Origin of the sequence: Bacillus sp. JJ1609, assembly GCF_036967045.1 — a bacterium.
In the GTDB taxonomy this organism is placed as follows: Bacteria; Bacillota; Bacilli; order Bacillales; family Cytobacillaceae; genus Mesobacillus.
Genome location: NZ_JBALSS010000006.1, coordinates 264,629 through 322,299 on the forward strand (window position 1 = coordinate 264,629; position 57,671 = coordinate 322,299).

The following is a 57,671-nucleotide window of genomic DNA, read 5'->3' on the forward strand; positions in this document are numbered from 1 at the left end:
TCATAACAACTCGTCGGCTATTTTATCCCTTCGAGCTGTTCTCGGACAGTGAACAACTTCCTCTAATCTGCTCAAAGTCGCATTCAACGACCTTTTGAGTCACCCTATGCTTCACTTTTCTGCCCACAATTTCGTCTGCCTGTATATAAGAAACACAACCACATTGAAAACCGCTGCACTGGCAAAGACGGAGTCTGTACCCCACCAGGTGACCATCCAGCCGGAGAAGAGCATAGCGGCGGGCATTCCGATCCGGAAGAAGGTTCCGGTCAGTCCGGCGATGCGGCCCATCAATTGGACTGGGGTTTGCTCATGCCGGAATGTGTAGGCGCAGACGAGGTACACTGTGACGGCAAATCCATTTAGAAACAGGAACACAGCAAACAGAATTGGCTCGGTCGTGAAACGTAAGCCAAGGTAGGCCATCGCGTTTAGTAAAATGGAAAACCCAAACAGTGGCCCAAGGTTGAATTTTTGCCTTAGTCTGCTAATCAACAGGCTTGCCAGCAGCCCGCCCATCCCTCCAAACGAAAGCATGATGGATAATTTGGAAGTTGGCAGATGTAAATCGGCGGTACCAAAAATGAGGACCGTGTTGCCAACGACAATTCCCGAACAGTTCACCATGATAATAAACAGCGTGATCATCCACAGTGCCCTGTTTCCCCTGAATGCAGTCCAGCCTTCTTTAAAATCGAGCCAGAAGGACTGCCGCTTTTGCTGTTGGACCGGTTCATCAAGAACCAGGTTATGGATCAGCAAGTAGGCTGCCAGATATAGGAAGACGGTAATCAGCAATCCTTCCGTCTTATTCGCGGCCATGAGAACAATCCCCAGGAATACCGGTCCCATGATGCCGACAAAGGTCTCAGCAAATGAGAACTTGGAGTTTGCCGCTGTTAGAAACGTCATCGGTACGCTGGCTTTAACTAGACTTACCTGGACATTGAAAAATCCGTAATTGAGTGTCATCAGGATGAACCCAAGAAAATAAAACAGTACATGCGTCTCAATCTCTGCCCCAAACATGAAGTATAAGACGGTTAAGCCCGCTGCCTGGAGCAGAATCATCGTAAGTGCCCATTTCTTTTTGTCTACCCGATCGACCACGACGCCTACAAAGATGCCGAAAAATAGGTTTGGGAGCAATTCAGCCGTCCGCATCGATGTCATGACGATCGGCGACCCTCCCGATAAATCATACATAATGAGCGGCAGCAGCAGCTCATATATTTTATTGCCGATGCTTAATAGCAGGCTGGCTGACAGCAAGAAGGTAAAATTGCGGTATTTCCAGATACTTGTTTTTGGATGCGCGTATTCCATTGCCATAAAATGAACTCCTTTTTCCTGAAAATTTTTCCTGCGAGTTCATCTTGAATTGAAAAGAACATAGTAAAAATCGTAAAGATCAGAAAAGTTTTTCGGGTTTTAGGTCATCAGAGGCAAAGATAAAAAAGCTGAAATATTTTTTTCATCTTTGCTCTTTTTTGCCACGAATATATTTGAGATGATGGAAAAAACATGAAATGGGAGTTGTTCCATGAATCCATCCCAATATTATAATTTTTTCCTCTTAAGGAAGGCCTTTCATCAATATGGTGAAGGCATTGAAATAAAAGTGATGATGAAGATGCTGGCAGAGCTGTTTTTTTGTACGGAACGGAATGCGAAGCTGATTATTTCCAAGCTCGAGGATTCTGGGCATTTGCATTTCCAGCCGGGCAGGGGGAGAGGGAATTCCTCCGTGCTGGTGTTCAACACATCCCTTGAGAGCTGTTTGCTCAGCCAGGTTCAGTTCTTATTGAACTCGAGTGAAACAGGGAAAGCATTTGAACTTGTAAAAGAGTTTGGGGAAGGGACCTGTGCCGAGGAATATATCCTGAATTGGACATCCGATTATTTTGGTTATAAACAGGCCAAAGAGGAGGGGAAAGAATTAGAAATCCTGCGGTTTCCTATTTATCGGCCGATTACAACTCTTGACCCAGCACAGGTGATTTTCGATCTTGATGCCCATTTGATCCTCCAGATTTATCAGCCGCTCGTTCAATATGATGCTCAAACTGGGACATTCACTGGCTGTCTCGCACGTGCCTGGGAAGCAAATCTGGAAAAAACCGAGTGGACGTTTTTTCTCCATAAAGGAGTCAAATTTCATAATGGGGCAGAACTGACAGCGGAAATCGCCGCAGACTCGGTGTCCCGTCTCTTTGATTCGCCGCACAGGTGGCTGGTTGCAGATCTAGTTGAAACCAAAGTGATTTCCAGATACACGATTCGGTTCAAGCTGAAAAAACCGAACCATCTTTTTCTCCACTTTGTGTCCAGTACACCGATGGTGATTGTCGAACAGGACCATTTTACCGGCACAGGCCCTTTCAAGCTTGAAAAATATCATCAGGACCATTGTCTACTGTCAGCATTCGAAGAGCATTTCCAGCCTCGTCCTTATTTTGACAGAGTGGAAATCATCAGAGTGAGCGAGGAAATAAAGGATTGGCAATTGCAGCAAAAATTGTCCCTTCAGACTGGAGAAACAGATGATGCTGTTGAGAAAAAGTGGGATGCACAGAGCAGCATCTTCTCTGGAACGAACGTCTTAACCGTAAATACGGCAAAAAAAGGGCCGCTGCAAAATCGCAGTTTGCGCAGGTATATTAGCAGCGTGATTGACCGGGATAAGCTAGTCAGGCTGGGCAGTCCGCGGTTAGCGCCTGCTTCAGGTTTTCAGCCAGACGATACGGATCGTTTGGAAATGGATATCCCTGCGCAATCTGATGATATTTTTTTAGATAAAAAACTAACACTTATGACGTATAAAAGACATGCCGACGATGCAAAGCTGCTTCAATCCATGCTGCAGGGACACGGAATTGAGCTGGTAGTAGAGATTGTCGATTGGAATGAAATCCTGAGGGACAGCATGGTTGCCAGAGCGGACCTGCTCCTGTTTGAAGCTACACCAAATGAAGGTGTGATTTCGATTTTCGATTTAATCTTGTTTGAGAAGGGCTTCATTTATCCATGCCTGTCCGCAAGCAGTAAACAAGAGCTGAGCGTCAAGATTGACCGCATCAAGTCCGAGACATCCGAGAAGATCAGGAGAGAACTTTTGAAAGAGTTGGAGATGTATTTGGCATCAGAAGGCTTGATCATTTTTCTCGCGCATAAGATGGTAGAGGCTACCTATGATAAAGAGCTCGAGGGGGTCACGTTCACATCAAAAATGTGGGTTGATTTTAAAAATCTCTGGTATAAGAGAATCGAACAGTAATAGATCAGGAGGAATGCAAGGTGGCGCAGCAGTTGGATATCCAAACGTTGATTTGGCTATTTCCGATCGTGTTTATTTTTCATGACTTTGAAGAAATTATAATGCTGGAAAGATGGGTTGCTAAAAATTCAAGCACCGTATCAAAGGTATTGCCGGCAAGAATGGCGGAAAGAGTATTGAAACAATTTTCATTGACGACTGCCCAAATGTCTGTAGCCGTATTGATCGTTTTTCTATTCGTCAGCAGTTCGACTTTCATGGCAAGCCAGTATCTGAAAGGTGGGCCAGCCGCTAGCATTCAATTCTTCACAGTTTTGATTCTAGTTTTCTTCATTCATGTTTTTACCCATATTGGCCAATCGATTCTATTCCGGTCCATTACACCAGGGGTCATTACATCCGTTTTACTCGTACTGCCATACAGTTTCGTCATGTTGAACACTTTATTAGAAAGAGAGATCATTAACTGGGATATCATCCTCACCTGTTTGCCTTATGTCTTATTGGCCATCCCTGTTGTAGTAATGGCACATTCGATTGGAAAAAGAGTGACGTGAACACGGGGACGGTTCTCATGTTTATGAACATGAGAACCGTCCCCGTGTTCCACTTTGTAATTTTTTCATAAAAGAATCTTTAAGAGTTTTTGGGAAGAAGGCACTGTTTATTGGTATGGCTTCTATCTAAAAAATAGGTTTGCAATATGATTATAGTAAATTGTCCTGTTAAAAATTCACTAGAGAGCGATGAGGCTCTCTTTTTTCATTTACATATATTTACACGGGCTTAAAACAGGAATTTTATAATCTAGTTGTTTGATAAATTCTTTCGAAGAGGGGAAGGTTTTACGATGACTGAGAGACCGTTTGATGAATTGATCAGCAGCTGGAGTGAGGAAAGTTTGAAAAAGAATCTTGATCGCCGCAGCTTTTTGCAGGGAGCTGGCAAGATTGCAGGGCTCTCTCTCGGATTTGCGATCGCTCAATCGCTGGCGGGAGGATTCGAAGTGAATGCTGCGCCTATGTTCAGCGACTACCCATTTAAGCTTGGTGTGGCTTCGGGTGATCCTTTGCACGATGGTGTCGTCCTTTGGACAAGACTGGCTCCGGATCCGCTTAACGGAGGGGGAATGCCTCAGCATACTGTACCAGTGAAATGGGAAATTGCAGCCGATGAAAACTTCCGCCGAATCATCAAGCGCGGGACTGAACTCGCAGCACCAGGATTGGCGCATTCTGTCCACGTTGAAGTAACCGGTCTGCAGCCGAATACGGTTTATTTTTACCGTTTTAAAAGCGGGGATGAATTCAGCCCGACTGGTAAAACCAAAACGCTTCCAGCACCTGGAGCCAATGTTGCAGGAATGACCTTTGCTTTTGCCTCATGCCAGCAGTATGAACACGGCTACTATACTGCCTATCAGCATTTGGCGAAGGAAAACCTTGATCTCGTCTTCCACCTTGGGGACTACATTTACGAATATGGTCCAAATGAATACATATCACCAACGGGAAATGTGCGGGCGCATAGCAGCTCGGAAATTATCACTCTTGAAGATTATCGCAATCGGTACGGACAATATCATTCTGATGAGCATTTAAAAGCGGCTCATGCTGCTTTTCCATGGGTAGTGACATGGGATGATCATGAAGTCGAAAACAATTATGCTAATGTTATCCCGGAAAAAGGACAGTCCGTTGAAGAATTTATCAAGCGCCGGGCAGCTGCCTATCAAGCCTATTATGAACATATGCCGCTGCGCATTTCCTCCATGCCGCATGGGGATGGAATGAAGATTTACAGAGATTTTTCCTATGGGAACCTCGCTGATTTTTATGTATTGGACACTCGCCAGTACAGGGATGACCAGGCCAATGGCGATGGATCAAAGCCTCATTCAGAGGAATCAATGGATCCGAATCGAACTGCACTAGGGGATGAACAGGAAAAATGGCTTCTGAATAAGCTCGGCAAATCGAAATCCCAATGGAATGTACTGGCACAGCAGATTTTCTTTGCGCAGCGCAAATTTGGAACAAGCACAGCGCCTAAATACAGCATGGATGCCTGGGATGGCTATCCGGCGGCCCGCGAACGGATTATTGATTTTGCAGCGAGCCGCAGCATCAACAATCTTGTCGTTCTGACGGGGGATGTGCATGCGAGCTGGGCGTCGAACCTGATGGAGGATTTCAATGACCTGAATTCGAGAATCCTGGGTGCGGAATTTGTTGGCACCTCAATCACATCTGGAGGCGATGGTTCTGATATTCGTGCTGATACGGCAGCTACGCTGGAACGAAATCCGAATATCAAGTTTTTTAACAACTACCGAGGCTATGTGCGCTGCCACGTGACTCCTGATAAGTGGCAGGCGGATTATCGCGTGATTCCATTTGTAACAGCTCCCGGTGCGGATATTTCAACAAGAGCGTCGTTCGTCCTGGAAAAAGATGAGCAGGGAATTAAGGAAGTTTCATCGACCATCATACCAAATGGTGTTCAGCTTTCGAGTGAAACTGAGGAAGACCGACATAAGGCACACGGACAAGCACACCAAAAGCAGCTCGAAAAAAAGAAGCAAAAGGTCACTAACTAATTCATTTAGGTGATGAAAAGGAGGTTTACATTATGCTTCAAAACATTGGAATCCCCGGGTTAATCCTTGTATTGGTGATTGCACTGATCATTTTTGGTCCATCAAAGCTTCCTGAAATCGGGCGGGCTTTCGGATCCACAATCAAAGAGTTTAAAAAATCGACTAGGGAACTTGTAGAGGAAGCGGAAGCAGAAATAGACAGCAAAAAGGATAAAGCGATTTAGATAAATTCTGAGGATGCAAGCCGTCATCTGCTTGCATCTTCTTTTTAAAGGAGAGGTTTGAATGAAAAGTCCAAATATGGACCTTGTCGGCCATCTATCCGAGCTGCGGACGAGGCTGATTATCATCATGATTACTTTTATGCTCCTATTTATCCTATCTTTTATTTACGTGGAAGATATTTATGCCTGGCTGGTCAGGGACCTTCCAGTAAAGCTGGCGATACTGGGGCCAAGTGATATCTTATGGGTCTATTTTATGCTGGCGGGAGTGATTGCTGTAGCAGGGGTCATTCCCATCGCGGCCCATCAAATCTGGTGCTTTGTAAAACCGGCCTTAAAAGCGGATGAACGCAAAGTGACACTTGCCTATATTCCGGCATTATTTGTCTTGTTTATCCTTGGACTTTCGTTTGGCTATTTTGTCATTTTCCCGATTGTATTCAAGTTTTTGCTGACCTTATCAGAAGATATGATGATGACCTTTTTCACGACTGAGAAGTATTTCAGTTTTCTTTTACATATGACCATGCCTTTTGGATTCCTGTTCGAACTCCCTGTCGTCATCATGTTCCTCACAAGTCTTGGAGTGTTGAACCCATATCGATTGCAGCGAATCAGGAAATACGCTTACTTTATCTTGGTCGTTACAGCCGTACTGATCACGCCGCCGGATTTTCTCTCCGACATCCTGGTCATCCTACCGCTTTTGCTTTTATATGAGATTAGTGTGCTTCTTTCTAGGACTGTTTACCGAAAAAAATTAAGAATCAGCCAGACTGCGGAAAAAACGTGAACACGGGGACGGTTCTCATGTTTCATGAACATGAGAACCGTCCCCATGTTTCTTTTTTATGAGCCAGGCTCAGTTTGCGGACTAACTGAATACAATTATAGATAACAGCATTTTTACAGAGAGGGGTGATGACATCATGTTTTCTGTTACGGGAATGCAGGGTTTTGAATTGTTTTCTGCGGGTCATTTGATTACGTTAGGTCTTTTCTTTGCGGTCTGTCTAGGATTGGTGCTTTTTAGAAAAAGGCTTAAGCCTCATCAGAAGGTGTTGAAGTGGACGATTTTTTGGACTTTGCCTGCATGTGAGGTCTCGGCGCATTTATGGCTCATTCTGACGGGCCAATGGGAAGTCGGTGATCTTCCTTTGCACATGTGTTCGATGAGTTCCTTCTTAGCGATGTACTTATTCTTAAAGAAGAATGTGAAAGCGTTTTATGTACTGTATTTTATTGGCACTTTGCCAGCGATTCTGGCAATGGTTACGCCAGAAATGACCTACGTGTTTCCTCATTTCCACTTTATCGAATACTTCCTTCACCATTCAGCCATTCCAATTGCCGCCTTGTATTTTATCCTTTTTGAAGGATATCGCGTTCCTCGCAAAGCCATCCTATTCTCTTATCTCGTCGTCAATATCATAGCCGTTCCTATTTTCATCCTGAATATCCTGCTCGATACGAATTTCTTCTATTTAGCGAGTCCAACAGAATCAAAGACGATTCTGAGCTTTTTTGGCAGTGGGATTATGTATTACATCAACCTGGAAATCGCCGCGCTGTTTGTATTCTGCATTACTTATGTGCCGATGTGGCAGCTGTTGAAAAGGGAGCATAAGAAGCTATTATTGAATTCATATGAGCAGAAAAATTTTTAAATCAGAAGAACCTGATCCTAAGCTGGGTCAGGTTCTTTTGGCATGGCGTTAACATTTGACGAGACTCCAAATGCACAAAATGGTACATAATGTATTAAAATCAAAGGAACAAAATGAGTGATGGAGGTAAGTGCAGAAATGGAGAAAACAATTGGTTTTGTTGGTCTTGGCAATATGGGGGCACCTATGGTCATGAGCCTGTTGAAGGCGGGGTATCATGTGATGGTGTATAATCGTACTCCGGAAAAAGCGGAGGATGTTATCGCTGCCGGGGCGGAGCGGGTTGAGCATCTGGCCGATGTGGCCGTTCCTGGCGGCATTGTTATTACGATGGTGTCTAACGATCAAGCGTTGGAAGAGGTGACAATGGGTGATGATGGTTTCGGGCACAAGCTTGGTGAGGGAGGTCTCCATTTATCAATGAGTACAGTTTCTCCGGAGACTTCACGCAAGCTTGCTGAATTTCATAATAAGCAAAAAAGCCATTATGTAGCATCTCCTGTTTTTGGCCGCCCGGATGCAGCCGCGGCACAGAAATTATTTATCTTATCATCCGGCCCGAGTGAGGCAAAAGAAAGGGTAAAGCCGGTTCAGGAGACTATGGGCCAGAGGGTGTTTGATCTTGGTGAGGAGCCAGGAAATGCGAATGTGATTAAGCTTGGCGGCAACTTCATGATTATGGCGGCCATGGAAGCGATGGCTGAATCGTTTAATCTGGCAGAGAAGAATGGAATCGACCGGCAAGTGGCGGCAGAGGTGTATGCGTCGACATTATTTAATTGCACAGTCTACAATGGATACGGTTCAATGATCGCCAACCGGAAATTTGAACCCGCAGGCTTTCAGCTGGAGCTTGGCTTGAAGGATTGCAATTTGGTGCTCGAGGAAGCCAACGCCAAACAGGCACCCATGCCATTTGCCAGCCTCTTGCACGATTCCTTGCTCGCATCAGTAGCTAAAGGAAGAGGAAAGCAAGATTGGTCAGCACTTACCAGAATAGCATCCGAGAACGCTGGATTGGAGTAACATGGGGGAGTAACATGGGGACGGTTCTCGTGTTCCTATTTTTACATTTTTTAGAACATAGGGACGGTTCTCATGTTCCTATTTTAAAATTCTTCCATTTTAGGTTAAGATGACAGGGTCCACCTCACTGGTTGTGAGGTGGATTTTCTGTATCAAGCTGCATATTGACTGATCCTCTTTTTCAAATCCTCGAATTTTAAAAGGTATAAGTAGATTTCTTTGGCAAAAACTCCGTCATCTCCTTCGGAAACATAGTAATCCCAATATTCTTCAAAAACTTCATCAATCGTTTCCAGCATTTCCGCCTTTTTTAGCACAAGTTTTGCGCTGATATAGGGGGCCAAATCCGATTCCCAGTGTTCCAGCCAGTCCAAGTAATTGCTGCGCATTAATTCATAGTCATCAATAAATGGGTGCGAAAAATCATCGGGTGGCTGATCAGTATTTTCGATGAATTCGCCATAGCAGTCGTCGTTACAAAAATAGTCTCCCCGCTGGTTCACCCGATAATGATCTTTAACCTCAGAGTTGCAGAATTTACAGTGCATCTTTCAATCCCCTTTCAGAATAACTGGTGTCATTACTCCTCTATACATAGGGTTGTTGAATTCTGTTACGGGTTAAGCTTGTAACGAGTTTTAAAAAGGGTATTAACCAGCCTTAGTGCAGACTTTACTGCACCAAATCCTCAGAAAATCCCATTTCAAAAAGCTCTGCAAAATATAGCTCATGGAACTTCTTGTTGAGGATCCCGGTGTAGTAAGCAAATGGATTTTTAACTGTAACCTTGGATTTTAGCTTGCGGACGAGCTGCTTAAAGGAATTCAGGGATACAGTGAGCAATCTGTCTTTATCGTTCTCCCAGTTGTTGCGATAGGCGGAAATCATGCTCATTCTCCAAAACTCTTCGATTGTTTTAGCTTTTGGGAAGAAATACTTTGCTAATTCCACAAATGGTGCTGGAACTCGATCGCTTACAAACAAATGGTCTTCAGCAACTTCATGCATGTCAGCAGTCTGGTTTGATTTTACCGAATCTTTAACTGGTTCATTTTCCGCAAGCGTTGTTTCACGTTTATTATTCTTTTTAATGTTAGTTTTAGAAGGAATGATAGTTTTATTATGGTGGCTCAATTTTTCCTCGGTTAGTAGTTCATTCGTAGGAAAGCGGTTGAATACATAAAGATTGCTGGATTGCGAGCCGTTCTTACGCTCGGTTTCATAGACTGTGAAAATACCAATTTTGCTTGCTTTGATGATCATTCTTTTAAAAGTAGAACGGGAGATCATCCCCATTTCTCCATATTCCTCGTAAATCGCCTTCAGCACGGTTCCGATTTTTGCATTGGCTACACCAGGAACCTTAGCTGCAAAACGAGCAAGCCTCTTCAGTCCAATTAACTCGCCTTTTGTGAAGTACTGTTTTTTATCCGCCATCCACATTTCAAAATGGTTATTGAAATCTCCAAGTGACTGGAACTGTGTATACTCTTCAAAACTCTCAATATTAGCTGATTTTATTTGCATGTAAATGCACCACCCTTTCACCTTCTATATACAAGCGGGTGGTTCAAACGGACATGGTGGGTGGGGGAGGGTTGTGACAGATTTGTGAAGTTTTATTGGACAGGAATTGTTGTGTTATTTAACTTAAGCAAACTGCCCCGTTCGGATTATATAACTACCAGAGATGAAAATGTCTTTATCAATATAACCTCTCCAATGGGTAAATGAGTCAGCTGCTGGATAAATCTCAAAACCTCTAACAGTATGTGTAAATACAGTATCCAAGAAGTGTAAAATTATGGTAGATTAAGAGTATCAATTATAAAGGAGAATGTGCATGAGCGTAATCATCACTATAATTGGACTCCTCCTTCTTGCGCTGTTGGTCTTCATCCTTAACAAAAAAAGAGAGGTGGATGAAGAGGGTTTGCCCCTTAAACTGGTCGGATACTATACTCTTGGACTTTTTAATCTCACTCTCAACGGGATCGTGATTCCATTGGGTTTTATTATTTCCCTTTTCATGAAGCCAGCTACAAACAGGGAAGTAAAAAGAATAGCTGCTGTAACAGGACTTATCGTTATGCTTATAGTCCAATTTATTAATTAAACAAAACGCGGGGACGGTTCCTTTTTAATCAAACGTTTGATTAAAAAAGCCATTTCTCTTTTATCAGAGAAATGGCTGTATTTTTGGCTATGCTTTTTCCTGCATTCTGGCGGGCAGGTTCTGAATGGATTGGACGACTGTATCGAGCTTGGCTTCGATTCGATGAAGCAGATACAGGGTCACGACAATCGGGAATCCTACATCGCTGATGAATGGAATCAGCTGTTCCATTTGCGTTTCCTCCTTTTGGGTTTATTTTACGAAAAAAGCCGGTCCCTGAAAGAAGACCGGCTGTCGTTCATTACACAAGTTCGTATTCTGCTACGTTCCGTTCGATGACGCGGGCACTGCCAACGGCAACTAGGGTTCCGTTTGGAGTCTGGAATGCATTGGAAGCGATGATTTGCTCCATTGCAAGCTTGACTGCTGCTGGATCAATCGGCTCCTTCGGGTTATCAACCGTCAGCTTCGTGTTTTTACCAAGGTCCGTGACGAACTGCAATTCTAGTGTTTTAGCCATGTTTTTTCACCTCCTATTCTAGTATTTAGTCGTAGATTTAGATGATTTCGAAGCTGTCGTTACGCTCAACTGAGTTAAGCAAGTTCGCGCTAAGTCCACCTAGCGCCTTTGCAGCCTGGTCCACCTGGTCTGCAGTAGCTTCCTTTCTCACATTGGAGTAAGTCTTGCCTTTGTAGATCGGTTCGCCCTTCTCATTCATTCCAGTTTCGAATGAAAGCCTGATTGATGAATCCTTCAACATTGCTAATGCCATCTTGTCTCACCTCCTTTCACCTTCTATATACAAAGTTAGAGGGGAAAAGGACAGGGTAGTTTGAGAAAAACATGGGGACGGTTCTCGCGTTCCAAAGTGGAACATGAGAACCGTCCCCATGTTCCAGGCATAAGGTAGTGAAAAAGAGGGTGTAGGTCTATGGCATGTACACTGCCTGTGGGCATTCATACGCTTCGAATCGGGAATGGCCCTGAGCGGGAGGTTTGTTATCCGCATGTTTACCAGGTGCCGAATCGCCAATTTGAGCGGTTTATGAATCGAAGCATTGTGAAGGAAACGCAGAATTTGATTAATACGCAAGCGGGGGATTCTCCATCGACGGTTGAGTGGATGAACGGTTTCTATGAAATTAAAAACAACCAGCGCGAGGTGCTGAGCCTGTCGCTGGCGAATAGCACGTATCATTATCATGCTGCCCATCCGATGACGTACATTAAGTCGCTGACGTTTGATTTAAAGGATGGGAAAAAGTGCAGCCTGAAGGACTTTTTCAAACCGGGAAGCGACTATATCGGCCGAATTTCTGAGCAGATAAAAGTTCAAATCAAAGAGCGCGATATCTTCCTGATCAGTGATTTTACAGCGATTAAGCCAGACCAGGATTTCTATGTCGCCGACAAATCACTCATCATCTATTTCCAGCTCTATGACATCACCCCTTACGCATTCGGATTCCCAATGTTCCCAATCTCCGTATATGCACTTCAGGACATAATCATAGAAGACGGCCCCCTCGGAAGGATGGCCATCAATAATTAAAAACACGGGGACGGTTCTCGTGTTCCAAAGTTGAACATGAGAACCGTCCCCATGTTCAACCTCTATAATTGGATGGTTAATTTTCAGATGCAGTGGATGGTCTGTGTTTCTGATATAATCGTTATAATGATAAAAAAATATGTTTTTTTGCAAGAGGTGCATTATGAAGCTGGGGATCTTTTTAGTTATTCTTATTGTCGTGGCCTCCTTTATTTTTACTTTGTTGTTAGCAGGTAAGGGTGATGATGGGTATAGAAGTGCGACTGTGAAAAACACGACTAATCTTTCTGTTATTTATATTGTTGTGATTGTATTATCTTTTATTGCTGTCGGCGTTTACATTAAATGGTTTGCTTAGGTTAAAATAACAAATACCTACCGTCAATTTGGCGATAGGTTATTTTTTTACAGACATGGAGTCTTCATAGTTTATAAAGATTGACTTTGAGTATCAATTTTTAAAGGGGATCATCATGGATTGGAAACCGAATCGAGAAGCTAAAAAGGCCGTATATAAGCAGCTTGCTGAGTATATTGAAAATGGGATATCAGACGGAACGTTTCCGCTTGATAAACCTTTACCATCTGAAAGGAAATTGGCTAACGAACTTGGTTTAAATAGAAGTACTGTGGTTGCTGCATATGATGAGCTTGAATCAAATGGATTAATTGAAAGGAAAAGAGGAAGTGGAACATTAATAAGCAAGGACATATGGGGAATAACCAAGAGAAGAGTTCCCAGTTGGAATCGTTATATTGAAGCGGGCTCCTTCCTGCCTAATTTGCCAGTCACCCAAAGGATACGAAAGGAAACGGAGGACCATCAACTCATAAACCTGGCTAGCGGGGAATTGTCTGAGGATTTATTTCCTTTGAAGTCCTTTAGTCAAATAACATCTACGAGGACATTCATTGGAAGCCTGGGCTATGATCATCCTCAGGGAAATCAAATTTTAAGAACAACGATTGCTGATCATGTACAAAGGTATAGGGGTATCACAACAGAGCCTTCCTCTATTCTGATTACCTCTGGTGCCCAGCAAGCACTTCATTTGGTGGTTCAATGTCTTTTAAAACCGGGGGATGCCATTGCTTTAGAAGAACCTTCCTATCATTACGGGCTGCCGGTCTTTCAATCAGCTGGTTTAAGACCTTTTTTCCTGCCTGTCGACAAGGACGGGATGAACCCGGACGATTTATTCGCTTTGCACAAAAAGCATCGCATTCGGATGATTTTTCTAAACCCTGCTTACCAAAATCCCACTGGAGCATTTCTTGATAGGAACCGTCGTAAAAAAATACTGGAACTATCGTCTGAGCATGGTATACCCATTGTGGAAGACGATCCCTATAGTCTAACCTCCTTTACGGGGGAAGACGCTTCTCCTTTAAAGTCGATGGATGTGGATGGAAACATCCTCTATATAAGCTCTCTGTCTAAAATCGTAGCATCAGGATTACGGATTGGCTGGATTATCGGGCCAAAGCCGGTCATAGAAAGGTTAGCAGATGCCAAGCAGCAAGTTGATTTCGGACATGCTAGCTTTACGCAATGGATTGCAAATGATTTTTTGGACTCGGTTTATTTCGAGGACCATCTAAACAAATTGATTAAGGAGCTAAAATTGAGAAGAGACCAGATTGTTGCCAGCCTCAGTTCAACATTGAAAGACCAGGTGGAGTTTGACGTTCCACATGGCGGAATCCATCTATGGTGTAAGCTGAAGAAGGATTTTAACGAATCGCAATTGCTGGAAGAATCCATTAAAAGAGGCGTTATTTATGCACCAGGCTCAACATTGGGTTCTAAAAAAGGGTTCGTACGATTTACTTTTGCCCGGGAAAATGTGAAAAATATAGATGAAGGAATCAAGAGATTTTCAGAAGCATTTTTCTCTCTGGAATGAAGGAAGCATGGGGACGTATCTTATGCTTCCATTTTTTATTGATGCTTCACCGGACCCTATAATACTATGAGGCTGAGCCTCACTGTAAAAAAGCAAAGGGTACGTCCCAGTGCTCCACTCAAGCAAAATAATGAAATCTTTGTGAACAAGAACAATGGATGACTAAAATAATATATGATTGGATGGTTGATATTTCGTCCAAATAGATTATAATTTCAAAAGTAAATAATATAGACTCAAAACCTAACGGAGATGATGAAAATGACCTGGGCTGTTATACTTCCGATAATTCTCTTCAGTCTTTTTAAAATAGCAATTACTTCTCTTCCCACCGGGGCAATCGAATGGATTTTCAGTAAATTTGGAGTGCATTCAAAGCTAAATGAAGAGGATGTTACCGTAACCATCAATGGAATCACAGTGGAAGGTGAAGACAAAGCCGAAATAATAAAAGCTTTTAACGATGCTACGTTTTTAGAAAAGCAATATATTTGGCCAGGAACTGAGCAATCATATTTAAACCCGGAGGACAGCGGAACACCGTTAATCATTCATACTAAAAGAGGGAAAATGGATGTGAAGATCCTCTTGTTCAGATATCCTGATCACGTGGATGTCGTAAAACAATACAAGAAAAAAGTAGTGGCTTACAGCCTGCTTGCAAACGATCTGCAAAAACAATCTATTTCGGCAGCGCTATAAGTTTTAGCAAGGCGGTAGCTCAAAACTTAAACTGTAAAATTGACTTAAAAACAAACCGACCGTTTCCTTTTGGAGTACCCTCAAAGGAAAAAACATATATAAACAACAATAAAGCAGTGCATTTCACATCCGAAAATGCACTGCTTTTTGCATTATTAAGACAGAGTGTATGGTAAAAATAGTAAGTTGTGGTAAAGCGATTTTATGTAAAGGGAGAGGATTTTTATGGACTTATTTTTTATTTTGAATATGTTCAGAAATATAATATCTACATTTTTTCAAGAGGGTATATGGGTTATTGGCTTTTTCTACTTATTACATAAGACATTTGAAAGTGAAAGACTCAAACACTTTTCTAAAATGTGATCATAGTTATTTTGGCGTTGTTATTGCTTCATTCAGTACTAGTCAGTTATTAACTTACAGTGCTTATTACGTGGAATTGAGGTTAGAGCGGAATGGGGTAAGGAACCAAAAGAACCACTTGTTGTACCTAACCAAGTTCACGCAAGGAGTTATCATGATGACCCTAAGGGTGGGAGAAGCTTTATCCATAACTTGCTTCAACTGGCATATTGCGTTGATCCAGGAAGGATTAACGCTTCTTTTTGTTGAACATACTTATGTTACGAGGCTGGTTAGCTGAACAATGAAATACGAGAATTCTAGAATGAATGTTTTCATACTGTCCATTAGATCGGTTTACAACAATTTGTTAGGAGTGACTACGAATGGATAGCGGAAATGAGCAAGCATACCCTAATTGCCCAATTGTTACGAGAACAGTAGAGGTGGGCGGACTAACGAAATGGGAGCTAATCGAGAAATTGGAACAATCCTCTATCTTAATGAATGAGTATGGAGAGAGGCTATTAGCTGATGGGAAATTTACTACTTCTGATACAAAGTACATCCTGCAGACCGTTGAAATAACCGTTGGAGACCTTGGCTTTCCTGATGGAGCTGCTACTCCTCAGATCTATAAAAGAGCGAGCGAACTTGGTTTGGAATTGTGTCCGCTCGAGTTGGGTCCTCACCTAAGACTGGAGTACCTGGATCAGCCTGAAGGTTTTTCAGGGAATCCTTCACAGCGGCAACAAGCTCCATCCGGATCCATCACAATAGCATCGGAGATACTGACTGAAGATGATGATTTTCCGAAAGGCTTTTATCTGAGACGAATTAACGGCGTGTTGTGGCTGCGCGGTTACCTTGCTGATCATCTTCACGTTTGGAATTCTGATGATCATTTTATTTTTTGTCAAAAAAGACCTTGAAGCATAGGGACATATCTAATGCTTCCATTTTTTATATAAGCTTTCAACAGATTCTATAATACTATGGCGCTGAACAGCACTGTAAAAAAGCAAAGGGTACGTCCTGGGTACGTCCCTCTGCTTCAAAAAAATGGCCAGGGGGTAATAATGTGTGAGCTTTCCAATTAAGATTCAATCGATAATTGAAGAATTAGAAATGCAGTTTGATGAGTCTCAAACATTTTTAAATAAGAATACTGGTGAAATTGTATTTGTGAAATTGGAAGACTTAAGAGCTGCTGAAGACGAAGAACCTTTTGATCATTTACCTGATTGGGAACAGGAAGAAAGAAAGATAGCCATTGCCGTTGTTGAAAACTTTGAGGATTATCTGGGGCTTCCTACGAAATATGATGTTAATGAGTATGAAATTATGGAAGATTATTGCCTGTCTGTTAGTGATCAAGTTATCAGAAATAAGTTGTTAGGGGCAATCAAGGGTAAGGGTGCATTCAGAAGATTTAAGGAAAAAATCATAGACTTTGGAATCGAAGAAAATTGGTATTCATTCCGTGATAATCGATTCAAAGAGATTGCGATAAACTGGTGTAAAGACAATAACATTGATTTTATTGAATGATTATGAACAAAAAATTATTATACGGTGATTAATGGTTAATTTAATAATTGCAGCAATGGTTATGCCGACTGCTAAACAGGTAAAGGTTCATTATCCAATAGTTCTAGTTCATTTGTGGTTTTAAAAGGAGAATGTACTTTGATTGAAGTCGGAGCAGTATAAACTGGTTTGATGTGGTTTTTCAACTTTTTAATCTTGGCCTATTATATTAGTAGGGTATTTTATTTTTAAAATTTATAAAATTTGGTATTCATTTTGTAACAAACGATTCAAAGAGATTGCGATAGACTTACCACAATTACATTATAACGAAATAATGCGGTGAATTAATGAAGTAAATAAACAAAAATAAAGGCTGTCGAGAGTTTCTCGACAGCCTTTAATTTTTGTAAATCATCCAAAAACAATACTACTATAGCCTTTAATTATACATAACTTGGGAGATTAAAGTTCGCTGAAGTGGGTATAAGTTGCTAAGTAACTTAGTTGAATTAAGACCAAAACAGAAGATAGGGGAAGCTTATGATCAGGCTTAATAATATTTCAAAAAAATATAATGATGGCTTTCAGGCATTAAAGAATATAAATCTGGAGCTGGAAGCTGGCAAAATTCATGCGATTATTGGGCCCAGCGGCTGCGGGAAGTCAACGACAATGAAATTAATCAATCGTCTGATTACTCCTACAGAGGGAGAAGTAGTCATTAATGACGTGGATGTTACTGCCATTAATCCTGTTCAGCTTCGGAGGAAAATTGGATATGTCATTCAAAATATCGGTTTATTTCCACATATGTCCATTGCCGATAATGTCGCTGTGGTCCCAAGGCTATTGAAATGGGACGAATCAAAAACTCAGGCAAAAGTGGATGAACTGCTGTCCAAGGTCCAACTAGCTCCTGAAACATTCAGAAATCGAAAACCTGGAGAACTTAGCGGAGGGCAGCAGCAACGTGTTGGTGTCATAAGGGCTCTGGCTGCAGAGCCTGAGATCATATTGATGGATGAGCCTTTCAGTGCCCTCGATCCCATCAGCAGAGAGCAACTCCAAAATGAACTCGTTAATATTCAGGAAGAATTAAAGAAGACAATCGTATTTGTTACCCATGATATGGATGAAGCAATTAAGATTGCGGATAATATTGTTCTTATGAAAGACGGGGAAGTTGTTCAGGTAGGGACACCTGATTCTATTTTAAGGCACCCTGCGAATGATTTCGTCAAAGAATTTATTGGGAAGGACCGCTTAAAAGAAGACCGGGAAATCCCTACAGTAAATGAAGTAATGAATGAAAATCCGGCTACGGCATTTCCTGAGCGCGGCCTTGCTGCTGCTCTAAAACTGATGGAACAGCGTAAGGTTGATTCTCTGATCGTAGTCGACCATCAAAGGAGATTATTGGGATATGCTCCCATCTTGAATGTCCTTGGCCAATACCGGGATGAGACAAAAACATTAGGAGATGTGATGCAGCCATTTGGCTATACGGTCCTGCCTGATTCTCCATTTACAGTGGCTCTAGAATATATGAGCAAGCATAATCTTCCGTATGTCCCGGTTGTGAATGAAGACCAGAAATTTATGGGGATTATCACAAGGGGAAGCATGGTCCGCCTGATGGCAGAAGTGTTCCCAGTTGAAGAAATGTTTCCTGTAGAGGAGGAGGTCGTTTGATATGAAAACTCTGCAAGAATATTTTCTTTTTCTTCAGCAGCGATTTCCAGATATTCTGACTCGGGCCGGGGAGCATTTAACAATTGTTGGGCTAGCTGTGGTGTTCGGATGCCTTGTAGCCATAACCCTGGGAATTTGGTTAACAAGGCTTAAGGAAGGGCCGGTTTCATCGTTTGTATTTGGCATCATAAATATTTTTCAAACAATTCCTACAATTGCTTTGCTTGCGATGCTCCTGCCCATATTAGGGGTTGGATTAAAGCCAGCCGTTTTTGCTTTGTTCCTATATTCCCTTTTGCCTCTGCTCCGGAATACGTACTCAGGGATTAAAGAGGTTGACCCCAGTATTATCGAATCTGCACGGGGAGTGGGCTATAGCTCTATGCAGAGATTATGGAAAATTGAAATGCCACTTGCCTTTCCATATATCCTATCCGGCATCCGCCTGACGACTGTATATATTATCAGCTGGACTACGCTTGCTGCCCTGATCGGCGCAGGCGGCCTGGGGGATTTGATTATAGCTGGCATGGCGAATAATGATAATTTCCTTATTTTTACCGGTACTATAACAGCCATTGTATTAGCACTTGCGGTTGATTTCTTATTGGGCATTTTTACAAGAAAAAGAACTGCGTAAAGCTTTAAGGAATATAACAAGAAAAAGTACAGGGAGATCATCATGCGGAAACTTACTGGAATTTTGCTCAGTTTCATGATTGCCTCGCTCTTTGTGTTATCCTCCTGCAGTTCTGGAGAGACGATAAAAATTGGTGCAGCGACGTACACAGAGACGAAAATTATGGCAGCAGTTTATAAAGAACTTATAGAAGATCAAACAGATTTGAAGGTAGATATTATACCGGATTTATTATCAAACTCCATGATTTTAAAAGCGATGGGCCGGGATGATATTGATATGGCCTTGATGTATTCAGGGGTTATTTTTAATAATTTTTTCCCGGTCAAACAAACAACTGACAGGGAAGAAGTTCTAAAGCAGGCTAAAGAGGGTTTTGATAAACACTACGATTTGGCCTGGCTGGATCCACTAGGCTGGGAAAATACGTATGCGATGACAGTCAGGGAAGATGTTGCCCAGGAAAAAGGCCTGGAGAATATATCTGACTTAAAAGCGGATCAAAAGGACATGAACTTTGGGGTTGATTCTTCATGGATGGAGCGAAAGCAAGACGGTTATCCGGCTTTCATTAAACATTATGATTTTGATTTCAAAAAAGCTTATTCCATGGACGTTAATCTCGTCTATGAAGCAGTAGCCAATAAGAGAATGGATGTCGTTCTCGCGTATTCTACGGATCCACGTTTAATTCAATACAAATTAAAAATCTTAAAAGATGATAAACGATTTTTTCCACCTTATGACGCCTCGATGGTTGTAAGGAATGAAATTTTGAAAAAGCATCCCGAATTAAAAGGGATTATGGAAGAGCTGGTCGGGAAAATTGACGAGAAAACAATCACCGAGCTTAATTATCAAGTTGATATTAAAAACCGCAGTGAACGGGATGTAGCAAGGGAATTCTTGAAAGAGAGAGGGCTCCTTAAAAATTGATAGGAGTGTAGAAAATGACATTTTTAAAAGAAGTATTTGAATATATGACAGCTAATATAGATTTGATTCTATTATATTCGGCCCAGCATTTGATAATGGCTATATGTGGTGTAATGGCCGCGTTAATCGTTGGAACATTGCTAGGTGTTGTCTGCTTTCGAAATCCTAAAATAGCGCCGGTAATTCTATCAATCGCTAATATTATCCAAATTATACCTAGCCTTGCACTATTAGCTTTACTAATGCTTTATTTTGGACTTGGTTTCTATACTGTAGTGACTGCGCTATTCTTATATTCACTCCTGCCGATTATTAGAAATACCTATGTTGGGTTAAGCCAGGTAAATCCATCTATTACGGAAGCGGGTCGCGGAATTGGAATGACGTATGGACAGCTATTAACCAAGGTTCAGCTTCCGCTATCCATGCCATTTATTATGGCGGGGTTGCGAATAGCTGCAGTAATCGCAGTTGGTGTTGCAACCCTTGCTCCGCTTGTAGGTGGCGATGGATTGGGACGCGAAATTTTCTCAGGTATCAATTCACGGAATACTATTCGAATATATGTAGGAGCGATTCCTGCCTGTATCTTAGCGGTTTTGGCAGATTCCTTTTTAGGGAAGATGGAAAGGCGATTGAAGTTATAGGTGCACCAGGGTCATGGATGTCAGGATAACGGTAGGGAACCAGGGCTGAGATTGATGATGTCAGTTTTGTTATGAAAATTTTCATAAACCCATAAAAAAGCAGAGCAAATCCATATGCGAATTACTCTGCTTTTTTAGTTGCTCTTTCAATGTGATTTTAAGCTGCAGTTACCTGCAAAGAAAGCGGATTATTTTTTGGAAAAGGTCGGCTTTACGTTAAATAAAAGGTGCAGACAGGTTCAACTAGTAATTGAACGTTTTCTTATCATTTCGTCTAGAGTAAAAAAGATGACCGAACAAATAACCGCAGGAATAGTGAACTCTGGGACAATAAGGTATGTAACCAGCCCAAATCCAATATGAATGCCAGCTGATAACCAGAAGCGTATATTGGAAAACTTCATTGAGATGAACTCTGCTATTAGCGAGACAGGTAAGCCATAAACGAAATTTCCAATTAAACTGTAAATTAGCACAATGATCATAGAGGGAATGAATTCACCAATAAAATGAAATGATTTTTCATTAAAAACAGCGGTTAGAAAAGTGAGTAGAAAAAGGCCGATTGTAAAGGTCACTGATGAATAGAAAGCTACTTTAATTTTTCGGAATCGGTCTTTAACTAGAATTCTTTTGATATGAGGAAATAGAAATCCGATCGTTAAAATACCAAGCAAGGTTTTAACCAGGATGGGTGTTGATGAAACGAATAGGATGATCAAAAAGACAAGCGCGGAGAAAATGAGAATATAAGAATTACCTTTTATCATTAGCGATACCTCGAAGCTTTTTTACTTAATTCTATAATAAGTGACTGTTAAAAGGTATGATTTTTAGCCTGTGAACTCAGTCATTATGCCAAAAAAAGGACTCCATGAACTGAACCGTCAGTAACAATCGACGTTCAGAACACATGGAGTCCTTTTTAAAAATCAGGTTAAGCCAGCTGCTGCTCGGCAAATTCCCGGTACAATGAGTGTGTTTGATTTAGCTCACTATGTGTGCCGATGCCGGTAACCATTCCTTTTTCAATGAACACGATTTTATCTGCATTCACAATGGTGGATAGCCTGTGGGCAATGACAAATGTTGTCCGGCCTTCCATCAATCGTGTTAATGCCTCCTGAACGATCCCCTCTGACTGGCTGTCGAGGCTTGCGGTTGCTTCATCCATCATGAGAATTTTAGGGTCCCTTAAAAAAGCTCGTGCTATCGCGATCCGCTGCCTTTGTCCGCCAGAAAGCTTGACGCCTCGTTCGCCAACCTCAGAATCAAGTCCATTTGGGAATGCTTCGATAAATTGATCTGCATAGGCCATTTTTGCGACTTCCCAAAGGCGTTCATCAGGGATGTTTTCTGCATCTTCCAAGCCATAGTATAAATTCTCGCGGATCGTTCCGGCCATCATTGCGCTTTCCTGGGAGACATAGCCGATTTGGCTGCGCCAGGATATGAGGGAAAGCTGCTGGATTGGTGTGCTGCCGATCAGGATTTCCCCTGAGGTCGGTTCGTAAAAGCGTTCAAGAAGCCCGAACATCGTCGTTTTTCCGCCGCCGCTTGGGCCTACAAACGCGACCATTTGCCCTGGCTGCGCCTCTAAAGTCACTCCGTCTATGACAGGCTGGTCTTCACTGTAGGAAAAAGAAACATTGTCAATCGTGATTGGAAGGTTGCTGATATCCATTTCGATCCCTTTCTGGCCTTCCTCCAGCGGCTGATCCAAAATCTCGATGATTCTCTCTGTTGCGCCTTTGGCTTTTTGCAGCTGGGTGAAGAACATCGCGAACGATGTGATTGGCATGATGATTTGGAACAAGTAAAGCAGGAAGGCGATCAGGGAGCCGGTCGACATCGTTCCATTGACGACGCGCATGCCGCCATAAGCGATGATGAGCACGATGACGACCATGATCATCAGCTGCATGATCGGTCCAATCATTGCAAAAATTCGTGCTTCCTTCAGTCCAAAGCTGAACAGCTTGTCAATTCCGTTATAGCCGTTTTCCTCTTCAATTTTTTCCGCGGTCGACGCCTTCATCAAGCGGATTTCGCCAAGGGTCTGGGTGATATGTCCGGTAAAAACAGCGGTCTCATCCTGAAGTCCGCGAGAAATCTTCGCCATTCTCCTGCCAAGCGGCATCATGATCGCGAGAGTAAGGGGGACGGAAATGAGCATCAAGAGCGTCATTTTCCAATCCATCAAAAGTAAAATGATGATCGCGCCGATAATCGAGATGATGCCAGTCGCAAAGTTGGGGAAATGGCTGGTGATCAGTTCCTTGACAATACTCGTGTCATTCACAATCCGGCTGACGGTTTCGCCGCTCGACTGCTTGTCAAAATAGCGGACAGGCAGGCGAATCAGTTTCGCCCACATCCGTTCGCGCAATCTCGCCACGACCTTTTGCCCGACAAAGCTGAGCAGGTAGATGGAAACTCCGCTGATGAGCGCCTGGAGGATGAACGCTGCGGCAATCCCAATGACGAGCGGCATGCTGATTGCTTCAACCGAAAAGCCATCGACCAGGTTTTTCGTCAGAATCGGTACCGCCAGGCCGGTGAGCGTCGTGATGAGGCTGGCAGCGAGTCCAGTAAAAAGAGCCCCCTTAGGGATTTTCGTTGATAATATAAGCGTAAGGAACGGTTTTAAACTAGTTTGCTGTTGCTGTTTTTCCATTTAGAAACTCCTATTCACTATTCTTAGTAATAGTTTATCGTAAGGAGGAAGGTTTTAGAAATGTGGAGGGGCTGTGGGGGTTATATCATTAACGAGTTTGGGTTTGCTTCGATTGGTTGAGTTGAAAATTCTTTTTAATAAACAAAAGGTATATAGGAAATGAATGTTGAAATGTAAATGACGGTTATTCATCGGTTGTTAAAGCAAGGAACAGGAGGCTGGGGAAATGGGAAAACGAGAAGCTTTATATGTATCATCATTACCAGGATATGACGCTGAAATTGGTCGCTGGATTTGGTGTTTGGAGGAAGTTCGTAATCAGCTTATAGCTAAATTATCTGGAATAAGCCAGGAGCTGCTTGATAAAAAATTGGAGGATAGACAATCGATTGGAACACTTTTATACCACATTGCCTTTGTCGAGGCCGGATGGCTATTTGGAGAAGTTTTAGAAAAAGAAGAGTGGGACCCTGAAATCAGTGCATTATTTCCGGTAGAAGGCTGGACGAATGGAAAGCTGACTCACTTTGAAGGAGAAAGGATCGAAGAGCATTTTTCCCGGCTTAAAAAAGTACGTGAAGTGTTTCTTTCTGTTTTCAAGGCCATGACAAAAGAGGATTGGCGTAAGGCCCGGGTACTTGAGGAATATGATGTAACCCCTGAGTGGGTAGTTTATCACCTGATCGATCATGAATCGCATCATAGGGGACAGATTTTTCAAATGCTTAGAGGATTAAAGAGTAATTAAGCAGCCAAGGCAGATCATACTAGGAATCTCCTTATCCGAGGAAACTTAACGGCTTGTTTAATTGTGTGCCAGCTCATGTTATAATGAGGAACTTAGGTTAATTACGACTTTTGCTCACGGATGCCAAAAAAGCCTCCGCTTAGCGATAAAATATAGAGGTGTAAGAGAATGAATAAACGATGGACAATCGCTAAAATTATTGAATTTGTTGAGAAAAATTCGGAAAGTAAGTTGCTATCAACGGAATATCACGGTTTTTCTCAAAAGTTACTATTTAAATGTGCATGTGGAAGCAACTTTGAAAAAACATTTACGAAGTTTAAAAATAATAACCAGCGTAAATGTGACGTCTGCCAGCCGCCAAAAGCGTCTCGCTAATCGTAATCGAATAAACGAAGTGCCGATTTCTATTAAATAGAGGTTGGCGCTTTTTTTATAGAGTCTGTGTTTAAGGTTAATGTTGATTTTTAGCACCTGTTGATTGGAGCGGAAATCAACAGTCTAATTTAAGATAGCCTTTATAGAGGAAAATTTGTTTTCGGCAAGGCAGCCAATATCTCGTTTAAGGAGAATCATATGTCAGTTAAAATCACACCTAATGGAGAGCAATTGATCCGTCAACAAATAGCCGATTTAGATCAAGAATTGAAGCAAGTGCGTATGGATAAAAATATTGCCTATCATGCTTGCGGGGATGATAAATTAGCCAATCCTAATTTTCATAAATTAGAGCAGGATGAACAAATAGTAGAAGAACGCATTCGCGAAATTCAACATGTCTATAAAACGGCTGAAGTTATTCAGTTTGATGAGCGAAATACGGAAATAGTTGAAATCGGCTCGATCGTGAAGTGTTCATTTGAGTACACAGATTTTACGGAAGATGAAATATATGAAATCGTTGGCTACGGTGAATCGAATATCGACGAAGGCAAACTTTTCTATCACACACCAGTTGCGATGAAACTGATCGGTTTGAAAATTGGCGAGGAAACGAATTTGTCCGTTCCTTCAGGCAAAGTGAAATGCAAGGTTTTGCAGATGTATCGTTCATGGGACGAAGTATAGTAAAGAAGAAGCACGGGGACGTACCTTATGCTTCTGTTTATTAACATGGTCTTTCACCGGAGTTCAATATTATTACGTTGGCCACGAGTCATTAAAAGAAGCAAAGGGTACGTCCCTTTGCTCCTTTTTTTTTGTGTGAATATTCATGACCTCGATAAAAATATTATAATAATCATTAATTATTTATTGATAATCGATAAGAAAGATGCTAAATTCAAATCAGATAATAAATATGTGAGGTGCTTATTATGGAACGAGAAACACTCTTTTTAAAGGTAGTTGTTTTTCTTATGGGACTTCCTGTCCTTGCTTTGTGTATATTTGTTTTACCTGAGATCGCTGAATTTTTTGCGGAATTAAATCCGAAATTAGATTTTTTGCAATATCCCTTTTTAATCGGTTTGTATGTAACGGCGATCGTATTTTTCGCTGCATTGTATCAGACTTTGAAACTTTTAAGCTATATTGACAAGAACGAGGCGTTTTCGGACCTATCAGTAATGGCGTTAAAGAATATCAAATACTGTGCCATCACCATCAGTGCCTTATTTGTGGTATTTATGCCACTCATCTATCTCATGGCTGAGGTAGACGATGCCCCAGGGATGATCCTGATCGGAATGGTGATTATTTTTGGCTCCATGGTGATCACCGTCTTTGCGGCTGTTCTTCAAAAGCTATTGAAAAATGCCATCGATATAAAATCTGAAAATGACTTAACGGTCTGAGGTGAAAACAATGGCAATTATTATCAACATTGATGTGATGCTGGCTAAAAGGAAAATGAGCGTAACCGAACTTTCGGAAAGGGTAGGAATCACGATGGCTAACCTTTCTATATTGAAAAATGGAAAGGCAAAAGCGATTCGATTTTCCACTTTGGAGGCCATTTGCAAAGCATTGGAATGTCAGCCTGGAGATATTTTAGAATACCGAAGTGATGACGACACCCAATAAAGCAGGGATTTTAACGTGAATGGTAATTTTCATAAAAGGGGAGTAAATCATGAATTTATTAACCATGGAGGCACAAAGCAAGAGAGCACTACAACAACTCGTTCGGTTTGGCTGGGAGCAGGCCCTATCCTGTTTGTTTCCTGTCGTTATTTTTGCCTCTTTGGCTTTTACACGATTCATGCCACTTCCCTTCCTGCCTCGTTATGACTGGCTGCTCATCATCTGCCTTCTGATGCAGTGGTGGATGGTGCGCTCCGGGCTTGAAACACGGGATGAACTAAAGGTGATCACCTTGTTCCACCTTATAGGCCTCGCGCTTGAACTTTTTAAGGTCCATATGGGCTCCTGGTCATATCCAGAGGAAGGATATTCTAAAATTTTTGGAGTGCCTTTGTATAGCGGGTTCATGTACGCAAGTGTAGCGAGTTATCTTTGCCAGGCGTGGAGAAGGTTAAAGGTTGAACTGGTTAAGTGGCCGCCGTTTTGGGTAGTGGTATCTCTTGCAGCTGCGATTTATTTGAACTTTTTCACCCACCATTATTGGATGGATGTGCGCTTGTGGCTATCTGGACTTGTCTTGATCGTCTTCTGGCAATCATGGGCCACATACGAGGTTGATGGAACTCGATACCGGATGCCACTCGCCCTTTCTTTTGTGCTTATCGGATTTTTTATTTGGATAGCCGAAAATATCGCAACGTTCTTTGGCGCTTGGGAATATCCAAACCAAGCCGATGCATGGAGCCTCGTACATCTGGGAAAGGTGAGTTCATGGCTCTTATTGGTGATTGTCAGCTTCCTGATCGTCGCGACGTTGAAGCAGGTTAAGGGACGGGATTGAGCAGGGGGTAGATGCTGGTTCGGTTTTATAACTGATAGGAACCTTCTTTTGAAAAAGTCCAATCCTTAGTTTTAAGGTTATAGTTCTCCTGAACAAAGTTCCGAATATGATAAGTTGGAAAAGCAACGTTTGAATGTTGCTTTTTTTTATATAAATATTGCCATACATCAATGCCTAATTAAGCAAATGAGGGCAGTTTAGCTGAGAAATTCGTAAACTTGGAATATTATCTGGAAATTATGAATAAATTATCTATTATTTGTAAGTGATTTCTATATAATAGATTTAGGATGAAGCACGATTGTGCGGTGGTCTATTTTTATAAGAAAAAAATGGAGGAGAAACATTCATGTCTAATGAAAATGAAATTCTATTAGATAAAGGAAAACAAAATAATCCAAAAGTGAGAGTAGAACGGAAAGAGGGAGAACCAACTTCCGCTTTCAAAGGGGCTTCCTGGGCTGCGCTGACAGTAGGTGTGGCTGCTTATCTGATCGGTTTATTTAACGCAGCGATGGAACTGAACGAAAAAGGCTATTATTTTGCCGTTTTAGTATTCGGACTTTATTCAGCCGTATCTTTACAAAAAGCAGTAAGAGATAAGGAAGAGGGAATACCGGTTACTAGTATTTATTATGGCATAAGCTGGTTCGCGCTTATTGTATCGATTTCATTAATGGCCATTGGCTTATATAATGCAGGAAGTATCGTTTTAAGCGAAAAAGGATTTTATGGTATGTCATTTGTGCTTAGTTTATTTGCAGCGATAACAGTCCAGAAGAATATTCGAGATACACAGAGGGCAAAAGAACGAGAGTGACACTGAACTTACACTGCCGGGTGCGTTGATCCAGAAGGATTAACGCACTTTTTGTTGAACTAATTATTGAATGAACGGGATAGTGGGTTTAAATAATATACATACATCAGATTAAATTAAGAATATTGGAGCAGCTAGAGTAGATCATGAAGAGATATAAGCTAAAGAAAAACTTTAAAGGTTTAAAAAAAGGAACCCAATTCTATTTGATTGCTGAATCTGAATTTATAGGAGTCAAAGATTTCGTTTTACGAACTTTAGACATGTCGATCAGGATTTCCATTAACGAAACGGAACTCCGTAAACATTTCATTTTATTGAACTAGAAGCATGGGGACGGATCTTAGCTTCTGTTTATTAAGAGGATTTTTCAGCAATTTCAATGTTTTTGTGGTTAACACCAGTCATCAAAAGAAGCAAAGGGTACGTCCCTATGCTCCCTGGGAGGGGATTTATATGTCATTAAAGGTAGGGGAAATCATTACGTTTGAACGGGCTTTTACAGAAAGGGATGTAGAATTATTTACAGAGATTTCACGTGATGAAGGAATTCATCATATAACACCTGATGAACAGGGAAGACTTGTTGTTCAGGGGTTATTAACGGCAACTCTGCCAACCAAAGTTGGCGGAGATCATAACGTGCTGGCTCGTACTATGAATTTTGAGTTTTTAAGACCTGTATTTACAGGGGATACAATAATTTGTGAAGTGAAAATTGAAAAATACGAAAGGCAAGAAAACAACCGAACAGCCATTATGGCATCCTTTTTAGCTAAAAATCAGAAAGAAAAAGAAGTATTAAAAGGGAACTTTTCCGGTGTAATACTTTGAAGCATAGGGAAGTATCTTACGCTTCTGTTTATAAAGCGGATCTTTCACTGGAATTTCCATCGTTTCGTGCTGCACTCCAGTTATCAAAAGAAGCAAAGGGTATTCCCTTTGCTCCCGCTCCTTTGCTCCCGCTCCTTTGCTCCCGCTCCTTTGCTCCCGCTCCTTTGCTCCCTGCATTCCAATGGGACCTTAAACATATAAACATAAAACATCACAATGAAAAGAGAGAGTATCCAGGTTAATAAGGGACGTTTATAGTGAAGGCTGAGCATGAAGAAAGTGTTTATATTAAATAAGATACTCCAGCCAAAATTCCAACCATTATTATAGGTTATTTTACCGGATTTAACTATGATGAATTCGGATAGTGAAAATAAAAAAACAAATAGGAACTGCCAGCCTAACTTTTTTTTCCAAGAGCCATTTGGGTATCTTCCGAGGAAAATTAAAATAATTTATGGATAGAGAATTAAACTTATAGCAATGGAAGTCAATGGATGGTTGACCAGAAAGGGAAGTGATCGATCGTATTCAAATCTCCAAATAGGATAGTTGTAACATAATATTTCGTAAACCGCACTAAAGTACATCATATACAGAATGGTGGCCTGGTATTTCTTCCAATTTCTCCAGTCACCCCACTTCCAAGCTGCTAATCCCCAAATTACCCACATAAAAAGTCGCATGTAACACCTCAATGTTCAACCATTTATATCGTTATTATTCCAGATCGTATAAATTTTACTTATGAAAGTGAAAGCTACGAGTCTACGGAGCAAATGAAACCCACACCTTGCTGTTGATATTCAATGCAGAAAAACGTTCGTAACTTGATTGAATTCAAGCAGCAATCAGCAGGCAGAATAAGCATGTGGATGTACCTTATGCCTCCTGATTATTAAGAGGAGCTTTCAGCGAATTTCAATGTTTTAAGCTGAACATCAGTCTTCAAAAGAAGCAAAGGGTACGTCCCTTCAAGCCACAAGAAAATCGTTGCTCCAAAATAATATTAATCTCCCTTTATTAATTGATTTCGGTCGTCAGTTTGAGGAGGCTCCTCCATCCAGGAGTTTTTTATCATGATGTTTGCACCATCTTCCGCGTATAATGCCACTTCAGGGATTAATGATGCATAAAGAAGAGCAAGATCTCTTCTTGGGCTCCCAGCCATCGATGTACCGTAATTTCCCATTCCAGCAGCATTCATCGAGGCAACATGAAACATCATTAACTTATCTGAAAAAACTGGTTTAGTTGAGTCAGATAGGGCTGAATCCCAAATCATTGGTGCTGGGAGATCTTCTTTTTTTAGTTTATCACTGAATAAATCAATATGTTTTTGAGCTATCTGTTTGCCTCTCATCATGTATTGCTTTACTTCTTTCTTTTGCGCGGTTTGAGCAAATCCGATGATGATTGTCTTCCCAATTGCGTTTGTTTGGATATTGTTGAACAGCATCGTAATCTCATGAACGGTTAAAGGTCTTACGTCTCCTAAAAAACCAGCTAAAAATTTCTGTTTTTGAACAAAATCCACTTTATCCGGAAGTGTTACATATGGAGACTTTATATATGTTCCCTGCTTTAACATCACACTTCTTGTTAAGTCCTGTAAACCAATTGATGTTTGACTGACGCTTTTAAAAAAGTCCACAACATCGGGTCTCGTTACAAAACCCAATGAAACACTGCCAGCGGCCATTCCCAGCACCGACATGTTTCTTAAGTACATTAAAACAAAAGTGTCTGAGAATAATTTTGGAGCATCTAAGTGAACATCCTGTTCAGTAAATCCAACTGGTACAGGAAATTTTTCCATTTTGAAAAATTCTGTTAAGTAACTAATATTCTTTTCGGATCCATTCAAAGCGAATTCGATAATCGGACGAACTTCTTCATCCTCTACTTTTTCTAAAAAATGTTTAATCATATATATTGAAGCAGTATCGTTTATGTATTGAGTCCACAACATTGAAATTTCAGCGGAGGTAAGGCGGATCTTTGATTTATCTTCCATGGCTATACACCTACTTATTCTAATCTAAATTTTAGCATTCCACATTTTTATAGTTTTATGAATCATTGCTATTACATTCTTTTAAAGAGAAGCATGGGGACGTATCTTATGCTTCTGTGTATTAAAAGTATTTTTCACCGGGACATCAAAATTATTGTGCTGATCACCAGTCATAAAACGAAGCAAAGGGTACGTCCCGGGTACGTCCCTATGCTTCTAAATAGCTTATGGGCGGGGTTTTTGGTATATTTGATTGATAGGTTGATAGTTTTTTATTTGGCAGGAAAGCGGGAGAGATGATGGGTTTTAAAAGGAAGCAGTATGTCGGTTTGGGGCTGACGGTGTTCTTTTTGTTCCTCTTGTTGTTTACGATTCTTGTGATGATGAATTCGATCCGGGCGAATATGCTTGAGATTGTGGAGGACCGGTATACCAAGGTGAGTGAAGTCACGGAAATTAGACAGCAGCTTTACCAGAAGGATCGGAATCTTGTTCGAATTATCACGAATGATCAGGAAGAGGCTGAGTTCAAGAAGGATGCTTCAAGTGGTATAGATATCGGCCAGCGTTTAATCGAGCTGGAGACCCTTTTGAACAGGAATAAATCCAAAGTCCTGATTTCTGAAGTGAAGGAAACTTATAAAGAATACACAGCCATGGAGCGCAATATTTATAACAGGCTGGAGAATGGCGCGAGTCCTGATGAATTGCAGGCCATTTATCGAAACGAAATGGCAAACAGGGATTTGTTGTTCAAAAAGATTGATGAATTCAAGGATTTCCAGGAATCGCTAATGCAAGATGCATTGGCTGAAGCAACTGGCACATATAACAATCTAGTAAAGGCGCTGATTGGTTTAATTGTATTGGCGATTATCCTGATTACTGGCGTCATGCTATGGGTGATCAGGGATACGGTTGGGACGATCAATTCCTTTACGGATGCGATAAAAAATGTCGATTATGATGATTTATCCGTGATTCCTAGAATGGACGACGGAGTGAAGGGTGAGTTCGGCGAGATTGCCAGAGTCTATAATGCGATGGCGGCTTCGATCGAGGACCTTACGATTAAGGAACAGAAATACAATGAGGAGATCATGGAGCAGAACTGGATTGAATCCAATTCGGCTGACATCGTGAAACTCTACAGCAGGCATGTGAACGTAGCATCCCTTGCAGAGAATTTTATCAAAAAGCTGACCCCGCTCATGGGCGGTAATTTGGGAGCCTTTTACCTTAAGGATGGATCAGAAGGAAAGCCACTTTTTAAAAAGGTTGCGGTCTATGCGGATGATAACGGAGCAGCGGGAAGAGACAGCTTTGCCGAGGGTGAAGGTCTGGCAGGGCAGTGTGCCGCGGAAAAAAGAACCATCCTTCTTAATGAAGTACCGGCTGATTTCAGGGTGATCTCAACAGGGCTGGGAGAGGCTGCGCCGAAAAGCATCATCATGGCGCCGGTCATGCTGAAGGATGAAGTCATTGCCGTAGTGGAAATCGGAAGCTTCCAGATGTTCAGCTCAGGCAGCCAAAAGCTCCTTGAGAATGTCCTTGAAACGTTAGGAATCGGAATCACGAATATTATTGGCCGGATGGAAGTCGAACGTCTGCTGCTTGAATCCCAGGCTCAGACAGAAGAGCTTCAGGCCCAGTCAGAGGAGCTTCAGTCACAATCTGAGGAAATGCAGGCCCAATCAGAGGAATTGCAGATGCAGACAGAAGAGCTGCGGATGATGAATGAGCAGCTCGAGGAACGTACACATGATGCAGAGCTGAAATCAGAAGAGCTTCAGGCTGCTAAGGAAGATCTCGAACAGAAGGCGATGGAGCTTCAACAAAGCTCTACCTATAAATCGGAGTTCCTCGCGAACATGTCCCATGAGCTCCGGACGCCGCTGAACAGTATTTTGCTGCTTTCAGAAATGATGCTCGACGACCAGGAGCATGCGCTGTCGGAAGAGCAGAAGGAATTCTCGAGGGTCATCCATTCATCAGGACAGGATTTGCTGAACCTGATCAATGACATCCTCGACCTATCCAAGGTGGAGGCAGGGAAGCTCGAAGTCAATTTTGAGGAAGTATTCCTTACTGAATTCGCCGACCGATTGGAGCGACAGTTCTCCCAGGTAGCAAAGAATAAGAATATTGATTTTAACGTCAGCGTGTCTGATAATATCACGCCGATTATTTATACAGATGAACAGCGTCTGCAGCAGGTAGTGAAGAATCTTCTGTCCAACGCCTTCAAATTCACGGACAAAGGCTCTGTATCTATTAAAATCGAGAAGGCGGATGAACGTGAAACAATGGGCTGTCCGCTTGCCGGTCATTCTGATACATGGGTGAAGTTTTCCGTGACAGATTCAGGCATCGGCATTCCAAAAGAAAAGCAGCAGATGATCTTCGAAGCCTTCCAGCAGGTGGATGGCGCGATTATGAGGAAGTATGGCGGCACCGGCTTGGGTCTGTCCATCTCCAGGGAGTTCTCCCAGCTGCTGGGCGGAATCTGCAAGGTGGAAAGCCAGGAAGGAAAGGGAAGTACCTTTACTGTTATCATTCCAAACCTGCCGCAGGGGTATCCTTCAATGAATGAATTCGAGGTACACTATCAGGTGGCTGCAGCTATGGAACAATCCGAAGTGGCAGCTGGGCATGAACCGATTTTACCAGAAGTGCCGATGGTGGAAGAACAAGGTTTATCACAGGGACCGGCTACTGATGCCGCACCGTCTGGCAAAACGACCGTTCTGACTGGTAAAACGGTCATCGTGACTGACGACGATCACCGCAACATTTTTACCCTGAAAAATGCACTTCAAAAGGAAGGCATGAACGTTGTCACCGCAGAAAATGGAGTACAATGCCTTGAAAGGATGAAGGAACTGGACCAGGTCGACATCGTATTAATGGACATCATGATGCCAGTCATGGATGGATATGAAACGATCAGGAAGATCCGGTCGATGGAAGAAAATAGCGAAACGCCGATCATCGCGCTGACGGCGAAAGCGATGAAGGGTGACCGCGATAAATGCCTCGACGCTGGCGCCAATGATTACATCAGCAAGCCGATGAAGCTGGACCAGCTGCTCTCGGCGATGCGGGTTTGGCTGTCTTAGGGCATGCTGGAGCAGGATGGAAGAGGGATGAAGTTGAATAAGGAAGACTTAGAGCTTGAATTGCTTTTGCTGGCCATCTACCGTCTGTCAGGCTATGATTTCCGGAATTATATGCGCTCTTCGATCATGAGGAGAGCCCAATCCAGGATGAACGCAGAAAAACTGCCAAGCATCACAAGCCTTACGGAGAAAATCATCCATGATGAAAGGATCCTGTCGGATATCCTGAAGGATTTTTCAATCAACGTAACGGAGATGTTCAGGGACCCAGACTTTTTTAAAGCGCTGCGTGAAGAAGTGCTCCCGCTGTTAAAGGACCTTCCGGAAATCCGCATCTGGCATGCGGGCTGCTCTACTGGCGAGGAAGCTTACTCGATGGCGATTTTAATCGAGGAAGAGGGACTGGCGGACCGGACGAAGATTTATGCGACGGATATGAATGAAACTGTCTTGAAAAAAGCGCAGACAGGCACGATGCCGCTCAACAAAATGCAGGCGTATACGAAAAATTATATTCTTGCAGGCGGGAGGAAGTCCTTCTCCGAGTATTATAGTGCCGATAGTCAAGCAGCCCATCTGAATGATTCGCTGAAGAAAAATATGGTGTTTGCCCAGCATAATTTAGTGACCGATGGTTCTCTCAATGAGTTCCATCTCATCATTTGCCGCAATGTCCTGATTTACTTCAATCAGCAGCTGCAGCAGCAGGTATTTCGCCTGTTCGATGCAAGTCTTAGCAATGGCGGTTTCCTTGGCCTCGGCACAAAGGAATCTGCCCGCACGGATCAGGGCTTTCTTGAAGCATTCAATTCAAAAGATAAGATATACCGAAAAAAAAGCAGAAATCCTGTTGTTTAGGATTTCTGCTTTTTTTTGATTTCAGGATCATTGAATGTTTAAGTTGCTTGGATCAGCACGATGCACATATCGTCTGTTCCAGCTTCTTTTTGCTCAGGTGTCAGGATTAAGTCGAGCGGTTCAGCGTCTTTTGCACCGTCGATTAATTTATGGGAGATGCCTTTTAAAAATTCTGTCCCAGCCTGTTCGTATTTATCGATCGCCTCATGGACGCCGTCGGTACAAATGAGCAGCTGAAGAGAGTCGGAATAGCTGACTGTCTTTTTATCTGTTTGGATATCCGGGAAAAAGCCGACCGCGCATGTATTGCTTTTCAGCTCGACAACATGGCTGCCGTCGATCAAGGCATGTCCGGTAGGGTGCCCGGCGTTTATGTATTCAATTTTTCGCTGGGAGGTATCCAGCATGATATAGATCGCAGTGAAATAATAAGGTATTTTTTGATTGTGCTGATTCAGGGAATTCATCCATCTGTTCAGTTCCCCAATCACATACTCAGGATCAGGATTCGAGCGGATCGCATCACGCAGAACGGAGGAGATGAACATGCAGACAAGGGAAGAAGAAATTCCGTGGCCCATCATGTCCAGCTGGATCGCCGCATAACGGTCTTCATCGATTTTATGCCAATAATAAAGATCCCCCGCAAGCTTGAAGGCAGGCAGGTAGGACGCCTTGATCAGCAAATTGTCCTTGTACACCGGTTCACTAAGCAGGCTTGTCTGCACCTGCATCGAAAGCTCGAGCTCATTGACGATTTTCTCTTCCTGCTTCTTATGCCAGTCTTTTTCATATTTTAGCCTAAGTGCCACCCTGATTCGCGCCAGCAACTCAGTCTTATTGATCGGCTTCATCAAATAATCCATCCCGCCGGCATCAAGCGCTTCAACAACCTTAGCTGAATCCTCCAAAGCGGTAACAAAGATGACAGGGATGTCCTTTATATGGGGAATTTGCTGGAGACGTCTGCAAGCCTCAATACCATCCACCTCCGGCATCATGATATCCATCAGAATACAATCAACCTGCTCAGCGACGATGTAGGGATTGTCTGATTCCAGGTACCCAAAAAGATCATGTGCTGAAGTAAATGAAAGAAGGTCTGTATAGCCAGCCCTATTCAAAAGTTTTTCAATCACAAATAAATTTGCTTCATTGTCATCAACAATCAAAATCCCCATTATGTAATACCCCTCTACTCTAATTCAACTACTCACCTTAAATTAAATAACATATTTATATACCCAGCAAGAAATCGGCTTAAACCTTTTTTTTCAAAGAAAACATGATGGAGGGAACATGGGGACGGTTCTCGTGTTCTGGTATAAGGTTCATGAGAACGTGGGGGACGCTTCTCGTGTTCTGATTTAAGGTTCATTCGAACAGTCCAGGCCGGAAAACTTTCAGGTCATTGTTCCAATAAGGGTCATTGGAACAGTGCAGGGCGAAAAAAGTCAGATTTATTGTTCCAATAAGGATCATTGGAACAGTGCAGGGCAGAAAAACGACATTCGACTGTTCCAATAAGAGTCATTGGAACGGTCCAAGGCAAAAAACGTCGGGCAAGTGTTCTAATTAGCAAGCATGAAATGCGGAAACCGTCCCCATGTTCTGAACAACCGCTCATTTTGTAAGGATATTCCATTGGAAACCGGGGCTTTTTACCCGATATATATGGATATAAGTGTAAATAAATTATTGAATCTATGAAATTGGTTTGGATGGGATTGGTGGGTTCTAAATGCGGGCTGATTTAAGTGGCAGTTTTAATATCGGTGTTTATAAATCGTTGTTTGAATACAATCATGATGCTTGTTATGCGGTGGATATGGATGGGAATTTTATTTTATTCAATGAAGTGGCTGAGGTTATTACGGGTTATTCGCCACAAGAGGCTTTTGGGATGAATTTTGTTTCGATCATTCATGAGGATTATCTGCAGGAAACGATTGAGCATTTTCGGCGGGTGACAAGTGGGGAACGGGAGCGATTCGAAACGGTGATTTTAAAAAAGAATAGCGGCGAGCGGGCTGATATACTCCTGACTGTTGTTCCAATCTCGGTAGAAGGTAAAATCATTGGAGCGGTAGGGTGCGCACAGGATGTCACGAAACAGAAGGAGCTTGAGGGGCTGTTAAGCGGGCAGAATCGGATTCTGAAGATGATCGCGAAGGGGGATTCTTTTCAAGAAGTTCTCGACCAAATCATTCTATTGATGGAGAGGTTCACGAATGGGGCACGCTGCTCCATTATGATTGCCGATCAAGAAGGGAAAAGGCTTATGCATGGTTCGTCGCCAAGTCTGCCGGATGAGTATAATGCAGCTGTAAATGGCATCCCGATTGGACCATCAGTAGGATCCTGTGGGACGGCTTCGTATTTAAGGCGTTCCGTCACCGTTACGGATATCGGGACAGATCCTTTATGGGCTGATTATCGGGATCTTGCGTTATCCTACGGTTTAAAGGCCTGCTGGTCATCTCCGCTTTTTGATGATGATCAACGAGTAATCGGAACCTTTGGTCTTTATTATGACCATTCAAGCTCTCCGCGTGAAAAAGATATGCAAATGATCCAGAAAGCAACGGACCTTACCAGCCTGGCGATCCAGCATTACCGGGCAAAAGAGAAAATTAACTTTATGGCATACCATGATGCCCTGACCGGGTTGCCAAATCGGAGGCTGTTTGACCAAAGGGTCCAGGCTGCAATAGCGAAAACCAATGTGAGCGAAGGTGAGAAACTGTGCTTGATGTTCCTGGATCTGGACCGTTTTAAAATTGTCAACGACTCCCTTGGCCACACAATGGGAGACAAACTATTAAGATATGTTTCTGAAAAACTGAAAAAATGTATTGGCAATGAAGCGTTGATATCAAGACAGGGCGGGGACGAGTTCGCGATTCTGCTTGAGCATACTACGAAGGTAGAGGCGAAAACAGTCTCTGATCGAATCTTGAATACCATGTCAGAACTCTTTCTGATTGATGGAACAGAAGTCTACATCACTACCAGTGTAGGGATGAGCTTCTATCCTGATGATGGAGAGGATTTGGGTGTTCTTTTAAGTAAAGCGGATATTGCGATGTATCAGGCAAAGAAGCAAGGAAGAAACAACTATCAGACGTATGATGTATTGCTGGATAAGCAGGCGTTTGAAAAGCTGCAGATTGAAAATGAGCTGAGGAAGGTGCTCGAGCGTAACGAATTCGAACTGCACTATCAGCCAATCTTCCAACTTTGCAGCAACAAAATAGTCGGAGCGGAAGCCCTCCTCCGCTGGAAAAATGAAAAAGTCGGCAGCGTACCGCCTCAAGCATTCATCCCAATCGCAGAAGAAACTGGGATGATTGTGCCGATTGGAGAATGGGTGTTAAAGACGGCGTTGCTTCAGCTGAAAAGCTGGCGCCTAGAAGGAATGGAACCATTAACGATTTCCGTAAATTTATCAATTCGCCAATTTTATCAGCCGAATCTCATTCAAATGATCAGGGAGACGCTTCAGGAAACGGGCGTCGATCCTTGCTGCCTGACCATTGAGATTACCGAAAGCATGACGATGGAAGTCGAAGCCGCCAGCTTTATCCTTCATGAGTTGAAAAAGCTCGGCGTGAACATTTCGATTGATGACTTTGGGACAGGCTACAGCTCACTGAATTACCTGAAGCGATTCCCGATCGACCATTTGAAAATCGACCGCAGCTTCATTCAGGATATCGCCAACAACAAAAGTGACGAAAACATCGCCACCACCATCATCCTGATGGCCCATAACCTGGGACTAACCGTCATCGCAGAAGGCGTCGAAACCCAAGAACAACTTGAACTGCTCAAACACCACAAATGCAACGAAGCCCAAGGATACCACTTCAGCAAACCAGTCCCCGCCGAACAATTCCCGAAACACAGGTAAACATGGGGAGAACATGGGGACGGTTCTCGTGTGCCAATACCCCGTATGTTATTGATTTCCATTTTGTTATCATGTAGTATAGGGATATCAATTCACGGAAGGGTGACCAAGAGGCGATGATCAAATAATCCTTATTGAGAAAATTTTTCGTAATAGGAATTTGATACGAGTATTTTCTGGATAGGATTAGTCTTGCTTTTTGGGAACAAAATTTTAATGATGGAGCTGCCTTTTACGGGTGTGTTCTGTTCTTTTGTTATCAAAATGAAGCCTCCTGTCCAGAAATGGAATAGGAGGTTTTTTTATGTCTGAAATAACAAATGAACAAAAATTGGGCATGGGCGCATTGTTTCAGAATCAGGTAATCAGGACAATTTTGCTGTCTGTGTTATTTCTCCAGATTGGGATTTGGGTACGAAATTATTCAATCCTTTTATATGTAATTGAAAAAACAAACGAAAACCCGGTCGCGGTTTCGATGATTTCGGTAGCTGAATTCGCGCCGATCTTCCTGTTTTCTTTTATCGGCGGGACGTTTGCCGACAGGTGGCTGCCGAAGCGAACGATGATTTGGTGTGATTTGTTAAGTGCGGTATCTGTGTTTGTTGTACTGCTCACCTTATTTTTTGGCAGCTGGAAAGTGATTTTCTTTGCGACGCTCGTGTCGTCAATCCTTTCGCAGTTTTCACAGCCGGCGGGGATGAAGCTATTTAAGCTGCATGTACCAGCTGAGCTTATCCAGATGGGTATGTCTATGTACCAGACAGTTTTTGCCTTATTTATGATCCTGGGTCCGGTTCTCGGAACTTTTGTCTACGAGCAATTTGGCATTATGGCAGCTGTCGCTATCATGGGCATCGCGTTTGTATGCTCAGCAGCTGTCTTGTTGATGCTGCCGGCAGATCAAAAAACGGTGGAAGAAAAGCGCGAAACATCCTTGATGGAGGAAATGAAGGATGGGTTCCGCTACGTATTGAACAGCAAGCATTTATCCTTGCTGGGTGGGACGTTTATGGCGGCAGGTCTCGCGATTGGTTTGACACAGCCGCTTGGAGTATTTTTAATAACGGAAAGACTTGATTTGCCTAAGGAAAATCTTCAGTGGCTGATGGCGGCATTTGGGATCGGCATGATACTCGGCGGAGGTATTACCGTTGGGATCTCAAGAAAGGTTTCGCCGCAATTGCTTCTTGCGATTGGATTGACAGCAAGCGCGATCGGCTTTGTCGGAATGGGAATGTCAACGGCTTTCTGGCTGACCTTGACCGCACAGTTTTTCTCAGGGTTGTTTATGCCTTGCATTCATATTGGAATCAACACAATGATTCTGCAAAATACCGAAGAGGCCTTCATCGGAAGGGTCAATGGCATTCTGAACCCGGTATTCATGGGAGCAATGATCATCACCATGTCAGCGTCGGGATGGATTAAATCTCATCTATCTATTGTGTATATGTATGAAGCTTCAGCAGTGTTGCTGCTGGTCGGAATATTGGTATTGTTGCCTTTGATGAAAAAAGAAGCAGCACCCAATCAGTTAAAGGGAGAAATATAATTTTGAGGCGTACAGATATTGATCTGTACGCCTTTTTTTGTGCAACGATTCGGGATATTTTTTATTATTCTGAAACGCATGCCAGGAAAGTTCGTCTAATCTTGCAGGAGGGATTTTGATGAAAAAATGGTGGATTTTAGTAAGTGTTTTGCTTTTAGCGATCGTGGGAGTGGCGTTCTTTACTTTTTCCCAGTTAAAGGTTGTAAATGCCTTGGATGGGGATGAGAAGCCGGTTGTATTGACGAATAAGGTGTGGAAGGTTCAATTTTCCGAGAAAATCTCAGAAAAGAGCCTTAATTCCAGCTTGGTTTATGTCACAAATGACAAAGGCGAGAAGCAGAAGAATTCCTTAACCCTTAGTGACGATCAAAAATCCATCTATATCAATCCCCCTGAAAGCGGGTACGATCCTCGTTCGGAACTTTACACACTTCATTTTAAAAAAGATATTGAGTCTGCGCTGGGTAGAAATTTGCTCACTTCTCGCTCTATGCAATTTATCGTAAAGGAAAGTCTGCCTATTGTTGGCTCGCAGGAAAAGCTGGCAGGGTATTTTGAAGAGATTCTGAAGGAGCAGAAAAAGGCTCGGGGCTGGTTTGAGGAAACAGCTACGAAAGATGGGGCCAAGAGTGATTCTTCTGCCGAAGCAGATAAATCTTCATCTGCGAATGATGTATCGGAAACAAACGTCCAGGTTCAAGGAGTGGATGAAGCTGATATTGTAAAAACAGACGGGAAGCACATTTTCCAGGCTGAACAAAATAAGGTACGGATTATCAAAGTAGGAGCTGGCGGGCAGATGGAGCTTTTATCTACGATTGCCTACCATGAATCATTTGCACCGTCCCAACTTTTTCTGGAGGATGATCAGTTGGTGGTCATCGGCTATCAATACCACGATTTTCAGAGATCGTATGAGGATATCGTGAAAGATACAAAGATTGCCCCGATGATGCAGTCGACAAAAGTCATTATTTACAATGTGAAAAACCCTGCAAAACCTGCACAGATAAGGGAGATCGAGCTGGAAGGTTCCTATGTCTCCTCAAGGAAGGTGGATGGTGTCGTTTATTTGATATCCAATCACTATCCGGATTTTTGGCTGCTTGAGAAAAACCGTGAGATTGATATCCGGCCAAAGTATTCAGACTCTGCAGATAGGGGAAAGGAGAAAAAGGTCAGCTATGACGAAATTCGCTATTTCCCAGATTCACGGGAACCTAACTATACGATGATCGCAGCGTTCGATCTTGACCAGCCTGATAAGGAAGCCGCGATTACCACGTATTTGGGAAGCGGAAATCAAATCTATATGTCCAAAGAGAATCTTTACCTGGCCATCCAGAATTACACCGAACAGCCAATGGATGAAAGGGGCATAATCGCGCCAGATACCGATATCCACAAATTCACGATCAACGGAATGAACGTTCGTCATCATAGTTCCACGACAGTTCAAGGGATGGTGTTAAACCAGTTCTCAATGGATGAGCATAACGATTTTTTCCGGCTTGTGACGACGAAAGGATACGCATGGGATGAATCCAAGCCGTCTTCCAACCATCTCTATATTTTAGATAAAAACCTTAAGCTTGCCGGTAAAATTGAAGGACTTGCGAGAGGGGAGAGAATTTACTCAGCAAGGTTCATGGGAAACCGCATCTATATGGTCACTTTCAAGGAGACAGATCCTCTGTTTGTTATCGAGGCAAGTGACCCTAGAAATCCTAAGGTCCTTGGTGAATTAAAGATTCCGGGCTTCAGTAATTACCTCCATCCATATGATGAAAATCATATTATTGGGTTTGGACAGGATACAATGATCGTTACCGATAAGGAATCCAAGTCTGGAACGCGGATTCTCACCAATGGAGTCAAGATTTCGCTGTTCGATGTCAGCGACATGTCCAATCCAAAGGAGAAATTCTCGGAAATCATCGGTGGGAGGGGAACTTACTCGCCACTGAATTATGACCATAAGGCACTTCTATTTAATAAAAAGAAAAACCTGTTCGCCTTCCCGATCACAGTCTATCAAAATAGCGACAAAAATGAATACGAACAAATCTTTGAATATCAGGGTGCCTATATCTATAACATTGACCCTGCAACCGGGTTTAAGCTGAAATCAAAAATCACCCACATCAACGGGCAAATGTCGGTCTACGAGGAATACGACAGCACCATCCAGCGTCTGCTCTATATTGGTGACACCCTGTATGCCCTGTCTCCAGCTAAAATCACAAGCTATGATCTTAAAACGAATGTGAAGCTTGGGGAGCTGGGGTTAGGTGGGGGGATAAACAAATAATACTTGATAGAGAGACCTTTAGGTGAGGTCTTCTCTTTTTCTATTTAGTTGTTTCAATGGCCGTTATTGGAATGATAGGGCAGTTTTTGGGTTTGAGTTGATCCAATGGAGCTTATTGGATCAATGAATTGTAAGTTTCTGGATTTCGGCTATTCCAATGGACGTTATTGGAACAAGTATATTCCAGTTTTTAGATTTAAATTGTTCCAATGGAGCTTATTGGGACACGAATCTGCTAGTTTCTGGATTTCAGCTGTTCCAATGGACGTTATTGGAATAAGTATATTCCAGTTTTTAGATTTAAATTGTTCCAATGGAGCTTATTGGGACACGAATCTGCTAGTTATTGGATTTTAGCAGTTCCAATGGCCGTTATTGGAACTGTGATCGGCCAGTTTTTGGATTTGAATAGTTCTAATGGAGCTTATTGGGACAACGGTCTTCCGGTTTTCGCCACCTGAATTGTACAAATGGCCCTTATTGGAACAGATAACGATTTGGTTCACCCCATTCATGCTCCAAAATTTAATCAAACGTTTGATTAAATTGAAAAAATGCATGTGGAACACGAGAACCGTCCTCATGTTCCAAAAAAGGCCAGCCCCGAATTAAGGGACTGGCCTTTTCCAATTATACGAACAAGCTTAGCAATAGGATAAATCCTAATCCTGCTACAGAGATGATTGTTTCAAGCAGTGTCCATGTTGCGAATGTTTCTTTCATGCTGAGGCCAAAGTATTCTTTGAACATCCAGAAGCCTGCGTCGTTTACGTGTGATGCGATCAAGCTTCCTGCGCCTGTTGCTAGTACGACTAGTGCAAGGTTAACGTCTGTTTGGCCAAGCATTGGGATAACTAAGCCAGCAGTTGTTAATGCTGCAACTGTTGCAGATCCTAGAGAGATACGCAGGATAGCTGCGATAATCCATGCAAGCAGGATTGGTGATAATGAAGTTCCTTTGAATAGTTCAGCTACATAGTCACCAACGCCGCCGTCGATCAAGACTTGCTTGAAGGCACCGCCGCCTCCAATGATCAAGAGCATCATACCGATGTGAGAGATGGCAGTTGTACAAGAGTCCATAACCGTTTTGATCGGAATTTTACGAGCCAATCCCATTGTGTAGACTGCTACTAACAATGAAATCAGCATCGCTGTTCCAGCTTCACCGATAAAGCGGATTCCTGCTAGGAAACTATTATCTTCAAACCCTAGAGTTTTTTGAAGCAAAGTAATGATTGTTGCAATTGACATTAAGATAACAGGTAAAAGTGCTGTGAAAACGCTGATTCCAAAACCAGGTGTTTCTTCAAGCTTGAAAGTTTTTTGCTCTCCAAGTGATGCGATATTTCCTGTTTTATTGAATGATTCTGGTACAAGCTTTTTCGCGATTTTTGTAAAAACTGGACCAGCTAAAATTACAGTTGGAATTGCAATAATGAAACCATAAAGCAATACTTCACCAATGTTTGCACCATACTCACCAGCGATAACTGTTGGTCCTGGGTGAGGAGGCAGGAAGCCGTGTGTTACGGATAAAGCGGCTGTCATTGGGATACCAAGATATAAAATAGAAATCTTTAATTCTCTTGAAATCGCGAATACGATTGGAATTAATAGAACCAAACCTACTTCGAAGAATAGAGCAACACCGATAATGAATGAAGCAGCTACGACTGCCCATTGAATGTTCTTTTCACCAAATTTGTTTACTAGTGTCATAGCGATCCGCTGGGCACCGCCGGAATCAGCGATCAATTTACCAAGCATTGCGCCAAGACCAAAAATGAGCGCTAAGTGGCCGAGCGTTCCGCCTAAACCAGCTTCAATTGTTTTAACGATGACATCTAAAGGCATTCCAAGTGCTAAAGCTACACCAAATGAAACGATAATTAATGAAACGAATGTGTTTAGCTTTAAGCCCATAATGAGTAAAAGTAAAGCTAAGATACCAATTGCTACAATTACCAATGGCATTGTAATTTCCCCCTAATTGTATTTATTTTATTTTTCCCGCATGAAGCGGGTCATTCCCATTGTAAAATAAAGCGCTAACATTTTTGGTGAGGGGATATAAAGAATCCCCCGTGAGAGAGCTTATTTGATCAAGCTTCTCTGATAGTTTGCGATACGTGAATAATCTTTTTCCAAAGCTCTGGATAAGCTGATGAAGATTGGCACCAGCTGTCTGTATTCTTTAGCAGCATCTTCATTAGGCGTATGCTTATGAGTGCTGCCGATCATGTCAGATACGACCTCGAATGAATCGATTTTACCTGTTGCATACAGGCCTAAAATACAAGCGCCCAAGCATGAGCTTTCATAGCTTTCAGGTACGACCACGTCTGTGTCGAATATATCGGACATCATCTGGCGCCACACTTCTGATCGTGCGAAGCCGCCGGTAGCCTGGATTCTCGTCACAGGCTCTTTCATCGCTTCTGTCAGGGCCAAATACACTGTATATAGGTTAAAAATAACTCCTTCAAGCGCTGCGCGAATCATATGCTCTTTTTTATGGGACATCGTCAGGCCGAAGAATGATCCTCGTACATCCGGGTTCCATAATGGCGCTCGCTCACCTGCCAGGTAAGGGTGGAATAGCAAACCCTCAGCTCCAGGTCTGACGCGTTCAGCAATTCTTGTTAAAACATCGTATGGATCGATGCCAAGTCTTTTGGCTGTCTCCACCTCGGAAGCGGCAAATTCATCACGGATCCAGCGAAGGACCATCCCGCCATTATTAACAGGGCCGCCGATTACCCAGTGCTTTTCGGTTAAGGCGTAGCAGAAGATTCGTCCTTTTTCATCGGTTTGCGGCTGGTCGATGATCGTGCGAATCGCACCGCTTGTTCCGATGGTGACAGCAATTTCGCCTTTGCCAATCGCATTGACGCCAAGGTTTGAAAGGACCCCGTCACTTGCACCGATGACGAAAGGTGTTTGTGGGTCAATACCAATCTGCTTCGCAACTTCTGGATTGCAGTTTGTGAAAATCTCAGTTGTAGGAACGAGCCTGGACAATTGATCACTAGTGATGCCGGCAATTGTTAAAGCTTCCTCATCCCAATCCAGATTCTTGAGATTCATCATGCCCATCGCAGAGGCGAGGGAGTGATCGACTACATATTGGTCAAAGAATTTTTGGAAGATGTATTCTTTGATTCCGATATACTTTTTCGCTTTAGAGGCGATTTCAGGACGTTCATTCACAATCCAGGCAATTTTGCTCAAAGGTGACATAGGATGGATTGGTGTTCCTGTTCGCTTGTAGATTTCATGCCCGTTCAGCTCATCTTTGATTTTATGTGCCCATGCTTCACTGCGGTTATCCGCCCAGGTGATACATGGGGTCAGCGGCTGGTCATTTTCGTCAATCGCGATGACACTGTGCATCGCGCTGCTGAAGGAAATGAAGCTCAGCTTCTTTTGGGAATTTTGTTTCATGATTTTCGTGATAGCCGTTAATACAGCCATGTAAATCTCGTCAGGGTCTTGTTCTGCAGTTGAAATGTCCGGCGTGTAAAGCGGGTAGCCGATATTCTCCTGCTGGATGACTTCACCTTTTTCGCTGAATAAAACAGCTTTTGTACTTGTTGTACCGATGTCGATCCCTAACATATAGCTAGTCATTTTTCTCAACTCCCTTGGATAACGTTTGCTGCGACATCCAAAGATCTTCTACCTTGCCTTGAACATCATCAAAATTTTGGTGTAAGGATTGGATCATCAGGTCTCGATTCTTTGTTTTGATGGCTTCAATATAAAGCTCATGATTTTCAATAATGCGCTGGAAGTCCTCATACTTTTCCTCGACCCTTACTCGCATCGATAAAAGAATGAATGCTTCCATAACCGGTTTTGTATTATCCCAGATCATCTTGATGTATGAATGGTTGATAGCACGGATGATCGTTTCGTGGAATAGCACATCCTGTAGGGAAAACTCATCGGCATCTTTGTATTTGATGGCGATTTTCATCATCTCAAGGATTTTGCTAAGTTCACGCACCAGCTCAGTTGTGTCTATTTTCATCATTCGTTCGAAAACAAACGTTTCTATTAATAAACGAACATCGTAAATTTCTTCGATATCCTTCTCCGTCAGACCAATGACAACAGCGCCCATTCTTTCTAAACGGATCAGATTCTCAGAGGCAAGAATTTTAAGTGCTTCACGAATGGGTGAGCGACTTACGTTAAAATCAGCAGCTAACTTATTTTCCGAAAGGATGGCACCGCTTTCAATCAGCCCTGAAATAATCTGCATTCTCAGCTCACTCGCAACGCGGTCACCAGTAGAAGCCTTCGAAAGCCATTTTTGAGGATAAAGAAAATCCTTCTTTTCACTCATTTATTACACCTTCTTATTAATCAAGTATACTTGTATACAAGTATATTAAATCGGATTCAATAAAATTGCAAGCGTTTTCTCGTAAACATGGGGACGGTTCTCATGTTCCACTTTGGAACACGAGAACCGTCCCCATGTACCTATTTTGTTCTAAGTGTGGGGATATTATTTTAAAATGGTAGTGGATAGGGGGCTTAGTTATGAGGGATTTAAATTATTTATTCCGGCAGCGGATTGGTTTTTCTGAGGATGAGCCGATCACTTTGGATAACCTGGATTGTGTTCTTGAGCGGACGGCGGCGGCTATTCCGTTTGAAAACCTTTGTGCGATTGCTGGTGATGACAGTGTCATAAGTGAAGACACTCTAATGGATAAAATTTTTATGCGGAATGAAGGCGGGCTTTGCTATGAATTAAATGGCATCTTTTATCTCTTTTTAAAGGAAAATGGGCTTGATGTTCAATTAATTCGTGGAGCGGTGTATGTTTCGGAAAAAGCAGCTTTCAGCCCCACAGGTAGTACGCATGCAGCCATTTTGCTGACTTATGAGGGCAAGAAGTACATAGTGGATACTGGTTTCGGCGGGAATCTGCCTTTAAAGCCAGTTCCGATGGATGGAACGGAGGTCAGCACGCCAACCGGGGAGTTCCGGGTGGTAAAGGAGGATAGCCAGTATGGAGATTATTTTTTAGAAATGAAGCTAAAGAACAAGGATACGGAATGGAGAAAAGGGTATGCGTTTGATTCCTTGCATCCAGTCAAAGAGGTTGGTGAATTAACGGGTGCAAAGAAAATCATCACCGAACACCCACAATCGCCTTTTAACAAGAAGCCATTGCTCACAAGGGTGACTGTTGATGGAAGCATGATCCTGACGGAACCTAGCTTTATATGGTGGAAGGATGGGCAGATACTGAAAGAAGAAATCGATGCTGAGAGATTCAAAGAACTGGCTAGGGTGCATTTTAAAATTCGGGTGTGTTAAAGGTCCCTCTTGATATTCAGGACCTGTTGAGATTGGAGTGGAGGGTACTCGACTGTTGGAACTGTTTCCAGCCAGACTGACCAAAGAATCCCGAAAAAAAAAGGCAGCCATCAATGCAATGGTTGCCTTAATTTGAGCTATTTTATTGCATTCCTAGTGCCTTTTGCGTGGCCGGTCCGGCTACTCCGTCGACCTTAAGTTTTTTGGCTTTTTGGAATTGCTTGACGGCTGCTTCTGTAGCCGAACCGAATATTCCATCGATCCCCTTGGTGCTATAACCCTGGTTAGTAAGGGTCTGCTGCAATTTCCTGACTTCAACACCCTTCATGCCCTTTTTCAGGATAGAGCTTGAAGGAACTGTTGACACTGGAACAGAGGACTCGCCTGTAACCTTATAGCCATTAGCGGCTGCAATGGAAGTAAAGGACTTGTTAGAAGTAGTGATGATAACAGGAGTGTTTACCTTTACCTGCTTAAAAAGCCATTCCACTTGGTCATCGTACATTCTGATGCACCCGGCACTCACATATCCGCCGATTGATTTAGGATTATTGTTGCCGTGAATTGCATAGGTTGTTCCCCAAGTCCCTTTCGCATTCAGCCCAAGCCATCGGTTGCCAAGAGGATTCCTTGGGTCGCCGCCCGGTATATTCCCGCTGTAATAAGGGCGGTTCACAATTTTGTTCACGATTTTGAACTTGCCCTCCGGCGTATAAGAAGGTTTCCGCCCAGTACCGACTTTGAACGTTTTGATCAGTTTATTGTTCTGATAATAAGCCAGTTGATTATTTGACTTATTGATAATAATAATGTCCCCGCCCGCAGCCATTGCTGGTGCCTCAAAGAACACCATGGATACAAGAAGCATCATACTGATAATGATTTTTTTCATTTCCCATCCCCCTTGAGCTCAAAAACTGTTTAACTTTTACAGACCCGGCCTACCAATACAAAACATCTGGTGGCGTGCATGATTAAAAAGTTTTTACACTCTTATAAACGTAGTTCTTTCATAATAGTTACATAATTTACCCTTATTTGGTAAAAGTTTATTTCTTGTTTTTGTGACAAAAGAATTGTGTTTTTGTCGATATTTGGAATAAGTATGGATACTTTTTTACTAGCAGGACCTAATAAAAGATGAGCATTATTTAAGAGTTATGAATGTGAAATGAAACCTTCCAGTCTAGTTAAACGTTAATATAAGTATCAATTTTGACAGGTGGAGGAAATACATGGAGACTAGAGAGCAGTTGTTAAGTGAGCTGAGTATGATTGAAAAGTGGGAGAAGGATCAGAAAGGGTTATGGTTTTGGGAGAAGCTGACCCGCCTGCCATTTAAAATGCTGGACCGGTTTACTCCAAAGTTCATTCAGGAGAAGGTAGGAAGTTTGCTTGATGAGCTTGGGAGCTTTATTCAGAATGGCGGACAGTATTTGTCGAGTGAAAAGTCGGTGTTCCATTTTATCGAAAAAAAGACCGGTCGGGAAATCAAAGAGCTGTCGGACCTTCAGGGTGTTCCAGTAGAGGAAACGAAGAAGGTGAGCTTCGAGTTGGGGGAACAGCGGAAGAAGGCTGCTATGATTCAGGGTGCAAGCACAGGCATCGGCGGCATTTTTACACTGGCGATTGATATTCCAGCGGTGCTGGCCATTTCCCTAAAAACACTTCAGGAAATTGCGATGATTCATGGCTACGACCCTAAGGATAAGAAAGAAAGGTTATTTATCATCAAATGCCTGCAATACTCTTCGGCTGATGTCGTCGGGAAACAGGCGATTTTAAATGAGCCTTCCGATTTTAACAATGAAAACAGATCCCGTGAAGTCATCTCACAGCTTCAAGGCTGGCGTGAGGTGACATTAGCCTACACAGAATCCTTCGGCTGGAAAAAGCTGCTCCAGATGGTGCCCGTAGCCGGGATTGTGTTTGGGGCATTTGCCAACCGATCGATGGTGAGTGATTTAGCAGAAACAGGGACGATGCTTTATCAGAAGAGAAGGATTTTGGAGCGGCTGGATAGGGATTCTGGGGAGAGATAATGTGTAACGAAAATGACCAGGCTTGAATGGTTCGCCTGGTCATTTTTTAATCTATCTTATTGGTATTTTTGCAGAACAATTCTCTCTTCAACTTCGCTCTTCAACCTGTTCGAATGGTGAAGGGAAGCCCTAAGGGAACAAGTCACCCCAATACTTCACGCGTGAGTGGTCATAAGGAGGCTTATTAGAACCGTTCAACTCGTTTATTCTCTTGCGAATGGTCATAAGGAGGCTTATTAGAACCGTTCAACTCGTTTATTTTCTTGCGAATGGTCATAAGGAGGCTTATTATAACCGTTCAACTCGTTTATTTTCTTGCGAATGGTCATAAGGAGACTTATTAGAACCGTTCACCTTGTTTTTTATCAAGCGAATGGTTATGAGCAGCCTTACGAGAACAACACACCCGGATTTTTCTCGTAAGAGTGGTGATGGGAAGCGCTCCGAGAAAAAATCCACACTCATTTTTCTCCTGCCAATGGTCCGTTTTCATCTAATCCCATTTGTATTTTGCAAAACAATTCTCCAGCCATCCGGGTCCGCAATTGTTACACCGGCTTTTTTCCAATAAGGGTTTTCTGGTTCGACTTCTGGATATCCCATATTATATAGCCGTTTTACAATGGCATCGCGTGCGTCATTGTCTGGAATATAGAAAACAAGTAAGTTGTCTTCCGTCGGCGCAGGGCAAGGACTGCCGTTTTCATGTTGAGTGAATTCCAAGTGATATCCCGCTTCAGGAAGCCCCAGCATCACTCCGTCATAGCCATCATGCTTTTCAAACCTGCCAACTACTTTCAGCCCAACACCATATCTGTAAAATTCAACTATCTTATCTAGCTGATTTGTCGGACGAGCAATTCTGAACTGAACAACAGGAAGCTTCTCTGACCATTTCTCTTTCATAACAGCACCTCCATCTCCTTCAAATCGTTTGTTAGTTCCATTTTATAGTTTGAATGTCAACGATTAATCATCAATAGGAATGATAAAATCTCAGACTTTTGATGGAGCAGAGGGGCATGGGAGGTTCTCGTGATACAACCAAAGCAAGAACCCCGTCCACATAGAAAATGCCTGTCCTCATGATGATGAAAATGAGGACAGGCATTCGTGTTTATTTTCTGATAGGCTCGGCATTAAATAGTTTCACATCAGCCGGGGCTGCCATGAATTGGGGAGCCTTTGACATGAAGTTAGTGAAATGTTCGGCTTGATTATGATTCTGGACTGCATCCATGTCCTTCCATAATTCCACCATTGTATATGAGCCGGCTTTTTCGCTGTCCTTTAAAAGGTCATAAGAAATATTGCCTTCTTCTGCTCTCGAAGCTTCAACCAATGATTGGACTTCTTTGAGGAACTCTTTTTCCTGATCTGCTTTTACCTGAAAACCTGCATGTATAATAATCATGATTCATTTCTCCTCGTCTCTAGTTTATTTCCACTCTGTTATAACATCTAAAGGCAAGCGGACAGATGGATAGCCCTGGTCAGCGGCTTTGCCGATTGAGATCAGCATAACAGGGTAAAAACGATCCTTGTCCAGATCAAATGCTTCGGCAATACGGTCTTTTTCATATCCGCCAATCGGATTCGTATCATAGCCGTGTGCGCGAGCCGCGAGCATCAGCTGCATGGAAACGAGACCTGCATCAATGAGGAACATTTCTTTTTTCTGCTCATTTGTCATCGTTTCGACAAGGCCTTTGATTGCCGGAACCTGCTGGTCTCTTACTTCCGCTGGCATAAATCCTTTTTCCACGGCAGTATTATATATGGTTTCCAAATACTCCTCGCTCTTCATGTCAACAAATACGGCAATGACTGCTGCAGATGATGCGACTTGTCTTTGATTGAATTTTGCTAATGGAGCCAGCGTTTCTTTTCCCTCATTAGAATCAATCACGACAAAACGCCATGGCTGCAAATTAACAGATGAAGGAGCTAAAGTGGCTTCCTCGAGGATTTCAGCCATTTCTTCTTTGCTGATTTTTACAGTCGGGTCATAATTCCTGATGGAACGGCGTCCTGTGATGATTTCTTTAAAGTCGTTGATTTTTAGTTTATTCAAGATGTACACTCCTTTTTGATTCTCATGATGTGTGGTTAAATCTCTTCTATATTCTCCTGAATGCGGGTAAGTATATCGAGCAGTTTGGAACTTTCCTCTTCTGAAAAACCTTTAAGGACATTGGATATGAACCGTTGTTTCTCTTCGCAGTAGGCAGCCACTTTCCGTTTTCCCTCATCGGTAAGCTGCACATAGGTAAAACGGTTATCCTCAGGGCTTTTTCTGCGGATGACCATCCCGTTTTCCTCAAGCTGCTTGAGATGCCTCGTTACGGCAGCATGATCGATGTTTACCTTTTTCTGAAGGGCCCTCTGGGTGATTTCCTCTGCATAAAAAAGTTCCCGCAGAATCTCAAGACGAGATTGGCTGATGCCAGTACAGCGTTCAAACTTAGACGTTAATTTTTTATTTAACTCAAACATCCGTTGAAAGATTAATTCTTCTTCCTTGCTGCATTCATACAAATACAACCGCCGCCTTTAAATGATTGATAGGTCAATTATTGATACATCAATTAATATAATACGCTAGTAACGAGAAGTCAAATGGTAGAACATGGGAACGGTTCTTCTGTTTCATTTTCGACCCTAAAAGGAACAAGGGAAGCACCCTTTGTGTTTCACTTTTAACCCTAAAAGGAACGTGGGCACCATCAATTTGTATATTTTTCCCCAAAAAAAGAACACTGGAACCACCTTTCATTTTCACCAAAAAGGAACACGGGAACCATCCATATGTTTTTCGCTTTCAACAAAAAATGGAACGCGAGAACCGTCCCCACGTTCACTTTTAACCTAAAATGGAACGCAAGAACCGTCCCTGTGTTCACTGGTAAAACATTGTACTTTTGTAAAAAAATGTTGTTCAAGGGTTGGGCTTTCCTTTAGTATTAAGGGTGGAGTAGGTATAAAGGAGGGGTCGTGTTTGCTGGAAATTAAGAATTTATCGAAGCAGTACAGTGGGAAGATAGCTGTTGATTCGCTTTCTTTTTCGGTATCGCCAGGGGAAGTGTTTGGTCTCTTGGGACGGAATGGAGCGGGGAAGACGACGACGATTAAAATGATGCTTGGCCTTGTTGCGCCTGATGGGGGCACGGTGAAGTGGAACCATAAAAATGGATTGGGGCATGTTTCATACGGCTATTTGCCTGAAGAGAGAGGACTCTATCCAAAAACGAAGGTGATTGACCAGCTTACATACTTTGCGAAGCTTGAAGGCCTGGGGAAGAAGGAAATCAAGAAAAGCATCGATTACTGGATTGACAGATTTGATATCGGTCAGTATCGGAATAAGCTTGCCGGCGACCTGTCAAAAGGGAACCAGCAGAAGGTCCAATTGGTCGCGACTCTTTTGCATAATCCTGAATTGATCATTTTAGATGAGCCTTTCAGCGGATTGGACCCGGTGAATACGAACCTGCTGACGGAAGTCATTTTAGAGGAAAAAGAAAAGGGGAAGGTCATCATCATGTCCAGCCACCAGATGGACCAGGTCGAGAAATTCTGTAAGCAGGTGGTCCTCATGAAGGAAGGAAAGGCGATCATTTCAGGTGACCTTACAACTGTGAAAAATTCCTATGGCATGATGTATTTATCTCTGTTTGGAGAGGTCAGTCGTCTAGTAACCTTTTGCTCTGCAAATGGACACTCTTATGAACAGGATGGGAAGCGAGTCATTGTTTCGTTGGAACAGGACCAGGATCCACTTGCGATTTTGACTCGATTGAAGCAGGAAGGTGTGGACGTCAACGAGGTTACCTATCTCCAGCCGACGCTTCACCAAATTTTCGTTGATAAGGTGGGATCCTAAATGAATACTTTAGGCACAGCGTTTTTGTTTCATTTTAGAGAACAGATCCGTACAAAGGGTTTCAGGATTACTTCCATCGTCATGTCGGTCGTCATTTTGGGGTTCTTTGCTTACAATCACTTTATGTCAAAAGAAGAAGAAGTAAAGATTTCGGTCATTAATAATTCTTCCTATGAGGTGAATGAAGATGCGCTTGGAAAAATGATCGAAGGGCTGAAATACAGTGAAGTTGAAGCGGATCAGCTGGATGCTGAAAAGGAAAAAATCAAGGAGCAGGATCTTGATCATTTAATCGTGATTGATGAAAAAGATTCACTTCCTGTCCTGAATTATTCCTATCATCGCTATCCTGATCCAAATGTCATTTATGCCTTCTCGACGATTTTACAGCCGCAGTATCTGCAAAAGGTTGCAGCTGAGCACTCCATTTCCCAGGAAGCTGTTGGCGACTTGTTTGCCACGATTCCTGTAGAGAAAAACATGCTTGCTGAGAATAACGGCAGTCTCGGAATTGTTTATGTGTTCATTTTCCTGATGTATACATTTATTATTATGTTCGGCCAGGGAATCGCAATGAGCATCACAGGGGAAAAATCGACCCGAGTCATGGAAGTCATGATCACGAAAATCAAGCCGGTTTATATGCTGTTTGCCAAGGTGCTCTCAAACCTGGCGGCGGGCCTGATCCAGGTATCGATATTCTTCCTTGCAGGATATCTTGCCTATTTGATTGGCTGGATCAAAACAGACCAGCTCAGCATTTTCGGTTTCTCCTTTGATTTATCGCAAATTGATGCAGCACTCATCTTTATTTTCATGTTTTTCTTTGCCTGCGGCTATCTTGTGTATGCGCTCTGCTATGCAGCACTAGGTTCCGTTATTTCACGGACCGAGGACCTTGGCAGTGTCGTGGGGCCAGTGATGATGCTCGTAATGGGTGCCTTGATGGTCGGCATCAAAACGATGATGGACCCAACTGGCGGACTTGTCACGTTCGCGACCTACTTCCCATTTTTCTCGCCGATTGTCGCCTTCTCAAAGTATGTCATGGGCGAACTATCAACAGCGGAATTAATAGGGAGTGGGGCGGTGCTTGTTGCTTCGATTATGCTGATCGCCTACCTGGCTTCCCGCATTTATGTAAAAGGAGTCATGGTGTACGGAGAAAAATTCAAGTGGTCCCAGTTAGGTGACATGATGAAAAAAGAGAAATCACAGAGCTTATAGTTCGTGAGAGCCTGGAACACAAGGTTCTTTCATCTATTGACTGAACTTAAAATGTATTAACAACGATAATAAAATATAAAAAAGCAAAAACTCGCCTCTATAATGAACGGCAATTGTTAGTTTCATGTCTGACAATTGCGGTCCATAATGGCGAGTTTTTTTGTTCGGATCCTTATTACACTAAAGAATAAGGCATGAGAATCAAATTCCCTTGCCCGAATGGTTTTATTTACCCTCTTTTTCTGAGAGAAATAACCAATGCCAACAATCCTGCAATCAAAGCTCCGATAGAAAGGTAAAGCGGGACATTGCTGGTTACTGATTTTGCTTCAGCGTCATTTGCGTAGTCTGCAGCAGCACTGTGATCTTTGGAAGTATCAGCCGATGTACTTCCATGTCCATGATCAGATGTTCCATCAGCAGGATTCACTACAGTCACAGAAGCTGGTTTATCTGCATCAGGAGCACCTACCCATTCAACTACACTGCCATCGCTGTAGGTTTGATACGCTTTCCAGACAATTTCCTTCGCATCATCCCCGACTTTTCCTTGCATGTTAAATTGGCCGAATTCAGTCGATGATAAACCTTTTCCTTCGGTTGTCCACGTAACACTCGTGATTTTTCCAGTGTCATCTTTTTGAACTTCGTATGTCCAGCCTGGTTTAGGCTCAAAGCGAGTAATATTCACTTCTTCAGGGAATTTCACTTGGACTTTCGTCGTTTGCACCTCTTCACTTTCGGATGGAACACGGACAGTAAATACTTCATATTTCCCTTGTGATGTTTCCTGTGGCTGAACGTTTACATGCGCGCTTGCCACTCCAACAAAAAGTGTGATAGCACCAATCATGGAAATGGTGAATGTTAAAAATTTTTTCATTTTAAAATCTCCTATATTTTCAATTTAATAAACAATGAAATCCTTATGGAATACCTGCTCATTGTCGTCTGAATCTACTATTCTAAGCTCGGCAGTCCAATTTCCTTCCAACGGCAGATAGGTACCATTGATCTTGTATTGAACATTCGTGGACTGGTCAATTTCGGTAAAAGGCACTTGAATCGGTTCGATTTCCGTGTTGTCTTTATAGATTAGGAATAGCTCGATCCGTTTAATCTCAATTTCTTCTTGATGCGAATTTGCTGTGACTTTGAAATGATTGTACCCAGGTGTCTTGGGTGAGATCGACGTTGTAAATTCAATGGAACGATCTTGATTTTTCCATTCCAAAGGTTCGTTTTCCGGGAGTGGATTCAAGTGTGTTAAGACACCAACAATTCCTAAGATGATGATCATCAAACTAAAATCGATTTTGACCAAGCTGGCGATCGGATCTTCTTTTTTCTTTTTCATCGTATTGCGTAAAAGTGCGCCAATGACGAATACAAGCAGAACTAAGGCGATTTTAACCAAAAGCAATTTTCCCCATTGTGCATGGAGCAGAAAATTCAGCTGCGGCAAGAAGATTAAAGTGTAAGCTGCTCCCGTTACAATCAGGATCAGCATGCTGATTAAGGCAATTTGCGAAAAGAATGGAAGGAATTGTCTAATGTGTTCCCTCTGCTTTTTCCAGTAGGTTAGAATATACAGCAGGCCACCTGCCCATATGGCGGCTGCAAGTAAATGGACGACATCCAATTCAAGTGACATGGAGCGGATTTCCGGTTCAAAGGCTGCAGCATGTCCGTTAAAACTCTTTGCCGCCAGCATCATCAATACCCACACTAAATCAAGCGCTTTGAAACGAAGCAAGATTGGAAAACCTAACAGAGATAAAAGCACAGTAACGACCAAAGAGATCCCTACTGTTGTGCCTGTTAAAATCGAACCGATTTCAGTCAGTGTCCAGTGATCAAGTAATTCTGACAATTGTACGAATCCCAATCCAACTGTGGTTATGAACAGCGCCATTTGTAAATGAAGGGCCCTCTGTCTGAAGGTGGTCTTGATTTCTTCCTTTTCTAAACTATGTATGGTCCCCCATACAATCCAGCCAGTCGTCAGGATTAATGCCATGTAAAAAAGAATTCTCACCAACGACGTAAAAATATTAACCGCAGCTGAACTCTTTTGTTTTTCTAAAACAAGTTGGTTTATATCTCTTTTTAAAACCGTTTCTTGCCCTATAGAAACGACATAAGAACTCTTAACCGGATGACTATCCGCTGATATTACACTATAGGATATGACATAATTTCCGTCAGGCAGGTCAGGCAAAGATTGTTTTATCGATTTTTGATCTTTACTCATCTCCGGTTTTTGCTTGCCGACTCTTTCCCCATTTTCATTAAAAACCTTAATCGAATAGAGTTCGTTTTCCAGTCTTTCATCGAAGGTCAGAACAATATTTCTTGGAGGATCTTTTAATTCACTATCCGGGGAAGGCTCAGCCATCTTTAGCGACGCATGGGCAAAAACTTCTTGCGGCACCATGAAAATGAAAAATAGAGAACATATAATGAAAAGATTTCTTAGGGCGCTTCGCTTGCTAACGATAAATATCACCTACCTTTTGCAAAAATCCACATACCCTAGAGTGTATCATTTATAGCTTTGAAGAATCAATTAAACATTTATGGCAAAATCAGGCCCG

The 57,671-nt window shown here is 42.5% G+C and carries 55 protein-coding genes; 35 read left to right on the forward strand and 20 right to left on the reverse strand.

The annotated features are described in order from the left end of the window. Positions 1-111 precede the first annotated feature (111 nt). Positions 112-1,332 carry an MFS transporter gene (locus V7654_RS05920; protein ID WP_335429256.1) on the reverse strand — a complete coding sequence of 407 codons (1,221 nt, stop codon included), beginning with the start codon at positions 1,330-1,332 and terminating at the stop codon, positions 112-114. A gap of 211 nt (positions 1,333-1,543) precedes the next feature. On the opposite strand from V7654_RS05920, the gene V7654_RS05925 reads away from it, so the two are divergent. The 7 genes from V7654_RS05925 to V7654_RS05955 all read left to right on the forward strand — a co-directional run bounded on the left by V7654_RS05925 (position 1,544) and on the right by V7654_RS05955 (position 8,793). Continuing rightward, the gene (locus tag V7654_RS05925; RefSeq protein ID WP_335429257.1) at positions 1,544-3,277 is read left to right on the forward strand and encodes an ABC transporter substrate-binding protein; all 1,734 of its coding nucleotides are present in this window, start codon (positions 1,544-1,546) and stop codon (positions 3,275-3,277) included. A 20-nt stretch (positions 3,278-3,297) separates the two neighbouring features. After that, positions 3,298-3,834, forward strand: coding sequence for an HXXEE domain-containing protein (locus tag V7654_RS05930; RefSeq protein WP_335429258.1), 537 nt, complete (start codon positions 3,298-3,300; stop codon positions 3,832-3,834). 293 nt (positions 3,835-4,127) lie between these two features. Further along, positions 4,128-5,876, forward strand: a complete 1,749-nt coding sequence (locus V7654_RS05935) for an alkaline phosphatase D family protein (protein ID WP_335429259.1) — start codon at positions 4,128-4,130, stop codon at positions 5,874-5,876. 32 nt (positions 5,877-5,908) lie between these two features. After that, complete coding sequence (locus V7654_RS05940; RefSeq protein WP_335429260.1) at positions 5,909-6,100, forward strand: twin-arginine translocase TatA/TatE family subunit; 192 nt, start codon at positions 5,909-5,911, stop codon at positions 6,098-6,100. 61 nt (positions 6,101-6,161) lie between these two features. Next, positions 6,162-6,893 carry a twin-arginine translocase subunit TatC gene (gene tatC, locus V7654_RS05945; RefSeq protein ID WP_335429261.1) on the forward strand — a complete coding sequence of 244 codons (732 nt, stop codon included), beginning with the start codon at positions 6,162-6,164 and terminating at the stop codon, positions 6,891-6,893. Between the two features lie 136 nt (positions 6,894-7,029). Continuing rightward, entirely contained in the window at positions 7,030-7,767 is a 738-nt protein-coding gene (locus V7654_RS05950) for a YwaF family protein (protein ID WP_335429262.1), read from the forward strand. Positions 7,768-7,905: 138 nt separating this feature from the next. Next, positions 7,906-8,793: an NAD(P)-dependent oxidoreductase gene (locus V7654_RS05955; protein WP_335429263.1), complete on the forward strand. Its 888-nt coding sequence runs from the start codon at positions 7,906-7,908 to the stop codon at positions 8,791-8,793. Positions 8,794-8,945: 152 nt separating this feature from the next. Here the strand turns inward: V7654_RS05955 and V7654_RS05960 are convergent, their stop codons facing one another. Then, complete coding sequence (locus V7654_RS05960; protein ID WP_335429264.1) at positions 8,946-9,341, reverse strand: hypothetical protein; 396 nt, start codon at positions 9,339-9,341, stop codon at positions 8,946-8,948. A gap of 124 nt (positions 9,342-9,465) precedes the next feature. Further along, positions 9,466-10,320: a hypothetical protein gene (locus V7654_RS05965; RefSeq protein ID WP_335429265.1), complete on the reverse strand. Its 855-nt coding sequence runs from the start codon at positions 10,318-10,320 to the stop codon at positions 9,466-9,468. A 316-nt stretch (positions 10,321-10,636) separates the two neighbouring features. On the opposite strand from V7654_RS05965, the gene V7654_RS05970 reads away from it, so the two are divergent. Next, complete coding sequence (locus V7654_RS05970; RefSeq protein ID WP_335429266.1) at positions 10,637-10,909, forward strand: hypothetical protein; 273 nt, start codon at positions 10,637-10,639, stop codon at positions 10,907-10,909. A gap of 87 nt (positions 10,910-10,996) precedes the next feature. Here the strand turns inward: V7654_RS05970 and V7654_RS05975 are convergent, their stop codons facing one another. The 3 genes from V7654_RS05975 to V7654_RS05985 form a co-directional block, all read right to left on the reverse strand. Next, entirely contained in the window at positions 10,997-11,140 is a 144-nt protein-coding gene (locus V7654_RS05975; protein WP_335429267.1) for a YvrJ family protein, read from the reverse strand. Between the two features lie 70 nt (positions 11,141-11,210). Further along, positions 11,211-11,429, reverse strand: a complete 219-nt coding sequence (locus V7654_RS05980) for a DUF2922 domain-containing protein (RefSeq protein WP_335429269.1) — start codon at positions 11,427-11,429, stop codon at positions 11,211-11,213. A 37-nt stretch (positions 11,430-11,466) separates the two neighbouring features. Further along, positions 11,467-11,682, reverse strand: coding sequence for a DUF1659 domain-containing protein (locus V7654_RS05985; protein WP_335378129.1), 216 nt, complete (start codon positions 11,680-11,682; stop codon positions 11,467-11,469). Positions 11,683-11,841: 159 nt separating this feature from the next. Between V7654_RS05985 and V7654_RS05990 the strand changes: the two genes are divergently transcribed. The 10 genes from V7654_RS05990 (at position 11,842) to V7654_RS06035 (ending at position 20,864) form a co-directional block, all read left to right on the forward strand. Further along, complete coding sequence (locus V7654_RS05990) at positions 11,842-12,462, forward strand: DUF3298 and DUF4163 domain-containing protein (RefSeq protein ID WP_335429270.1); 621 nt, start codon at positions 11,842-11,844, stop codon at positions 12,460-12,462. 163 nt (positions 12,463-12,625) lie between these two features. Continuing rightward, positions 12,626-12,820, forward strand: coding sequence for a hypothetical protein (locus V7654_RS05995; protein WP_335429271.1), 195 nt, complete (start codon positions 12,626-12,628; stop codon positions 12,818-12,820). A 115-nt stretch (positions 12,821-12,935) separates the two neighbouring features. Then, positions 12,936-14,369 (forward strand): PLP-dependent aminotransferase family protein, encoded by a 1,434-nt coding sequence (locus V7654_RS06000; protein ID WP_335429272.1) that lies wholly within the window; start codon positions 12,936-12,938, stop codon positions 14,367-14,369. Positions 14,370-14,630: 261 nt separating this feature from the next. Further along, a complete protein-coding gene (locus tag V7654_RS06005) occupies positions 14,631-15,071 on the forward strand; it encodes a YfmQ family protein (protein ID WP_335429273.1) in 441 nt (146 codons plus the stop codon). A 731-nt stretch (positions 15,072-15,802) separates the two neighbouring features. Further along, a complete protein-coding gene (locus V7654_RS06010) occupies positions 15,803-16,348 on the forward strand; it encodes a helicase (protein WP_335429274.1) in 546 nt (181 codons plus the stop codon). A gap of 151 nt (positions 16,349-16,499) precedes the next feature. Beyond that, positions 16,500-16,967 carry a UPF0158 family protein gene (locus V7654_RS06015; protein WP_335429276.1) on the forward strand — a complete coding sequence of 156 codons (468 nt, stop codon included), beginning with the start codon at positions 16,500-16,502 and terminating at the stop codon, positions 16,965-16,967. A gap of 522 nt (positions 16,968-17,489) precedes the next feature. Beyond that, positions 17,490-18,641 carry an ABC transporter ATP-binding protein gene (locus tag V7654_RS06020; RefSeq protein ID WP_335429277.1) on the forward strand — a complete coding sequence of 384 codons (1,152 nt, stop codon included), beginning with the start codon at positions 17,490-17,492 and terminating at the stop codon, positions 18,639-18,641. Between the two features lies 1 nt (position 18,642). Beyond that, entirely contained in the window at positions 18,643-19,281 is a 639-nt protein-coding gene (locus V7654_RS06025) for an ABC transporter permease (RefSeq protein ID WP_335429278.1), read from the forward strand. Positions 19,282-19,323: 42 nt separating this feature from the next. Continuing rightward, positions 19,324-20,217: a glycine betaine ABC transporter substrate-binding protein gene (locus tag V7654_RS06030; protein WP_335429279.1), complete on the forward strand. Its 894-nt coding sequence runs from the start codon at positions 19,324-19,326 to the stop codon at positions 20,215-20,217. 14 nt (positions 20,218-20,231) lie between these two features. Next, positions 20,232-20,864 carry an ABC transporter permease gene (locus tag V7654_RS06035; protein WP_335429280.1) on the forward strand — a complete coding sequence of 211 codons (633 nt, stop codon included), beginning with the start codon at positions 20,232-20,234 and terminating at the stop codon, positions 20,862-20,864. Between the two features lie 239 nt (positions 20,865-21,103). Here the strand turns inward: V7654_RS06035 and V7654_RS06040 are convergent, their stop codons facing one another. Together V7654_RS06040 and V7654_RS06045 are read right to left on the reverse strand one after the other, a co-directional pair. After that, a complete protein-coding gene (locus V7654_RS06040) occupies positions 21,104-21,634 on the reverse strand; it encodes a hypothetical protein (protein ID WP_335429281.1) in 531 nt (176 codons plus the stop codon). Positions 21,635-21,801: 167 nt separating this feature from the next. Next, positions 21,802-23,541, reverse strand: a complete 1,740-nt coding sequence (locus V7654_RS06045) for an ABC transporter ATP-binding protein (protein WP_335429282.1) — start codon at positions 23,539-23,541, stop codon at positions 21,802-21,804. A gap of 226 nt (positions 23,542-23,767) precedes the next feature. Here V7654_RS06045 and V7654_RS06050 point away from each other — a divergent pair, with 226 nt between their 5' ends. From V7654_RS06050 to V7654_RS06085, 8 genes are all read left to right on the forward strand, one after another. Then, on the forward strand, positions 23,768-24,289 hold the full coding sequence (locus V7654_RS06050) for a DinB family protein (RefSeq protein WP_335429283.1): 522 nt from the start codon (positions 23,768-23,770) through the stop codon (positions 24,287-24,289). Positions 24,290-24,457: 168 nt separating this feature from the next. Further along, positions 24,458-24,667, forward strand: a complete 210-nt coding sequence (locus V7654_RS06055) for a hypothetical protein (RefSeq protein ID WP_335429284.1) — start codon at positions 24,458-24,460, stop codon at positions 24,665-24,667. Positions 24,668-24,865: 198 nt separating this feature from the next. Further along, complete coding sequence (locus V7654_RS06060; protein WP_335429285.1) at positions 24,866-25,357, forward strand: GreA/GreB family elongation factor; 492 nt, start codon at positions 24,866-24,868, stop codon at positions 25,355-25,357. A 248-nt stretch (positions 25,358-25,605) separates the two neighbouring features. Further along, positions 25,606-26,085, forward strand: coding sequence for a DUF2975 domain-containing protein (locus V7654_RS06065; RefSeq protein WP_335429286.1), 480 nt, complete (start codon positions 25,606-25,608; stop codon positions 26,083-26,085). Between the two features lie 10 nt (positions 26,086-26,095). Next, positions 26,096-26,314 (forward strand): helix-turn-helix domain-containing protein, encoded by a 219-nt coding sequence (locus V7654_RS06070; protein ID WP_335429287.1) that lies wholly within the window; start codon positions 26,096-26,098, stop codon positions 26,312-26,314. A gap of 64 nt (positions 26,315-26,378) precedes the next feature. Beyond that, positions 26,379-27,155 (forward strand): DUF817 domain-containing protein, encoded by a 777-nt coding sequence (locus V7654_RS06075; protein WP_335429672.1) that lies wholly within the window; start codon positions 26,379-26,381, stop codon positions 27,153-27,155. A 349-nt stretch (positions 27,156-27,504) separates the two neighbouring features. Beyond that, positions 27,505-27,975: an inner membrane protein YiaA gene (yiaA, locus tag V7654_RS06080; RefSeq protein ID WP_335429288.1), complete on the forward strand. Its 471-nt coding sequence runs from the start codon at positions 27,505-27,507 to the stop codon at positions 27,973-27,975. Between the two features lie 456 nt (positions 27,976-28,431). Continuing rightward, positions 28,432-28,809 carry a hotdog domain-containing protein gene (locus V7654_RS06085; RefSeq protein WP_335429289.1) on the forward strand — a complete coding sequence of 126 codons (378 nt, stop codon included), beginning with the start codon at positions 28,432-28,434 and terminating at the stop codon, positions 28,807-28,809. A 1,009-nt stretch (positions 28,810-29,818) separates the two neighbouring features. On the opposite strand, the gene V7654_RS06090 is transcribed toward V7654_RS06085, so the two are convergent. After that, the gene (locus V7654_RS06090) at positions 29,819-30,826 is read right to left on the reverse strand and encodes a DUF3231 family protein (protein WP_335429290.1); all 1,008 of its coding nucleotides are present in this window, start codon (positions 30,824-30,826) and stop codon (positions 29,819-29,821) included. A 299-nt stretch (positions 30,827-31,125) separates the two neighbouring features. On the opposite strand from V7654_RS06090, the gene V7654_RS06095 reads away from it, so the two are divergent. Together V7654_RS06095 and V7654_RS06100 are read left to right on the forward strand one after the other, a co-directional pair. Next, positions 31,126-33,945 carry a response regulator gene (locus tag V7654_RS06095; RefSeq protein WP_335429291.1) on the forward strand — a complete coding sequence of 940 codons (2,820 nt, stop codon included), beginning with the start codon at positions 31,126-31,128 and terminating at the stop codon, positions 33,943-33,945. A gap of 27 nt (positions 33,946-33,972) precedes the next feature. After that, entirely contained in the window at positions 33,973-34,803 is an 831-nt protein-coding gene (locus V7654_RS06100; protein WP_335429292.1) for a CheR family methyltransferase, read from the forward strand. Between the two features lie 38 nt (positions 34,804-34,841). Here the strand turns inward: V7654_RS06100 and V7654_RS06105 are convergent, their stop codons facing one another. Further along, a complete protein-coding gene (locus V7654_RS06105) occupies positions 34,842-35,984 on the reverse strand; it encodes a PP2C family protein-serine/threonine phosphatase (RefSeq protein WP_335429293.1) in 1,143 nt (380 codons plus the stop codon). A gap of 560 nt (positions 35,985-36,544) precedes the next feature. Between V7654_RS06105 and V7654_RS06110 the strand changes: the two genes are divergently transcribed. The 3 genes from V7654_RS06110 to V7654_RS06120 all read left to right on the forward strand — a co-directional run bounded on the left by V7654_RS06110 (position 36,545) and on the right by V7654_RS06120 (position 42,582). Further along, positions 36,545-38,716 carry an EAL domain-containing protein gene (locus tag V7654_RS06110; protein ID WP_335429294.1) on the forward strand — a complete coding sequence of 724 codons (2,172 nt, stop codon included), beginning with the start codon at positions 36,545-36,547 and terminating at the stop codon, positions 38,714-38,716. Positions 38,717-39,020: 304 nt separating this feature from the next. Next, the gene (locus V7654_RS06115; RefSeq protein ID WP_335429295.1) at positions 39,021-40,271 is read left to right on the forward strand and encodes an MFS transporter; all 1,251 of its coding nucleotides are present in this window, start codon (positions 39,021-39,023) and stop codon (positions 40,269-40,271) included. Between the two features lie 118 nt (positions 40,272-40,389). Continuing rightward, entirely contained in the window at positions 40,390-42,582 is a 2,193-nt protein-coding gene (locus V7654_RS06120) for a beta-propeller domain-containing protein (RefSeq protein WP_335429296.1), read from the forward strand. A gap of 630 nt (positions 42,583-43,212) precedes the next feature. On the opposite strand, the gene V7654_RS06125 is transcribed toward V7654_RS06120, so the two are convergent. The 3 genes from V7654_RS06125 to V7654_RS06135 form a co-directional block, all read right to left on the reverse strand. Next, a complete protein-coding gene (locus V7654_RS06125; protein WP_335429297.1) occupies positions 43,213-44,559 on the reverse strand; it encodes a GntP family permease in 1,347 nt (448 codons plus the stop codon). A 120-nt stretch (positions 44,560-44,679) separates the two neighbouring features. Continuing rightward, positions 44,680-46,215 (reverse strand): gluconokinase, encoded by a 1,536-nt coding sequence (gene gntK, locus V7654_RS06130; RefSeq protein WP_335429299.1) that lies wholly within the window; start codon positions 46,213-46,215, stop codon positions 44,680-44,682. Then, positions 46,208-46,936, reverse strand: coding sequence for a GntR family transcriptional regulator (locus V7654_RS06135; protein ID WP_335429300.1), 729 nt, complete (start codon positions 46,934-46,936; stop codon positions 46,208-46,210). Before V7654_RS06135 ends, gntK begins: the two co-directional genes overlap by 8 nt. A 200-nt stretch (positions 46,937-47,136) precedes the next feature. Here V7654_RS06135 and V7654_RS06140 point away from each other — a divergent pair, with 200 nt between their 5' ends. After that, positions 47,137-47,922: an arylamine N-acetyltransferase family protein gene (locus V7654_RS06140; protein WP_335429301.1), complete on the forward strand. Its 786-nt coding sequence runs from the start codon at positions 47,137-47,139 to the stop codon at positions 47,920-47,922. Positions 47,923-48,064: 142 nt separating this feature from the next. Here V7654_RS06140 and V7654_RS06145 read toward each other — a convergent pair whose 3' ends face one another. Next, a complete protein-coding gene (locus tag V7654_RS06145; protein ID WP_335429303.1) occupies positions 48,065-48,814 on the reverse strand; it encodes a L,D-transpeptidase family protein in 750 nt (249 codons plus the stop codon). Between the two features lie 343 nt (positions 48,815-49,157). On the opposite strand from V7654_RS06145, the gene V7654_RS06150 reads away from it, so the two are divergent. Then, the gene (locus V7654_RS06150) at positions 49,158-49,964 is read left to right on the forward strand and encodes an EcsC family protein (RefSeq protein ID WP_335429304.1); all 807 of its coding nucleotides are present in this window, start codon (positions 49,158-49,160) and stop codon (positions 49,962-49,964) included. A 489-nt stretch (positions 49,965-50,453) separates the two neighbouring features. On the opposite strand, the gene V7654_RS06155 is transcribed toward V7654_RS06150, so the two are convergent. The 4 genes from V7654_RS06155 to V7654_RS06170 all read right to left on the reverse strand — a co-directional run bounded on the left by V7654_RS06155 (position 50,454) and on the right by V7654_RS06170 (position 52,460). Beyond that, the gene (locus V7654_RS06155) at positions 50,454-50,870 is read right to left on the reverse strand and encodes a VOC family protein (RefSeq protein ID WP_335429305.1); all 417 of its coding nucleotides are present in this window, start codon (positions 50,868-50,870) and stop codon (positions 50,454-50,456) included. Between the two features lie 211 nt (positions 50,871-51,081). Beyond that, entirely contained in the window at positions 51,082-51,378 is a 297-nt protein-coding gene (locus V7654_RS06160; RefSeq protein WP_335429306.1) for a putative quinol monooxygenase, read from the reverse strand. 24 nt (positions 51,379-51,402) lie between these two features. Then, positions 51,403-52,041, reverse strand: coding sequence for a nitroreductase family protein (locus V7654_RS06165; protein ID WP_335429674.1), 639 nt, complete (start codon positions 52,039-52,041; stop codon positions 51,403-51,405). Between the two features lie 32 nt (positions 52,042-52,073). Next, entirely contained in the window at positions 52,074-52,460 is a 387-nt protein-coding gene (locus tag V7654_RS06170) for a MarR family winged helix-turn-helix transcriptional regulator (protein WP_335429308.1), read from the reverse strand. A gap of 502 nt (positions 52,461-52,962) precedes the next feature. Here V7654_RS06170 and V7654_RS06175 point away from each other — a divergent pair. Then, positions 52,963-53,847 carry an ABC transporter ATP-binding protein gene (locus V7654_RS06175; RefSeq protein ID WP_335429309.1) on the forward strand — a complete coding sequence of 295 codons (885 nt, stop codon included), beginning with the start codon at positions 52,963-52,965 and terminating at the stop codon, positions 53,845-53,847. Further along, on the forward strand, positions 53,848-55,074 hold the full coding sequence (locus V7654_RS06180) for an ABC transporter permease (RefSeq protein WP_335429310.1): 1,227 nt from the start codon (positions 53,848-53,850) through the stop codon (positions 55,072-55,074). A gap of 229 nt (positions 55,075-55,303) precedes the next feature. Here the strand turns inward: V7654_RS06180 and V7654_RS06185 are convergent, their stop codons facing one another. Continuing rightward, the gene (locus tag V7654_RS06185) at positions 55,304-55,957 is read right to left on the reverse strand and encodes a YcnI family copper-binding membrane protein (protein WP_335429312.1); all 654 of its coding nucleotides are present in this window, start codon (positions 55,955-55,957) and stop codon (positions 55,304-55,306) included. 24 nt (positions 55,958-55,981) lie between these two features. Next, positions 55,982-57,511 (reverse strand): copper resistance CopC/CopD family protein, encoded by a 1,530-nt coding sequence (locus tag V7654_RS06190; RefSeq protein ID WP_335429675.1) that lies wholly within the window; start codon positions 57,509-57,511, stop codon positions 55,982-55,984. Between the last annotated feature and the right edge of the window lie 160 nt (positions 57,512-57,671).

Coding starts and splice junctions, on each gene's coding strand:
- V7654_RS05920 (WP_335429256.1), bottom strand. CDS start 1,332: ATGGCAATGGAATACGCGCATCCAAAAACAAGTATCTGGAAATACCGC.
- V7654_RS06000 (WP_335429272.1), top strand. CDS start 12,936: ATGGATTGGAAACCGAATCGAGAAGCTAAAAAGGCCGTATATAAGCAG.
- V7654_RS06105 (WP_335429293.1), bottom strand. CDS start 35,984: ATGGGGATTTTGATTGTTGATGACAATGAAGCAAATTTATTTGTGATT.
- V7654_RS05955 (WP_335429263.1), top strand. CDS start 7,906: ATGGAGAAAACAATTGGTTTTGTTGGTCTTGGCAATATGGGGGCACCT.
- V7654_RS06120 (WP_335429296.1), top strand. CDS start 40,390: ATGAAAAAATGGTGGATTTTAGTAAGTGTTTTGCTTTTAGCGATCGTG.
- V7654_RS06010 (WP_335429274.1), top strand. CDS start 15,803: ATGGATAGCGGAAATGAGCAAGCATACCCTAATTGCCCAATTGTTACG.
- V7654_RS06115 (WP_335429295.1), top strand. CDS start 39,021: ATGTCTGAAATAACAAATGAACAAAAATTGGGCATGGGCGCATTGTTT.
- V7654_RS06170 (WP_335429308.1), bottom strand. CDS start 52,460: ATGTTTGAGTTAAATAAAAAATTAACGTCTAAGTTTGAACGCTGTACT.
- V7654_RS06095 (WP_335429291.1), top strand. CDS start 31,126: ATGGGTTTTAAAAGGAAGCAGTATGTCGGTTTGGGGCTGACGGTGTTC.
- V7654_RS06030 (WP_335429279.1), top strand. CDS start 19,324: ATGCGGAAACTTACTGGAATTTTGCTCAGTTTCATGATTGCCTCGCTC.
- V7654_RS06035 (WP_335429280.1), top strand. CDS start 20,232: ATGACATTTTTAAAAGAAGTATTTGAATATATGACAGCTAATATAGAT.
- V7654_RS06190 (WP_335429675.1), bottom strand. CDS start 57,511: ATGGTGCCGCAAGAAGTTTTTGCCCATGCGTCGCTAAAGATGGCTGAG.
- V7654_RS05925 (WP_335429257.1), top strand. CDS start 1,544: ATGAATCCATCCCAATATTATAATTTTTTCCTCTTAAGGAAGGCCTTT.
- gntK (WP_335429299.1), bottom strand. CDS start 46,215: ATGACTAGCTATATGTTAGGGATCGACATCGGTACAACAAGTACAAAA.
- V7654_RS06075 (WP_335429672.1), top strand. CDS start 26,379: ATGGAGGCACAAAGCAAGAGAGCACTACAACAACTCGTTCGGTTTGGC.
- V7654_RS06150 (WP_335429304.1), top strand. CDS start 49,158: ATGGAGACTAGAGAGCAGTTGTTAAGTGAGCTGAGTATGATTGAAAAG.
- V7654_RS06125 (WP_335429297.1), bottom strand. CDS start 44,559: ATGCCATTGGTAATTGTAGCAATTGGTATCTTAGCTTTACTTTTACTC.
- V7654_RS06045 (WP_335429282.1), bottom strand. CDS start 23,541: ATGGAAAAACAGCAACAGCAAACTAGTTTAAAACCGTTCCTTACGCTT.
- tatC (WP_335429261.1), top strand. CDS start 6,162: ATGAAAAGTCCAAATATGGACCTTGTCGGCCATCTATCCGAGCTGCGG.
- V7654_RS05970 (WP_335429266.1), top strand. CDS start 10,637: ATGAGCGTAATCATCACTATAATTGGACTCCTCCTTCTTGCGCTGTTG.
- V7654_RS06060 (WP_335429285.1), top strand. CDS start 24,866: ATGTCAGTTAAAATCACACCTAATGGAGAGCAATTGATCCGTCAACAA.
- V7654_RS05950 (WP_335429262.1), top strand. CDS start 7,030: ATGTTTTCTGTTACGGGAATGCAGGGTTTTGAATTGTTTTCTGCGGGT.
- V7654_RS06085 (WP_335429289.1), top strand. CDS start 28,432: ATGTCATTAAAGGTAGGGGAAATCATTACGTTTGAACGGGCTTTTACA.
- V7654_RS06040 (WP_335429281.1), bottom strand. CDS start 21,634: ATGATAAAAGGTAATTCTTATATTCTCATTTTCTCCGCGCTTGTCTTT.
- V7654_RS06185 (WP_335429312.1), bottom strand. CDS start 55,957: ATGAAAAAATTTTTAACATTCACCATTTCCATGATTGGTGCTATCACA.
- V7654_RS05980 (WP_335429269.1), bottom strand. CDS start 11,429: ATGGCTAAAACACTAGAATTGCAGTTCGTCACGGACCTTGGTAAAAAC.
- V7654_RS05995 (WP_335429271.1), top strand. CDS start 12,626: ATGAAGCTGGGGATCTTTTTAGTTATTCTTATTGTCGTGGCCTCCTTT.
- V7654_RS06090 (WP_335429290.1), bottom strand. CDS start 30,826: ATGGAAGATAAATCAAAGATCCGCCTTACCTCCGCTGAAATTTCAATG.
- V7654_RS06145 (WP_335429303.1), bottom strand. CDS start 48,814: ATGAAAAAAATCATTATCAGTATGATGCTTCTTGTATCCATGGTGTTC.
- V7654_RS06160 (WP_335429306.1), bottom strand. CDS start 51,378: ATGATTATTATACATGCAGGTTTTCAGGTAAAAGCAGATCAGGAAAAA.
- V7654_RS05935 (WP_335429259.1), top strand. CDS start 4,128: ATGACTGAGAGACCGTTTGATGAATTGATCAGCAGCTGGAGTGAGGAA.
- V7654_RS06005 (WP_335429273.1), top strand. CDS start 14,631: ATGACCTGGGCTGTTATACTTCCGATAATTCTCTTCAGTCTTTTTAAA.
- V7654_RS05985 (WP_335378129.1), bottom strand. CDS start 11,682: ATGGCATTAGCAATGTTGAAGGATTCATCAATCAGGCTTTCATTCGAA.
- V7654_RS05965 (WP_335429265.1), bottom strand. CDS start 10,320: ATGCAAATAAAATCAGCTAATATTGAGAGTTTTGAAGAGTATACACAG.
- V7654_RS06050 (WP_335429283.1), top strand. CDS start 23,768: ATGGGAAAACGAGAAGCTTTATATGTATCATCATTACCAGGATATGAC.
- yiaA (WP_335429288.1), top strand. CDS start 27,505: ATGTCTAATGAAAATGAAATTCTATTAGATAAAGGAAAACAAAATAAT.
- V7654_RS06065 (WP_335429286.1), top strand. CDS start 25,606: ATGGAACGAGAAACACTCTTTTTAAAGGTAGTTGTTTTTCTTATGGGA.
- V7654_RS05990 (WP_335429270.1), top strand. CDS start 11,842: ATGGCATGTACACTGCCTGTGGGCATTCATACGCTTCGAATCGGGAAT.
- V7654_RS06110 (WP_335429294.1), top strand. CDS start 36,545: ATGCGGGCTGATTTAAGTGGCAGTTTTAATATCGGTGTTTATAAATCG.
- V7654_RS06070 (WP_335429287.1), top strand. CDS start 26,096: ATGGCAATTATTATCAACATTGATGTGATGCTGGCTAAAAGGAAAATG.
- V7654_RS06135 (WP_335429300.1), bottom strand. CDS start 46,936: ATGAGTGAAAAGAAGGATTTTCTTTATCCTCAAAAATGGCTTTCGAAG.
- V7654_RS06155 (WP_335429305.1), bottom strand. CDS start 50,870: ATGAAAGAGAAATGGTCAGAGAAGCTTCCTGTTGTTCAGTTCAGAATT.
- V7654_RS06180 (WP_335429310.1), top strand. CDS start 53,848: ATGAATACTTTAGGCACAGCGTTTTTGTTTCATTTTAGAGAACAGATC.
- V7654_RS06020 (WP_335429277.1), top strand. CDS start 17,490: ATGATCAGGCTTAATAATATTTCAAAAAAATATAATGATGGCTTTCAG.
- V7654_RS06140 (WP_335429301.1), top strand. CDS start 47,137: ATGAGGGATTTAAATTATTTATTCCGGCAGCGGATTGGTTTTTCTGAG.
- V7654_RS05975 (WP_335429267.1), bottom strand. CDS start 11,140: ATGGAACAGCTGATTCCATTCATCAGCGATGTAGGATTCCCGATTGTC.
- V7654_RS06055 (WP_335429284.1), top strand. CDS start 24,458: ATGAATAAACGATGGACAATCGCTAAAATTATTGAATTTGTTGAGAAA.
- V7654_RS05960 (WP_335429264.1), bottom strand. CDS start 9,341: ATGCACTGTAAATTCTGCAACTCTGAGGTTAAAGATCATTATCGGGTG.
- V7654_RS05940 (WP_335429260.1), top strand. CDS start 5,909: ATGCTTCAAAACATTGGAATCCCCGGGTTAATCCTTGTATTGGTGATT.
- V7654_RS06100 (WP_335429292.1), top strand. CDS start 33,973: ATGAAGTTGAATAAGGAAGACTTAGAGCTTGAATTGCTTTTGCTGGCC.
- V7654_RS06025 (WP_335429278.1), top strand. CDS start 18,643: ATGAAAACTCTGCAAGAATATTTTCTTTTTCTTCAGCAGCGATTTCCA.